At 57.7% G+C, this 56,951-nt stretch carries 56 protein-coding genes (1 of these 56 running past the window's edge); 38 read left to right on the forward strand and 18 right to left on the reverse strand.

Translation table 11 applies throughout. The features are described 5' to 3' along the window. The coding region (locus tag ACR0JW_RS15630; protein ID WP_480714164.1) for a PLP-dependent aminotransferase family protein at window positions 1-524 on the forward strand (524 nt) is incomplete at its 5' end. Between the two features lie 18 nt (window positions 525-542). Continuing rightward, a complete protein-coding gene (locus ACR0JW_RS15635) occupies window positions 543-1,520 on the forward strand; it encodes an HpcH/HpaI aldolase/citrate lyase family protein (RefSeq protein WP_170680316.1) in 978 nt (325 codons plus the stop codon). A 208-nt stretch (window positions 1,521-1,728) separates the two neighbouring features. Here ACR0JW_RS15635 and ACR0JW_RS15640 read toward each other — a convergent pair whose 3' ends face one another. Beyond that, window positions 1,729-3,537, reverse strand: coding sequence for a caspase family protein (locus ACR0JW_RS15640; protein ID WP_480714165.1), 1,809 nt, complete (start codon window positions 3,535-3,537; stop codon window positions 1,729-1,731). A 180-nt stretch (window positions 3,538-3,717) separates the two neighbouring features. Between ACR0JW_RS15640 and ACR0JW_RS15645 the strand changes: the two genes are divergently transcribed. Together ACR0JW_RS15645 and ACR0JW_RS15650 are read left to right on the forward strand one after the other, a co-directional pair. Continuing rightward, on the forward strand, window positions 3,718-4,371 hold the full coding sequence (locus ACR0JW_RS15645) for a DUF928 domain-containing protein (RefSeq protein ID WP_170680320.1): 654 nt from the start codon (window positions 3,718-3,720) through the stop codon (window positions 4,369-4,371). Window positions 4,372-4,409: 38 nt separating this feature from the next. After that, on the forward strand, window positions 4,410-6,275 hold the full coding sequence (locus tag ACR0JW_RS15650) for a CHASE2 domain-containing protein (RefSeq protein WP_480714166.1): 1,866 nt from the start codon (window positions 4,410-4,412) through the stop codon (window positions 6,273-6,275). A 310-nt stretch (window positions 6,276-6,585) separates the two neighbouring features. On the opposite strand, the gene ACR0JW_RS15655 is transcribed toward ACR0JW_RS15650, so the two are convergent. Together ACR0JW_RS15655 and ACR0JW_RS15660 are read right to left on the reverse strand one after the other, a co-directional pair. Then, window positions 6,586-7,683 (reverse strand): Gfo/Idh/MocA family protein, encoded by a 1,098-nt coding sequence (locus ACR0JW_RS15655; RefSeq protein WP_170680324.1) that lies wholly within the window; start codon window positions 7,681-7,683, stop codon window positions 6,586-6,588. 12 nt (window positions 7,684-7,695) lie between these two features. Beyond that, window positions 7,696-8,421: a GntR family transcriptional regulator gene (locus ACR0JW_RS15660; RefSeq protein WP_170680326.1), complete on the reverse strand. Its 726-nt coding sequence runs from the start codon at window positions 8,419-8,421 to the stop codon at window positions 7,696-7,698. A 91-nt stretch (window positions 8,422-8,512) separates the two neighbouring features. Between ACR0JW_RS15660 and ACR0JW_RS15665 the strand changes: the two genes are divergently transcribed. From ACR0JW_RS15665 to ACR0JW_RS15690, 6 genes are read left to right on the forward strand one after another with little or no spacing between them, the layout of a single operon-like run. Beyond that, a complete protein-coding gene (locus tag ACR0JW_RS15665) occupies window positions 8,513-9,667 on the forward strand; it encodes an LLM class flavin-dependent oxidoreductase (protein ID WP_170680327.1) in 1,155 nt (384 codons plus the stop codon). Beyond that, complete coding sequence (locus ACR0JW_RS15670) at window positions 9,667-10,557, forward strand: aldo/keto reductase (RefSeq protein WP_170824852.1); 891 nt, start codon at window positions 9,667-9,669, stop codon at window positions 10,555-10,557. Before ACR0JW_RS15665 ends, ACR0JW_RS15670 begins: the two co-directional genes overlap by 1 nt. Continuing rightward, a complete protein-coding gene (locus tag ACR0JW_RS15675; RefSeq protein WP_170680331.1) occupies window positions 10,557-11,072 on the forward strand; it encodes a flavin reductase family protein in 516 nt (171 codons plus the stop codon). The genes ACR0JW_RS15670 and ACR0JW_RS15675 overlap by 1 nt, the downstream gene beginning before the upstream one ends. 53 nt (window positions 11,073-11,125) lie before the next feature. Further along, window positions 11,126-11,713 (forward strand): TRAP transporter small permease, encoded by a 588-nt coding sequence (locus tag ACR0JW_RS15680; RefSeq protein ID WP_170614655.1) that lies wholly within the window; start codon window positions 11,126-11,128, stop codon window positions 11,711-11,713. Next, complete coding sequence (locus ACR0JW_RS15685) at window positions 11,714-13,003, forward strand: TRAP transporter large permease (protein ID WP_170680333.1); 1,290 nt, start codon at window positions 11,714-11,716, stop codon at window positions 13,001-13,003. It begins immediately after the preceding gene. Between the two features lie 24 nt (window positions 13,004-13,027). Further along, window positions 13,028-14,089 carry a TRAP transporter substrate-binding protein gene (locus ACR0JW_RS15690; protein WP_170680335.1) on the forward strand — a complete coding sequence of 354 codons (1,062 nt, stop codon included), beginning with the start codon at window positions 13,028-13,030 and terminating at the stop codon, window positions 14,087-14,089. 29 nt (window positions 14,090-14,118) lie between these two features. On the opposite strand, the gene ACR0JW_RS15695 is transcribed toward ACR0JW_RS15690, so the two are convergent. Then, a complete protein-coding gene (locus ACR0JW_RS15695) occupies window positions 14,119-14,589 on the reverse strand; it encodes a tetratricopeptide repeat protein (protein ID WP_170680337.1) in 471 nt (156 codons plus the stop codon). A 27-nt stretch (window positions 14,590-14,616) separates the two neighbouring features. On the opposite strand from ACR0JW_RS15695, the gene ACR0JW_RS15700 reads away from it, so the two are divergent. Next, window positions 14,617-15,876, forward strand: coding sequence for a cytochrome c peroxidase (locus ACR0JW_RS15700; protein ID WP_170680748.1), 1,260 nt, complete (start codon window positions 14,617-14,619; stop codon window positions 15,874-15,876). A 30-nt stretch (window positions 15,877-15,906) separates the two neighbouring features. Here the strand turns inward: ACR0JW_RS15700 and ACR0JW_RS15705 are convergent, their stop codons facing one another. Then, on the reverse strand, window positions 15,907-16,530 hold the full coding sequence (locus ACR0JW_RS15705; RefSeq protein WP_170680339.1) for a TetR/AcrR family transcriptional regulator: 624 nt from the start codon (window positions 16,528-16,530) through the stop codon (window positions 15,907-15,909). A gap of 137 nt (window positions 16,531-16,667) precedes the next feature. On the opposite strand from ACR0JW_RS15705, the gene ACR0JW_RS15710 reads away from it, so the two are divergent. The 7 genes from ACR0JW_RS15710 (at window position 16,668) to ACR0JW_RS15740 (ending at window position 25,541) form a co-directional block, all read left to right on the forward strand. Beyond that, complete coding sequence (locus tag ACR0JW_RS15710) at window positions 16,668-17,132, forward strand: (2Fe-2S)-binding protein (protein ID WP_170680341.1); 465 nt, start codon at window positions 16,668-16,670, stop codon at window positions 17,130-17,132. A 3-nt stretch (window positions 17,133-17,135) separates the two neighbouring features. Next, the gene (locus tag ACR0JW_RS15715; protein ID WP_170680343.1) at window positions 17,136-19,322 is read left to right on the forward strand and encodes a xanthine dehydrogenase family protein molybdopterin-binding subunit; all 2,187 of its coding nucleotides are present in this window, start codon (window positions 17,136-17,138) and stop codon (window positions 19,320-19,322) included. 138 nt (window positions 19,323-19,460) lie between these two features. Next, window positions 19,461-20,780: a glutamine synthetase family protein gene (locus ACR0JW_RS15720; RefSeq protein WP_480714167.1), complete on the forward strand. Its 1,320-nt coding sequence runs from the start codon at window positions 19,461-19,463 to the stop codon at window positions 20,778-20,780. Between the two features lie 59 nt (window positions 20,781-20,839). Then, window positions 20,840-21,520: a type 1 glutamine amidotransferase gene (locus tag ACR0JW_RS15725; protein WP_170680347.1), complete on the forward strand. Its 681-nt coding sequence runs from the start codon at window positions 20,840-20,842 to the stop codon at window positions 21,518-21,520. Continuing rightward, window positions 21,520-22,878 carry a glutamine synthetase family protein gene (locus tag ACR0JW_RS15730; protein WP_170680349.1) on the forward strand — a complete coding sequence of 453 codons (1,359 nt, stop codon included), beginning with the start codon at window positions 21,520-21,522 and terminating at the stop codon, window positions 22,876-22,878. Before ACR0JW_RS15725 ends, ACR0JW_RS15730 begins: the two co-directional genes overlap by 1 nt. A gap of 12 nt (window positions 22,879-22,890) precedes the next feature. Next, the gene (locus tag ACR0JW_RS15735; RefSeq protein WP_170680351.1) at window positions 22,891-24,195 is read left to right on the forward strand and encodes an NAD(P)/FAD-dependent oxidoreductase; all 1,305 of its coding nucleotides are present in this window, start codon (window positions 22,891-22,893) and stop codon (window positions 24,193-24,195) included. Window positions 24,196-24,326: 131 nt separating this feature from the next. Further along, window positions 24,327-25,541, forward strand: coding sequence for an aminotransferase class I/II-fold pyridoxal phosphate-dependent enzyme (locus ACR0JW_RS15740; protein ID WP_170680353.1), 1,215 nt, complete (start codon window positions 24,327-24,329; stop codon window positions 25,539-25,541). Between the two features lie 51 nt (window positions 25,542-25,592). On the opposite strand, the gene phaR is transcribed toward ACR0JW_RS15740, so the two are convergent. The 3 genes from phaR to ACR0JW_RS15755 all read right to left on the reverse strand — a co-directional run bounded on the left by phaR (window position 25,593) and on the right by ACR0JW_RS15755 (window position 28,661). Further along, window positions 25,593-26,147 carry a polyhydroxyalkanoate synthesis repressor PhaR gene (phaR, locus tag ACR0JW_RS15745; protein WP_170614643.1) on the reverse strand — a complete coding sequence of 185 codons (555 nt, stop codon included), beginning with the start codon at window positions 26,145-26,147 and terminating at the stop codon, window positions 25,593-25,595. Window positions 26,148-26,281: 134 nt separating this feature from the next. Continuing rightward, entirely contained in the window at window positions 26,282-26,728 is a 447-nt protein-coding gene (locus ACR0JW_RS15750; protein ID WP_170614642.1) for a phasin family protein, read from the reverse strand. 130 nt (window positions 26,729-26,858) lie between these two features. Beyond that, the gene (locus tag ACR0JW_RS15755) at window positions 26,859-28,661 is read right to left on the reverse strand and encodes a class I poly(R)-hydroxyalkanoic acid synthase (RefSeq protein ID WP_170680355.1); all 1,803 of its coding nucleotides are present in this window, start codon (window positions 28,659-28,661) and stop codon (window positions 26,859-26,861) included. A gap of 111 nt (window positions 28,662-28,772) precedes the next feature. Between ACR0JW_RS15755 and phaZ the strand changes: the two genes are divergently transcribed. After that, window positions 28,773-30,044, forward strand: coding sequence for a polyhydroxyalkanoate depolymerase (gene phaZ, locus ACR0JW_RS15760; RefSeq protein WP_170680357.1), 1,272 nt, complete (start codon window positions 28,773-28,775; stop codon window positions 30,042-30,044). Window positions 30,045-30,082: 38 nt separating this feature from the next. Here the strand turns inward: phaZ and ACR0JW_RS15765 are convergent, their stop codons facing one another. From ACR0JW_RS15765 to ACR0JW_RS15780, 4 genes are all read right to left on the reverse strand, one after another. Beyond that, complete coding sequence (locus tag ACR0JW_RS15765) at window positions 30,083-30,799, reverse strand: alpha/beta fold hydrolase (RefSeq protein WP_170824849.1); 717 nt, start codon at window positions 30,797-30,799, stop codon at window positions 30,083-30,085. Window positions 30,800-30,882: 83 nt separating this feature from the next. Then, the gene (locus ACR0JW_RS15770) at window positions 30,883-31,497 is read right to left on the reverse strand and encodes a hypothetical protein (RefSeq protein ID WP_480714206.1); all 615 of its coding nucleotides are present in this window, start codon (window positions 31,495-31,497) and stop codon (window positions 30,883-30,885) included. Window positions 31,498-31,570: 73 nt separating this feature from the next. Continuing rightward, entirely contained in the window at window positions 31,571-32,563 is a 993-nt protein-coding gene (locus ACR0JW_RS15775; RefSeq protein WP_480714168.1) for an alpha/beta hydrolase, read from the reverse strand. Then, a complete protein-coding gene (locus ACR0JW_RS15780) occupies window positions 32,563-33,312 on the reverse strand; it encodes an alpha/beta fold hydrolase (RefSeq protein WP_170680363.1) in 750 nt (249 codons plus the stop codon). The genes ACR0JW_RS15775 and ACR0JW_RS15780 overlap by 1 nt, the downstream gene beginning before the upstream one ends. A gap of 218 nt (window positions 33,313-33,530) precedes the next feature. Here ACR0JW_RS15780 and thrS point away from each other — a divergent pair, with 218 nt between their 5' ends. The 5 genes from thrS (at window position 33,531) to ACR0JW_RS15805 (ending at window position 38,215) form a co-directional block, all read left to right on the forward strand. After that, window positions 33,531-35,489: a threonine--tRNA ligase gene (gene thrS / locus ACR0JW_RS15785; RefSeq protein ID WP_170680365.1), complete on the forward strand. Its 1,959-nt coding sequence runs from the start codon at window positions 33,531-33,533 to the stop codon at window positions 35,487-35,489. Window positions 35,490-35,710: 221 nt separating this feature from the next. After that, the gene (locus ACR0JW_RS15790) at window positions 35,711-36,013 is read left to right on the forward strand and encodes a BufA1 family periplasmic bufferin-type metallophore (protein WP_170614635.1); all 303 of its coding nucleotides are present in this window, start codon (window positions 35,711-35,713) and stop codon (window positions 36,011-36,013) included. A 71-nt stretch (window positions 36,014-36,084) separates the two neighbouring features. Further along, complete coding sequence (gene bufB / locus ACR0JW_RS15795; protein ID WP_170680367.1) at window positions 36,085-36,942, forward strand: MNIO family bufferin maturase; 858 nt, start codon at window positions 36,085-36,087, stop codon at window positions 36,940-36,942. Then, the gene (locus tag ACR0JW_RS15800; protein ID WP_480714169.1) at window positions 36,939-37,700 is read left to right on the forward strand and encodes an HvfC/BufC N-terminal domain-containing protein; all 762 of its coding nucleotides are present in this window, start codon (window positions 36,939-36,941) and stop codon (window positions 37,698-37,700) included. The genes bufB and ACR0JW_RS15800 overlap by 4 nt, the downstream gene beginning before the upstream one ends. Then, the gene (locus tag ACR0JW_RS15805; protein ID WP_170680379.1) at window positions 37,697-38,215 is read left to right on the forward strand and encodes a DoxX family protein; all 519 of its coding nucleotides are present in this window, start codon (window positions 37,697-37,699) and stop codon (window positions 38,213-38,215) included. Before ACR0JW_RS15800 ends, ACR0JW_RS15805 begins: the two co-directional genes overlap by 4 nt. A 1-nt stretch (window position 38,216) precedes the next feature. Here the strand turns inward: ACR0JW_RS15805 and ACR0JW_RS15810 are convergent, their stop codons facing one another. Both ACR0JW_RS15810 and ACR0JW_RS15815 read right to left on the reverse strand, forming a co-directional pair. Beyond that, window positions 38,217-38,585 carry a hypothetical protein gene (locus tag ACR0JW_RS15810; RefSeq protein ID WP_170680381.1) on the reverse strand — a complete coding sequence of 123 codons (369 nt, stop codon included), beginning with the start codon at window positions 38,583-38,585 and terminating at the stop codon, window positions 38,217-38,219. A gap of 41 nt (window positions 38,586-38,626) precedes the next feature. Further along, window positions 38,627-38,944 carry an ArsC/Spx/MgsR family protein gene (locus ACR0JW_RS15815; RefSeq protein ID WP_170614630.1) on the reverse strand — a complete coding sequence of 106 codons (318 nt, stop codon included), beginning with the start codon at window positions 38,942-38,944 and terminating at the stop codon, window positions 38,627-38,629. Window positions 38,945-39,159: 215 nt separating this feature from the next. Here ACR0JW_RS15815 and ACR0JW_RS15820 point away from each other — a divergent pair, with 215 nt between their 5' ends. Then, complete coding sequence (locus ACR0JW_RS15820) at window positions 39,160-39,366, forward strand: cold-shock protein (RefSeq protein WP_008758035.1); 207 nt, start codon at window positions 39,160-39,162, stop codon at window positions 39,364-39,366. A 442-nt stretch (window positions 39,367-39,808) separates the two neighbouring features. On the opposite strand, the gene thyX is transcribed toward ACR0JW_RS15820, so the two are convergent. Continuing rightward, complete coding sequence (gene thyX / locus ACR0JW_RS15825; RefSeq protein WP_170680383.1) at window positions 39,809-40,720, reverse strand: FAD-dependent thymidylate synthase; 912 nt, start codon at window positions 40,718-40,720, stop codon at window positions 39,809-39,811. Window positions 40,721-40,897: 177 nt separating this feature from the next. Here thyX and ACR0JW_RS15830 point away from each other — a divergent pair, with 177 nt between their 5' ends. The 6 genes from ACR0JW_RS15830 (at window position 40,898) to ACR0JW_RS15855 (ending at window position 46,898) form a co-directional block, all read left to right on the forward strand. Next, the gene (locus tag ACR0JW_RS15830; protein WP_170614628.1) at window positions 40,898-41,326 is read left to right on the forward strand and encodes a VOC family protein; all 429 of its coding nucleotides are present in this window, start codon (window positions 40,898-40,900) and stop codon (window positions 41,324-41,326) included. Between the two features lie 161 nt (window positions 41,327-41,487). Continuing rightward, window positions 41,488-41,856 carry a hypothetical protein gene (locus tag ACR0JW_RS15835; protein ID WP_170680385.1) on the forward strand — a complete coding sequence of 123 codons (369 nt, stop codon included), beginning with the start codon at window positions 41,488-41,490 and terminating at the stop codon, window positions 41,854-41,856. Window positions 41,857-42,018: 162 nt separating this feature from the next. Beyond that, a complete protein-coding gene (locus ACR0JW_RS15840; protein ID WP_170680387.1) occupies window positions 42,019-43,044 on the forward strand; it encodes an ABC transporter substrate-binding protein in 1,026 nt (341 codons plus the stop codon). Next, window positions 43,045-45,258 (forward strand): ABC transporter permease, encoded by a 2,214-nt coding sequence (locus ACR0JW_RS15845; RefSeq protein WP_480714170.1) that lies wholly within the window; start codon window positions 43,045-43,047, stop codon window positions 45,256-45,258. A gap of 11 nt (window positions 45,259-45,269) precedes the next feature. Continuing rightward, complete coding sequence (locus ACR0JW_RS15850) at window positions 45,270-46,331, forward strand: ABC transporter ATP-binding protein (RefSeq protein WP_170680391.1); 1,062 nt, start codon at window positions 45,270-45,272, stop codon at window positions 46,329-46,331. Further along, a complete protein-coding gene (locus ACR0JW_RS15855; RefSeq protein ID WP_170680392.1) occupies window positions 46,332-46,898 on the forward strand; it encodes a histidine phosphatase family protein in 567 nt (188 codons plus the stop codon). It begins immediately after the preceding gene. Between the two features lie 3 nt (window positions 46,899-46,901). Here the strand turns inward: ACR0JW_RS15855 and ACR0JW_RS15860 are convergent, their stop codons facing one another. Next, window positions 46,902-47,693 carry an inositol monophosphatase family protein gene (locus ACR0JW_RS15860; protein WP_170680393.1) on the reverse strand — a complete coding sequence of 264 codons (792 nt, stop codon included), beginning with the start codon at window positions 47,691-47,693 and terminating at the stop codon, window positions 46,902-46,904. A 161-nt stretch (window positions 47,694-47,854) separates the two neighbouring features. On the opposite strand from ACR0JW_RS15860, the gene ACR0JW_RS15865 reads away from it, so the two are divergent. From ACR0JW_RS15865 to ACR0JW_RS15895, 7 genes are all read left to right on the forward strand, one after another. Next, window positions 47,855-48,880: a LacI family DNA-binding transcriptional regulator gene (locus tag ACR0JW_RS15865; RefSeq protein WP_170614622.1), complete on the forward strand. Its 1,026-nt coding sequence runs from the start codon at window positions 47,855-47,857 to the stop codon at window positions 48,878-48,880. Window positions 48,881-48,975: 95 nt separating this feature from the next. After that, a complete protein-coding gene (locus ACR0JW_RS15870) occupies window positions 48,976-50,280 on the forward strand; it encodes an ABC transporter substrate-binding protein (protein ID WP_170614621.1) in 1,305 nt (434 codons plus the stop codon). A gap of 108 nt (window positions 50,281-50,388) precedes the next feature. Further along, window positions 50,389-51,255, forward strand: a complete 867-nt coding sequence (locus ACR0JW_RS15875; protein ID WP_170375757.1) for a carbohydrate ABC transporter permease — start codon at window positions 50,389-50,391, stop codon at window positions 51,253-51,255. A 12-nt stretch (window positions 51,256-51,267) separates the two neighbouring features. Continuing rightward, complete coding sequence (locus ACR0JW_RS15880) at window positions 51,268-52,098, forward strand: carbohydrate ABC transporter permease (protein WP_170614620.1); 831 nt, start codon at window positions 51,268-51,270, stop codon at window positions 52,096-52,098. Between the two features lie 12 nt (window positions 52,099-52,110). After that, on the forward strand, window positions 52,111-53,115 hold the full coding sequence (locus ACR0JW_RS15885; protein WP_170680395.1) for an ABC transporter ATP-binding protein: 1,005 nt from the start codon (window positions 52,111-52,113) through the stop codon (window positions 53,113-53,115). Continuing rightward, window positions 53,112-53,885 (forward strand): L-iditol 2-dehydrogenase, encoded by a 774-nt coding sequence (locus ACR0JW_RS15890; RefSeq protein WP_170824844.1) that lies wholly within the window; start codon window positions 53,112-53,114, stop codon window positions 53,883-53,885. The genes ACR0JW_RS15885 and ACR0JW_RS15890 overlap by 4 nt, the downstream gene beginning before the upstream one ends. After that, window positions 53,885-55,384 (forward strand): mannitol dehydrogenase family protein, encoded by a 1,500-nt coding sequence (locus ACR0JW_RS15895; RefSeq protein WP_170680397.1) that lies wholly within the window; start codon window positions 53,885-53,887, stop codon window positions 55,382-55,384. Before ACR0JW_RS15890 ends, ACR0JW_RS15895 begins: the two co-directional genes overlap by 1 nt. A 112-nt stretch (window positions 55,385-55,496) precedes the next feature. Here the strand turns inward: ACR0JW_RS15895 and ACR0JW_RS15900 are convergent, their stop codons facing one another. Together ACR0JW_RS15900 and xylA are read right to left on the reverse strand one after the other, a co-directional pair. Beyond that, on the reverse strand, window positions 55,497-55,673 hold the full coding sequence (locus ACR0JW_RS15900) for a (2Fe-2S)-binding protein (protein WP_480714207.1): 177 nt from the start codon (window positions 55,671-55,673) through the stop codon (window positions 55,497-55,499). Window positions 55,674-55,764: 91 nt separating this feature from the next. Then, on the reverse strand, window positions 55,765-56,951 hold the 3' portion of the coding sequence (gene xylA, locus ACR0JW_RS15905; RefSeq protein WP_480714171.1) for a xylose isomerase. It continues 121 nt past the right edge of the window; the window shows 1,187 of its 1,308 coding nt (coding positions 122-1,308); its start codon lies off the right edge, out of view — the gene reads right to left on this strand; it ends in the stop codon at window positions 55,765-55,767.

Consider the following 56,951-nt stretch of genomic DNA (forward strand, 5'->3'; position numbering starts at 1 on the left):
TGAACTCGGCCATCTTCCCCGGCATTCAGGGCGGCCCGCTGATGCACGTGATCGCGGCCAAGGCCGTGGCCTTCGGCGAGGCGCTGCAGCCCGCCTTCAAGGACTACATCAAGCAGGTCGTCGTCAATTCGCAGGCCCTGTCGGATCAGCTGATCAAGGGCGGTCTGGACACGGTGACCCATGGCACCGACACCCATGTGGTGCTGGTCGACCTGCGCCCCAAGGGCGTCAAGGGCAACGCCACCGAAAAGGCCCTGGGCCGCGCGCATATCACCTGCAACAAGAACGGCGTGCCATTTGACCCGGAAAAGCCGACCATCACGTCGGGCATCCGTCTAGGCAGCCCCGCCGGCACCACACGAGGCTTTGGCGAGGTTGAATTCCGCCAGATCGCCGACTGGATCATCGAGGTTGTCGACGGCCTCGCCGCCAATGGCGAAGACGGCAACGGCGCGGTCGAAGCCAAGGTCAAAGCCGAGGTCGCAGACCTCTGTGCCAGATTCCCCATCTACCCGAACCTGTAAGACGAAGGACCCAAACCCATGAGCTTTCATTCCATTGAACAGGCCCCCGCCCGCCTGAACCGCAGCGAACTGGCCGTGCCCGGCAGCCAGCCCGGCATGTTCGAAAAGGCGGCCAAGTCCGATGTGGACGTCGTCTTTCTTGATCTGGAAGACGCAGTCGCACCAGACGAAAAGGAACAGGCGCGCAGAAACATCATCGAGGCGCTGAACGATATCGACTGGGGCAACAAGACCATGTCGGTGCGGATCAATGGTCTGGATACTCACTATATGTACCGCGATGTGGTGGATGTGGTCGAACAGGCTGGAGAGCGGCTGGACCTGATCATGATCCCCAAGGTTGGCACCGCCGCTGATGTCTATGCCGTCGACATGATGGTCACGCAGATCGAAGACGCGAAAGGCTACAAGAAACGGATCGGTTTCGAACATATCATCGAAACCGCGCTGGGAATGCAGAATGTCAGCGAGATTGCAGCAGCCTCGAAGCGCAACGAAAGCCTGCATTTCGGGGTCGCGGATTATGCGGCTTCGACCCGCGCACGGACCACGATCATTGGTGGCGTGAACCCGGACTATTCGGTTCTGACCGATCCTGACGCCGGGGCCAACCGGGCAACGCATTGGGGTGACATGTGGCACTATGCATTGGCGCGCATGGTCGTGGCGGCCCGTGCAAATGGTCTGCGCCCCATCGACGGGCCATTCGGCGACTTCCAGGACCCCGAGGGATACAAGGCAGCCGCCAAGCGCGCCGCTGTTCTGGGTTGCGAAGGGAAATGGGCCATCCACCCCAGCCAGATCGCACTTGCGAACGAGGTGATGTCGCCCGGTGATGCCGAAGTGACAAAGGCCCAGCGCATTCTGGAAGCCATGGCCGAAGCCGAAGCTGCCGGAAAAGGCGCGGTTTCGCTGGATGGCCGGCTGATCGACTATGCCTCGATCCGGCAGGCCGAAGTGATGGTGGCGAAAGCCCGTCAGATCGCCGCTGCCTGACGCCACTAAATGCAGGTCTCACTTCGGACCTCCACGCATCCGCCAATAAGATCGCATTGGCGGATGCAAGCCCGGTCCCAATCTCCACGCAGACAGGCGAACAGACGCGGCTGAACGTTTCGGAAATGTGCGGCCTGACGCCTGACAATTCCGGAAGCTTCAATACCTGACCAGGTCAAGGATTCGGGATTCCGCCCGCTGGCGGTCGTCAGTTCAATCTTGCCTCCAAAACGACCGAACGCACGTACCCACCCGAGCCATCGAACCATTTGGAAGGCACGACATTACTCAGATCCCGCCTGCCGCGCTGCTCATACTGAAACTGGGCGAAAGCCTTGTTACCTTTGCCGTGCGTCGTGTTGGGTTTTGACGGCAACCAGTTTGTGTATTTGACCGGCTCACCGCTATACCAGCGCCAGCCGATTATTGCATTGCCTTCACCGGGGTCCTTTCTGAAACCGAAATACGGCCCCGCCTTGTAACTGTAATTCGTCCTGCTGTCGTATCCGACATCAAAAAAGGACGGGTCATTGGCAATCATGCGAACAATAAACGCATTCTCTTCTGCTGACGTTATTGCGGCAAGATCAACACCGCATTTCTGGGCTTCGCCGCGAGCATTCCGAATGTTGCCCGAGAAAACCATCACAATGTAAAGGCTGTCGCGAAACGTACCGTAGATGCTCTTTCTCAGCCCAAGACAGCCCAGGATCGACGTGATTTCTTCAGATTCGCCGAGCAACTCCAGCTCTTCGACGTTCTGACGAACTGCGAACGGGTTGCTGATGAAACTGTCGTCCGCCCCTTTTTGCAAACCGATCCCCAGACTGGCCAGCACGGCAAGATCTACGTATCCGGTCTGCTCAAAACTACTCTCGGCCTGAAAAGACCTTATTCCAGCGCGTGTCCTTGGGCCAATAGCGCCATCAGGCGTCCCAACATCAAAACCTGCTTTATTGAGTTCTTGCTGCAAACGCATTTTCATTTCTCGATCCGGCAGCAACATGTCTTCCAACATACCGATACGCCCATCTTTTTTGACCCAATTTGGTGTTATTTCGGCCATACGGTTCAGCACTTCCGGTTCGGCAATCGACGCCGCGCGATATTTCTGGCTAATCAGAGTCCAGCCCCGCATCGTGTTGATCGTCATCGCTGCTTCCATTTCATCTTTGCGAGTTACAGTCGGTGCCAACGGAACGGGTGTAGCGGGCGCCTGTAATGCCGCCGTTTCCAGGCCAGGGACCAGAAAAATGTCCTGACCCGGAAGCGATCCATAGATGAAAGGTTCTTGAAAACCGTCCGTCAGTTCAAACACCCGGTCTCTTACCCGGCGGAACATCTTGCCCAGCTCCAACCCCGGCTGTTCGATATGCTCCAAAAGCGCCTGCGCGTAAGGGCTGTTCCGGCCTTCGCCATCCTGCGCCAGTGTGCCCCCGCGGGCGGCATATCCCACAACCACACCGCCCGGTTCCACCGCAGCCAGCCCGCGCCCGACCGATCGGGTCGCCGAAACGCGTGTCATCTGCGCCAGGAACGGATTGTTCCGACAGGCGTCGACCAGCACGATTTTCAGCCCAGGGGCATCTGCAATGGCGTTCACGATCGCATCCAGACGGATGGCCTCGAACTCGACGTCCCGATCGCTTTTCAGCGTTGCGTTTACCGGTATCAGGTAGTTCGTGTTTTCGATCTCGATCCCGTGGCCGGCAAAATAGACCAAGGCCACATCAGCGGCGGCGGCGGTTTCCGCAAAGTCGCGCAATGCGATGCGCATACCGTTGTAGTCGAGGTTCAGGCTTTCGGTGACTTCAAACCCAATGCGCCTGAGAGATGCCGAGATATCTTCGGCATCATTCGCCGGGTTACTCAAGTTCGATACATGCTGATACGCGGAATTACCGATTACAAGCGCGACCCGATTTTCCAGGGCTTCAAGCCGCAATGGTATCAGCAGGACAAGCAGGCCAAAGGACAGAAGCCAGATGCCAGTTCTCCAACAGCGACCAGAAGACATGCGCACTCACCCGAACTCATTCAAACAGCGCTGAGGACTTTAGCACAACTCTGCTCAACCTCAGAATCCGCCAGGGCAACGGGACACAGACGCGTCCCAAACTGGACTCTGACTTAGATCATGCTTACCGTTGCTTTTGAATGTTCTGTTTTATTAAGGGTTTACTGCGCGAGGCTTCGGGTGCCGTCGATCAGGGTTTCAGTATTCGCACTGTTGTTCACGCTGGCACTGCCGGTGTTCTTTGACACTGGCGCTTTGGCGGCAAGTGAAGAACAAGTCACCAACGGGTCCAACGACGTTGTGTTTATCCCCCCTGAGATTGGTGCGCCCGGAGACCGAATGGGGGCCGGCACACGCGGCACACTTTCGGGCGATGACACAGAAATGCTGACGTTGTTGGTGCCGGAAGGTGGCGGCCTGACAACTCTTTCATCCCCCCCATTGGTCTGGCGTTTGGCGCACGGCCACCGGGGAAACCTGATCATCGGCCTCAATCCACTTGGATCGTTGGGCGTGGAGTTGCAATTACAGGGCCCATTTCCGCCGGGCGACTACGGGCTGGATCTTGGCAGGTCCGACTACACGCTGGAAACCGGCCGCATCTACGAATGGCATGTGGTACTGATCGACCAGCAATCCGGCGCTGTTCTGGAGCGTGCGACAGCTTTGATCGAGCGGTTTCCGGATCAGATGAAGGCTCAGAACCCCGCGGCGGCAGGTCTTTGGTTCGACGCGCTTGCGCAACTGGTTGAAATTGGCCTCAGCGGTCGCGTAAGGGCCACTGACGCAACCGGGTTCGGGCAGCTTCTGGAAACAGCCGGTGTGGGCCATTGAAATTAGAAGGTCAAAGGCAGAATTGGCTGAGACCGTCGATGCTGATGCCAGTCTGGCAAAGCTGGGCACTGGTCGGCTTGATCACCCTTGTTGTCGGAGGTCTATTGGTCGAGTTGCGGTTGAAGGGTCTGCTTGAGCCTCTCCAACGTGCCCAATACGACTGGACCACGTCGGTGCTGGCAACCTCTGATCAAACGAAAGATGTCCTTCTTGTCGCCATTTCCGACGACGATCTCGGGCAATGGGGTTGGCCAGTCCCCGACGCGCAGATCGCACAACTGACGGAAACCTTGCTGGCTGCCGGCGCGACCGCAGTCGGGATCGATATATACCGGGATGTTCCTGCGGGCGATGGCCGGGACCAGTTGATCAACATACTGAACGATCCCAGGGTTGTCGTGATCTCGAAACTGGCCGACGCAGGCGGGACAAGTATCGACGCACCTACAGGGGCAAAAACCGGATTTTCGGACATTCCGATTGATCCCGATGGCGTTGTTCGGCGCGCCCTTCTGCTGGTCAACACGCCGGATGGGATCGCATTGTCGCTGTCAATGCAACTGGCGGCGATTTTTTCATCAAGCCCGACGTTGCAAAGCGCCCCGGATAATCCGCGTTTTCTGGCCTTTGGGACAACGACCGCAGAGCCATTGGCCGAAGGGCAGAACTTGTTTCGCAACGCCGATACCGCCGGTTATCAGATCATGATCGACTATCTGAATGATCTTCCGATTGCCCACCGAGTCCCCGCCGCCGATGTATTGGCCGAGAAAGAGCTGGCGCAATTCGACGGAAAGACTGTCATCATCGGTGTTTCCAGCCACTCGGTTAAGGACTATTTTTCGACTCCCCTCAATCGGGCAACCGGGGCCAGTTTCACTTTCGGCGCGGAAGTTCACGCAGCCATAGCGCAACAGCTGATCGAATATTCGAATGGTTCGCGTTCTCCGTTGAGCTCTTTGAGCGACCTTACCTCCTCTATCATCATCCTGCTTTCAACATTTGCCGGCGCATGTGTGGCTGTATTCGTTCGAATGACTTCGCGGGCCATCGGTTTGGCGACGGTGGGCGGGGCGGTCTTGTTTGTCGGTCTGTCCGCCCTTCAAGCGGCAGCCCTGCTGGCGCCTGCAGCGACCACGTTGTTGGGCTGGTCTATTGGGTTTCTCATCGGGTTCGCCGTTATCGCCGGAATTTCACGCAACCAAAGACGCGCCATCGTTCAGGTGTTTTCATCACACCTGTCCGAGGAGCTTTCCGCCGAAATATGGCAGCAGCGAAAAAGACTGCTGTCCGGTGGCAAGCCAAGATCCCGCCGTCTGTTCGTCACCGCACTGCTGGCCGATATCGAAGGTTCAACGCGGGTCGGCAATTCGATGGATGCGGAAGATTTCATGGTGTGGGTATCGCGCATATTGGACAGGTTGGGTGAAATCGCACGCGAACATGGCGGGTTTGTCGAAAAGTTCACCGGAGATGGAATCCTCGTCGTTTTCGGCGCTCCGATACCAAGCGAGACAGAAAGCCAACGGCAGGTCGACGCCCAGTCAGCCCTGCAATGTGCGCGCGCCATGCGCCGGGCCGCGATCGCACTGAATGCAGAATTGAACGATCAGCCGAAATACAATCTGCGAATTGCACTGAACAGCGGCGAGACATTGGGCGGAACGCTGGGCGTGAGCGGCTCGCTGCACTACAATGTGATCGGTGACACAATCAACGTGGCCGCAAGACTGGAAAGCTGGACAAAATCCCTTGATCGCGACAGCGGCGGGTTCCGCCCTGTGTGCATGACCATGGCCACTGCGCGCACCATTGACCCCAATCGTGAATGGCCCGTGCTGTCCTCATTCCTTCACGACGATGGGGTTACCGATATTCAGGTCGTCGCCGTCGAAATGGAATAATGAGTACGGCCTTCTGAAAAATGTGCCGTGCTGGCAGAGCGTCGTGGGCACTCAACCTCCGCAATTGCATTGGTGCCTGCGCACCCCTCCACGGAAACAAGGGCATTACTGAACGCAGGGGGCCAGGCTGTCTTTTGCACACAGGACTTTCCGCTATGTCAAACGCCAGCGGATTGCCCTTGGAGGGGGCATAGCGACGATACGTTTAGTGTGAAGAACCAAAATCGGTATTACGGTTTTCAGCAAACCCAAACTTCGTTAAGATGGTCAAGCAAAGCATTGAATTTTCAACACTCTGTGTCGCAACACCTCACTCCAACAAGCGAACAGTCTCGCCCGTTTCCAGCGCCTTCTGGGCAGCAAGCCCCATCTTCACGGCCCAGATACCATCATGCAAACTCACATCCGGGCCCGCCTTTTTGCCGTGCAACAGATCCAGGAACCCCTTGTGCTGGTAGAATGTCGACCCGTTGTGATCCCCCGCTGCCAGAAGACGGGGATCGACGGGGATTTCCTGCGCGACAGGTCCCTTCGGATCCCGCGGGCTTAGAATAACCTGCGGCACCGGCGGCTCACCCAGATGCTTTGGCCAGAACCGGCCCGGTCCCGGCACCAGCGCTTCGATTTTGGCCTCGCGACCCACGGCCGAGATTTCTTCCTGATAGCGAGAGCCTTCCGCAAACATGCACAATTCCAGCATGGCTCGTGCGCCATTGGCAAAGTCGACAAGCACATAGCCGTGATCAAGAATATCAGGCACCTCACCGTCATAGCTCTCGTTCAGATGGTTCACGGCCTGTCCACCGCTGGCCGAGATTCGCACTGGGTCAGAGTGCAGGATCAGGCGCATCAGGTCGAAGAAATGGCAACATTTCTCGACAAAGGTTCCACCGGTGTTGCGATTGAACCGGTTCCAGTTGCCGACCTTCTCCAGAAACGGAAAGCGATGTTCGCGGATCGTCAACATACGGACCCCACCCGTTTCCCCGATCTTCTCGATCAGCGCAGCTATGGGTGGCATATAGCGATACTCCATCGCTACCCAGATCGGATGCGGATAATCGCGCTGCAAACGCTCCATCCGCGCCGCATCCTGCGGGTCGGTGAACAGGGGTTTTTCTACCAGCAGCGGCAGCGGGCGCATCTGAGCGATCTCGCAGATCTGCTCGACATGCAGGTGGTTCGGGCTGGCAATAACCAGGCAGTCCAGCTCACTGACCGCCAGCAACTCCTGCACGGACCCCGCCATCACCGCATCCGGCGCGATGGCTTTCGCGGCATTTGCCATTGCCGGGTCAGGTTCGAAAATCGCCGCAACGCGCGCGCCTTCCAACAAGCCGATATTGTGCAGGTGTTCCTGCCCCATCATGCCGCATCCGATCAGCCCGTAATTGATGACCCGGGTCATGCGCGTTTCCTTTTACTTCAAACGTTGGACATAGGTGGCCCGATCTGGATCGAACCATGTTTTTGAGAACTCAACGGGCGCCGCCCCTTCGGACCAACTGAACCGCTCGATATACCCTACGATCTGACCGGCGGGCTTGGTGAAGTCAGGTGGCGTCCAGTCGGGCAGCGCACCGACCGAAACCCGGTCCTCGGCCCGGGTGATCCAGAACCCCAAATGGTGCTGGTAATACCGGTAAAGAGAATCCGACAGCAGGTTGCGATCAATCCGACCGGCTGATTCGTCCAGCCAGATTTCCTCGACCGCGATAATTGTGTCATTCAGATAACGCATCCGGCGCACGCGGGACCCGGTTTCGGCGGCACCGAAATTTGGCAGATCAGACGGCTTGCGCAGATAGTCGACCGAGAGGATATCTGCCCGTGGAAGGCCGCCGCCTTCGGGCAGTTCCAGCCGGAACATCGCGTAAACGCTGTTCTGGGTTCCCGTCTCGCGAACATAGTTTCCCGAACCTTGAATGCGTTCCAGCATCCCCTTTTTCTCAAGCTCTGATAGCGATTTTCGCAGCGTCCCGACCGAGACCTGCAGTTTGGCCGCCATATCCCGTTCGGGCGGCAGGCGTTCCCCGTCGATAAGACGGCCCGCCGCGATGTCACGGATCAGAAGTTCCGCGATCTGAACATAGATCGGCAGTGCGTTTGGGTTTCGGCTGGTTGGGGACACGTCTGGGCGCTTCATTCGGTCGCAGGAAAAATTGATACACTATTGATCTACATCAATGCGGTTGCTACGCAAGAGGAAAGTGGAAACCGCGCGGAGAACGACTCAGATGACCATCGTCCCCATCACTTCGCCCGATCTGGACGCGGCAGAAGTATCGTGGTTCGCGGCGCTGTGCTCAGACGATTATCAGTTTCTGGGCGTGCCGGATGGCAATCTGCGGTCCAGCTGGGAACATTGCTCCGGCATCGTGAAAGAAGCTGAATCGCAAGGGTTTCGAAACATTCTGTGCCCCTCGTCCTATCAGGTCGGGCAGGACACGCTGAGCTTTGTGGCGGGCTGCGCACCAATCACCGAAAGGATCAACTTGCTGGCCGCGGTTCGCTGTGGCGAAATGCAGCCAATCATGCTGGCTCGTACCATCGCAACGCTGGATCACATGCTGAAGGGGCGGCTGACGGTCAATATCATCTCGTCCGATTTTCCCGGCGAAAAGGCTGAAAGCGCCTATCGTTATCAGCGCTCTCGCGAGGTCGTGGAAATTCTGAAACAGGCCTGGACCCAGGATGAGATCAATCATGCGGGCGAAGTCTATAACTTCTTGGGCCTGACGACCGATCCGGCCAGGCCCTATCAGACCGGTGGTCCGTTGCTGTACTTCGGCGGCTATTCTCCGTCGGCCCTGGAACTTTGCGGCGAGCACTGTGACGTCTATCTGATGTGGCCGGAAACCAAGGATCAACTGGCCGAACGGATGAAGGCCGTCCATGCGGTTGCCGAGAACTACAACCGAACACTGGATTACGGCCTGCGCGTGCACATGATCGTCCGCGATACCGAAGCCGAAGCGCAAGAATACGCGGATTACATCGTCTCGAAACTCGACGACGAATATGGGCGCTCCATTCGTGAACGCGCGCTGGATGCAACCTCTCTGGGTGTGGCGCATCAGGCCAAGAACCGTGATCTGGCGGATGAATACGGCTATGTCGAGCCCGGTCTGTGGACTGGCGTTGGCCGCGCAAGGTCCGGTTGCGGAGCCGCGCTGGTCGGGTCGACCGATCAGGTTATGTCCAAGATCGAAGAGTATCAGAAAATGGGCATCCGCGCGTTCATCTTCTCGGGTTATCCGCACATGGATGAAGCCAGGCACTTTGGCGCCCGCGTATTGCCCAAGCTGAAAACCTGCTCGCTTCCCGAAGAATACGGGCGCGTGCCCAAGACGACCCCGGCCACACCGCTGGGCAACGGAGATCGCCGCTGATGCAACGTGTAAAACTATCGGACACGCTGGAATTGAGCCGCCTTGTCTACGGAATGTGGCGGCTGGGCGATGACAGTGATACCTCGGCGGACCATGTCGAAGCCAAGATCCAGTCCTGCCTGGATCAGGGCATCACCACCTTCGATCAGGCTGACATTTATGGCGGCTACGCAGCCGAAGCTGTGCTGGGTGCTGCGATGCGCGCCAATCCCGGTCTGCGCCAGCGGATGGAAATCGTTACCAAATGCGACATCATCGCACCTGTCGGGCGGTATTCGGATGCGAAGGTCAAATACTATGACACCTCGCGCGCGCATGTCCTGCAGTCGGTCGACACCTCGCTTTCGGAAATGGCCATCGACCATATCGATTTGCTGCTGATCCACCGCCCCGACCCGTTGATGGACCATCATGAAACGGGCGCAGCACTGGATCAAGTTGTCACCAGCGGCAAAGTGCGCGCGGTCGGCGTGTCCAACTTCCGCCCTTGGGACTGGACACTGCTGCAATCGGCGATGAAGACCCAACTGGTCACCAACCAGATCGAGATTTCTTTAGGCGAGATCAGCCCCTTCACCAATGGCGATCTGGCGTTCCATCAGCAGCATGGGCAACCGGTCATGGCGTGGTCGCCGTTGGGCGGCGGAATGTTGATGGCCGGGAACCCTCCGGTTGGAGTGGTGGCAGACGAAATCGCGCATGAGTTCGGGGTGGACCGGGCCGCCGTGGCGGTGGCCTTCCTGCTGGCGCATCCGGCGGGCATTCTGCCGGTGCTGGGCACCAACAACCTGGAGCGGATCATGCGCATCTCGGACGCACTGAAGGTCAATCTGGATCGTGAAAGCTGGTTCCGCCTGTACGAGGCGGCACTGGGACATGAGGTACCATGATGAACGCAATTTCAAAGGACCTGACCCGCACCTTCGTTCCGCACAAGGAAGACACCCGCACCCTGCGCGACGCCTTTGGCCGCTTTGCCACCGGTGTTACCATCGTCACCTGTGACAGCGAAGACGGACCGATATGCATCACGGCGAACAGCTTCTCGTCCTTGTCACTGGATCCGCCTCTGATCATGTGGGCTGCAGACCGCAATTCGCGCCGGTTCCCCTATTTCCACAAGGCGCGGCATTTCACCGTTCACGTGTTATCGTCTGAACAGGACGCGCTTTGCTTTGGCTGTTCCAAGGACGCCCATGCACTGCGTGACATCCGGCATGAGCGGTGCACAAACGGAACGCCGCTTTTGCCGGATTGTCTGGCACGTTTTGAATGCGAGCAGCACGCCTATCACGATGCAGGCGATCACGTGATCGTGGTGGGAAAAGTCCTGAAAGCCAGCATGAGCGATGGAGACGCACTGACCTTCTATGCCGGAAAACTCGGCCAATTCGCGAAGAAATAAGCGCGTTCTGACGACTGCGGGACGAACCCGCAGCTGAACTTGGGAGGATCCGCATGGGCGGACTGGCATCGGTGCTTGCACCGATTGCATTCGTGAACGAAACCGTGCTGCGTCTGGGCCGCGCGGTTGGCGTTGTTGCGATTGCATTGATGGTGATCGCAATCCTGATTCAGGTGTTCTTCCGATATGTCCTGGGCAACGCTCTGCCCTGGCCGGATGAAGCCGCCCGGTTCTGCATGCTCTGGATGACCGGCCTGATGGCTCCGACGGCTTTTCGGCGTGGCGGCTTCGTGGCGATTGACATGTTGCAACGGTTCTTGCCACGCCTGCTGGGCCAGTCCCTCAATCTGTTCTTGTTGCTGATCTCGCTGATCGTCCTGCTGGTCGCCGTCAATATCGGCTGGTCTGAAGTCACAGGCTTTGGCGGCAGATTTGCCACTGCTGCTTTGTACCTGCCAACATCGTTCGGTTTCGATGAATGGTACCGTATTCCCCGCAGTTGGATGATGGCCTCGCTGCTGGTAGGGATCATCCTGCTGATCTCGGTGAATATCGAGCTGATCCTGCGATCCCTGATCACCATGCTGGGCGGCGCACATCTTCTGCCGGAAATTCCCGAAGCAGCCGTGGGGGCCGAATAGATGCTGATCTGGTTCCTGCCCACTTTCCTGGTTTTCCTGTTGATTGGCCTGCCGGTCTTTTTCGCGCTGCTGGCCGCGCCGGGTATCCTGCTGTGGCTCAACGGCCAAACGAATGACATTACGCTGCTCTATCGCAATGTCTATAATGGCATGGACAGCTTTCCGCTGATGGCCATCCCCTTCTTCATGCTCGCCGGAGAACTGATGAACCGGGGCGGCATCACCATTCGCCTTGTCGAGTTCTCGCAGGCCCTGATGGGGCACCTTCGCGGTGGACTGGCACATGTGAACGTGCTGAGCTCGATCCTGTTCGCCGGCCTCTCGGGCTCTGCCGTGGCCGACACATCCGCCTTGGGGTCAATGCTGATCCCAGCGATGGAGAAACAGGGCTATACCCGCAAATTCGCCGCGGCGATTACGGCGGCCAGTTCGGTTATCGGGCCGATCATCCCGCCCTCGGGCATCATGATCATCTATGCCTATGTCATGGGTGAAAGCGTCGCCGCCCTGTTTCTGGCCGGAATTGTACCCGGGATCATGGTCGGCGTCGGTCTGATGGTGATGATCAAGTTCATGGCTGATCGCTATGATTTCCCGGTCGCCAGCCGGAAATACACCTGGGATGAACGCCGCCAGGCCAGCCTCAAGGCGTTCTTTCCGCTGATGACACCCGTGATCATTCTCGGCGGCATTCTGGGCGGCATCTTCACGCCGACCGAAGCCGCTGCTGTCGCGGTCGGCTATGCGTTCATCATCGGTTTTTTCGTCCTGCGCACGCTGACACTGAAGGAAGTGCCTGAGGTTCTCAGTAATGCGGGCATGACCTCGGCCGTTGTGTTGCTGCTGGTCGGCGCCGCGATGGCATTCAAGACGGTGGTCAGTCTCAGCCACGCGCCCGAACAGCTGGCCTCGCTGATCCTCAGCCTGTCCGAAAATCCGTTGATCCTGCTGTTTCTGATCAACCTGCTTCTGTTCATCGTCGGCATGTTTCTGGACGCAGGTCCCGCGATCATCATACTGGGCCCGATCCTTGGCCCCATCTTCACCAGCCTAGGCGTCGATCCGATCCATTTCGCCATTATCATGAGCGTCAACCTGACTGTTGGTCTCGCCACGCCACCCATGGGGCTGGTACTGTTCGTGGCCGCCGCCGTGTCGCGCGAACGGGTCGAAACCATCGCCAAGGCGATCCTGCCGTTTCTGGCAGTCGAAATCATCGTGATCTTTCTGATCACCTATGTCCCCGCACTATCCATGACGATCCCGAGGATAACGGGATTTGCAAACTGACTGAGTACCACAGGGAGGAAACGCATGCTCAGACAATTTATCAAAACCGCTGCGGTGGCCACATCGCTTGTGGCCGCGTCCGCCATGGCCGCTGCGGCCGCAGATTACACGCTGCGGGCAACTGCGAACTCGAATGAAAACGACGAAGACTACGACGGCCTGATCGTTTTCAAGAACTATGTCGAGGCCGCGTCGAACGGAGCTATCGAGGTCGAGTTGTTCATCGGAACACAGCTGTGTTCGAACGGCGCGGAATGCCTGCAGGGCGTGGCTGACGGCACCATCGACATCTACATTTCCACTTCCGGCGGGGCCTCGGGCATCTTCCCATATGTGCAGGTTCTGGACCTGCCCTATCTGATGGCCGATGACCGGATTGCCGAGCATGTGCTGTCCGGTGACTTCACCCGCACCATGCGTAACATGGCGCTGGAAGATTCTGGCGGCGCGATCCGCCTTATGACCATCGGCAACACCGGTGGCTGGCGCAACTTCGCCAACACACAGCGCCGCATCGCCGAGCCTGCCGATATGGAAGGTCTGAAAATCCGTACCGTGGTCGCAGACCTGCCGCAGGAACTGGTGAAAGCACTGGGTGCATCCCCTACGCCGATCCCGTGGCCTGAGCTGTTTACCAGCTTCCAGACCGGCGTCGTTGAGGGCTCGAAGAATGGCATCACGGACATCATGGGCATGAAATTCCCTGATGCGGGTCTGCAATTCGTCACGCTGGATGGCCACGCCTACATGGGGGCGCTGTGGTGGATGAACAACGCCAAGTTCCAGGAAATGCCCGAGGACCTGCGCCGCGTGGTTGTCGACGGCTTCTATGCGTTGCAGCAGGCCACCTTTGCCTCGCCCAAGCGCAAGTCGATTCAAGCTTATGAGGATTTCGTCGCCGGTGGAGGTGATCTTTATGTCCTGACGCCCGACCAAAAGGCTGCGTTCAAGGAAGCCGCAACCCCCGTCTATGAGTGGTTCCAGTCCAACGTGGCCCGTGGTGATGAGATTTTTGGTGCGCTGACCGACGCGGTTGCTGCGGCTGAGGCCGACGTGAACGCGTCACGTGACGCGGATCTGAACTGATCTGGCGGGTCGGGCCTGTGGTCCGACCCTCACCGAAACGGGTACATCCACCCTTTGTAATCGTTCACCAGAACATGCGCCCTTTCGATCTGCTCCGGCGACATTTTCTTGACCACTTCCTCAAGGCTGATCGCCGCGTCGGGATCGCCGCCAATGGCGCTGAGCGTGTACCACATGTAGGCCCGCACCAGATCGGGCGCGGGCATGCCAAGACCCAGCTCATAGTACCAGCCCACACCAGACTGCGCCCCGGGATGCCCTTTCATCGAGGCCCGCAGGTACCATTCGAACGCCCGTTCGTAATCCTGCGCGACTCCAAGACCCAACCCGTACATCACACCGATCAACTCTTCGGCTTCGGCATTGCCCGATCGGGCGGCCGGCAACAATTCCTCGCGCGCAGCTTCGAACTCTCCGGCCTCCATCATGTCGCGGGCCTGTTCCAACTCGGCCAGCGCAGGCGTCGCAAGACAGAAAAGGGCAAATACAAACTGGCGCATGGGGTGGCTGCTCTCCTTTGGGGCGGGATGGCGGCAGCGCAGGACTTGCCGCGCCCTTTGACCGACGATGACTTCATTTCTTTTGATATGAAACAGGCCGCCATTGGTCATCAACTGTTTTACGATCCAATCCTGTCGGGCAACCGGAACATCGCCTGCGCCCATTGCCACCATCCGGATTTCGGAACATCTGACGGGTTATCGTTGGGTATTGGTGAGGGCGGACAGGGGCTGGGACCGAAGCGTACCCCCGGAACCGGAGCCGACAGAATCCGCAAACGTATCCCGCGCAATTCTCCGGGTCTGTGGAACCTTGGCGCGAAAGACATTCACACGGTTTTTCACGATGGACGGCTCAGTGTTTCCGACATCTACGGCAACGGCTTCAACTCCCCTGCGCAGGAATGGCTGCCGGAGGGGTTGAACTCCCTTCTGGCCGCGCAGGCGCTTTTTCCGCTGACATCACAATTCGAAATGGCCGGGAACGTAGCTGAAAATCAGGTCACCGGAGCGGTACATGACCGGATCGACAAGGGCTGGCCGATCCTTGCCAAACGGGTTCGTACCGAGCCTCGGTATGGCCCTGCCATGGTCGCGGCCTTCGAAGAAATCGAAACCACCGAAGAAATCACGATCACCCAGATCGCCAATGCGCTGGCGGCTTTCATGGCCATCGAATGGCGCAGCACGGACAGCCTGTTCGACCAATTTCTGGCGGGCGATGCCGATGCCCTTTCACTTAAGCAGAAAAACGGCATGAACCTGTTTTATGGAAAGGCAAAATGCGCCACCTGCCATTCCGGGCCTTTAATGTCAGATCAGAAGTTTCACGCGTTGGGCCTGCCACCCTTCGGACCCGGCCGCACCCGACAGTGGGATCCTTTTGTGCGCGACGTGGGCCGAATGGGTGAAAGTGACCGGCTGGAGGACGCCTACCGTTTCCGCACCCCGATGCTGCGCAACGTTGCCCTGACTGCACCCTACGGCCATAACGGCGCATTCCCGGACGTTGAAAGCATGATCCGCCATCATCTGGACCCACAAACCAGCCTGGCGAACTGGACACGCGACATGGCGGCCCTGCCCCCGGTTCCCTGGCTTCAGGACGCGGACTTTGTCGTTTGGGACGACCGGTTTGAAATGGAACGTCAGCGCGAACAGATCGACATTGCCCAAGTCACATTGACCGACGCGGAAATCGACAACCTCGTGGCCTTTCTGCATTCCTTGACGGGTGTCAGCGTAGACACCCCGCCCTTTGGCGTACCAGCAGGGTTCGTTCCCTAGCGCATCTTACTCAAAACAAAGAAAGGGTTCTTAGGGTCTAGACGCCGCGGCTCCCTGACCATAGCGGCACAGCATCATATCGACGCTGCTTTCGATGGTTTCGGTCATTTCCGCGTGGCTGAGCACGCCGCCACTGAACATCATGGGCCAGAACGCCTTTGCCTTGATCAGTCCGATAAACTCCTTACCCGCCTGATCAGCGTCTTCGATCTGCAACTGGCCGTCCTCGGCGGCGTCTTTCAGCATGGCGATGAATGTCGAGGTCTTGTCCAGCTTGCCCTGTGCCGCCGCCGCCAGATCCGGGTTGCGCAAAGTTTCGCTGATAATCATCCGCGACATCGCAATCACGTCCGGGCGCATCAGAATCCGGCCCTCAGCCCAGGCCAGATCCGTCAACTGCTCGCGAATATCGCGCCCCGGCTGATACCGAATCTCCAGGACTTCGGCAAAACGGCCGGACAGTTCGGCTACAATTGAACGAAAGAGATTTTCCTTACTTTCGAAGTACTTGTAAAGCGTGCGCTTTGACACTTCGGCCCGCGCCGAAATGCGATCCATACTGGCAGAAGCAAAGCCCTTGTCCTGAAACTCGGCCACGGCGGCCTCAATGATCTGGGCGTATTTGGACTCATTCGGTGAATTGCATTCGTTCATGTTCCACCTATAGACCCATCACGTCCGGCCGGTCAAACAACAGTGTAAACTTGAGAGTTTACACCAGCTGATTTGACACCTAAGGTAAACGCGCCAGTTTACCGATTCAGGTATCCAGCCCAACAGGAGAACCCCTCATGGCTCTGACATTGAAGTTAAACGGTGAAACCCACACGGTCGACGCCGAACCCGGCACGCCCCTGCTCTGGGTGATCCGGGACGAACTCAAGCTGACCGGCACCAAGTTCGGGTGCGGTGTCGCATCGTGCGGTGCCTGCACCGTACACGTGAACGGCGAACCGGTTCGTTCGTGCCAGACCTTTGTAGAAGACATTGAAGACGCAGAAATCACAACAATTGAAGCCGTTGGCGACGGAAAGATCGGCGCAGCCGTGCAGCAAGCATGGGTCGAACTGGACGTGGTCCAGTGCGGTTATTGCCAGTCGGGTCAGGTGATGTCGGCGGTCGGACTTCTGTCCGAAAACCCCAAGCCCAGCGTCGAAGAGATTGACGACTACATGTCCGGCAACGCCTGCCGCTGCGCCACTTACCAACGCATCCGCGCCGGAATCCAGCGCGCTTCTGAAATTCTGGAGGCCTGATCCATGACCATCAACACTTCTCGCCGCGGATTTCTGAAAGGCGCTGCTGCTGCCGGTGCCGTCCTACTGGTTGGCACCCGCCCCGATGGCGCTCTGGCTGTCGCCTCATCCGAGACCGCGCAGTTCAACCCGTTCGTGAAAATTGACGCCGATGGCACCGTGACCGCCATCGTCAAGCACTTTGAAAAGGGTCAGGGCCCTGCAACCGGTCTGCCGACGCTGATTGCCGAGGAAATCGGCCTGACCATGGACCAGATCAAGTACGAATTCGCCCCGTCCAATCCGCAGGTCTACAACAACCTGCTGTTTGGCCCCTTCCAGGGAACCGGTGGGTCGACCGCGATGGCAAACTCGTGGCTGCAGTACCGCCAGGCCGGTGCTGCTGCGCGTGAAATGCTGATCACTGCGGCTGCCCAAAGCTGGGGCCTGGATGCGTCAGGCATCACTATCGAGGAAGGCATCGTCAAGGCGGGCGACAAATCCGCACCGATTGCGGAATTCGTCGCGGCGGCCTCTCAATTAGAGGCTCCGGCCGAGCCGCGCCTGAAAGACCCGTCAGAGTTCCATCTGATCGGCAACGAAGCGGTGCGCCGCAAGGACTCGGCCATCAAGGGCAATGGTCAGGCCATGTATGCCATGGACGTTCACCTGCCCAACCAGATGGTTGCCATGATCAAGCGCCCGGAATCAAAGGGCGGCATCGCGCTTGGTTTTGACGACAGCGCGTCGAAAGAGGTTAAGGGCTTCATCAACGCCGCCGTTCTGCCCAACCAGGCGGGCGTCGCGGTTTATGCCGAAAACACCTGGGCCGCAATTCAGGCACGTGACGCGCTTGAGGTCGAATGGGACATGTCGGGTGCCGAAACCCGCGACTCGGATCAGATCAGGACCGAGATCATGGCCGCCCTGGACGCTGAACCCACGTACAACGTGAACAAGGCAGACGTTGCGGCTGTGGCGGCGGCGATCGAAGGCGCGGACAAGATTGTTGAAAAGACCTTCTACTTCCCACTGCTGGCGCATGCACCGATGGAGCCGCTGAACTGCACAATCGAACAGACGGCCGAAGGCGACATCGTCCTGCATGACGGCGCGCAGATGCCAACCGGCCCGCATATGGCCTATCAGCAGATCTTCCAGCTGCCGCCTGAGAAGATCCACATCAAGACGATGCTGGCCGGTGGCTCGTTCGGTCGTCGCGCAACGCCTGATGCGGATTATCAGGTCGAGGCTGCGCTGGCTTTTGTGATGACCGACCGCTCACGCCCTGTGAAACTGGTCTGGACACGAGAGGATGACATCCGCAGCGGTTATTACCGCCCTGCATTTGGCCACAAGGTGCGTGTGGGTCTGGATGGAGAAGGCAACATCGTTGGCTGGCAGCATCAGGTGGCCGGACAATCGGTGATCAAAGGCACGCCGTTCGAAGCCGTTCTGGTAAAAGACGGGATCGACCACAGTTCGATCGAGGGGATTGCTGACAGCCCGTACACAATCCCCGGCATGGCTCTGGGTCTGACCGACACGCCCAAAGCTACAACCGTTCTATGGTGGCGCTCGGTCGGTCACACCCACACCGGCTACGTGATGGAGGCCATGATGGACCTTGTCGCCGAGACGGCGGGCCGTGATCCGGTGGAGTTCCGTCTGGCACATCTGGCAGATACCAGCGACGCCGATCAACAGCGCAAAGCAGGCGTCCTGAAACTTGCCGTTGAAAAAGCTGACTGGGGCAACGCACCGGCAGGTCGCGCGCAAGGGATTGCCGTGCACAAATCCTTCGGATCCTACGCGGCTCAGGTCGTCGAGATTTCGGGCGATCCAGAGAACGGCATCAAGATCGAAAAGGTCACTTGCGCCGTGGATTGCGGAATTGCGGTGAACCCCGATGTGGTGCGCGCCCAGATGGAGGGTGGTATCGGCTACGGTATCGGTCATGTCATGCGGGATCAGATCACGCTGACCGGAGGTGTCGTGGACCAGTACAACTTCCCGGACTACGAGCCTTTGCGCATCGGCGACATCGCGGAGATCGAAGTTCATATCGTACCTTCCGCCGAGGCACCGACCGGTGTCGGTGAGCCTGGCACCCCCCCCTCGGCCCCGGCCCTTGCCAACGCGATCCGCGCGCTTTCGGGCATCAAGGTGACCTCGTTGCCGATGGCGGAAAACGGCGTCAACTTCGTCTGACGTCCTGTGGTCCCGCGCCAGCGTTGGTTGGCGCGGGACTCAAAGCCTTCTCCGCCTACAGGAAAAATTTGATCAAATTCCGTGACAAGACGCGCGGTCTCGACTACATCTCGGGAAACGAGAGTATTGGAGACCAAAATGGACCTGAGCGCCCTGCCCGGTTTTCGTGTTGCTGCCTGTGACCTTAACGGTCAGATGCGCGGCAAGCGCGTGCCGTCCTCTTACGCAGAAAAGCTGAACAAAGGCGCGGTCCGCATGCCGTTTTCGGCGCTGAATGTCGATCTTTGGGGCGCGGATATCGAAGGCAGTCCGCTGGTATTTGAATCCGGCGATGCCGATGGGATGCTTCTGCCGACCGATCGCGGACCGATTCCCATGCCCTGGCTTGATGCCGAAACCGCGCTGGTCCCGATGTCATTATATAATGACAAGTCCGAGCCATACGCAGGGGATCCCAGACATGCGCTTGCCGCAGTTCTGGCCGACTATGCAAAGCGCGGCTGGTCCGTGATCGCGGCAACTGAACTAGAGTTCACGCTGCTTGATGCATCGGGATCACAACCCGGAGCGCCTGCCAATCCGGTCACGGGTCGCAGATTGTGCGACGAGGCTGTCCTGTCCCTTGCGGAGCTGGACGCCTTTGATGCGTTCTTTACCGAGCTCTATGACGGTTGCGTGGCCATGGACATCCCCGCCCAAACCGCCATTTCCGAAAGCGGAATCGGCCAGTTCGAGATCAACCTGAACCATCAGGAGGCCATGCGCTGCGCCGATGACACGTGGCTGTTCAAGGCCTTGACCCGTGGACTGGCCCGCAAACACGGCTTTACGGCGACCTTCATGGCCAAACTTTATCCGCAAGACGCAGGCAACGGGATGCACGTCCATTTTTCCGTGGTCGATTCATCGGGCCGCAATGTGTTTGACAATGGTGGCCCCGATGGCAGCCACGAGTTGCACGCGGCTGTTGCAGGCTGTCTTGCCGCGATGCCGGGCAGTACGCTGGTTTTTGCCCCTCACGGAAACTCCTACACGCGCCTCGTGCCCGGGGCGCACGCTCCAACCAGGGCAAGCTGGGCTTATGAGAACCGAACCGCTGCCATCCGTATTCCCGGCGGCGCGCCGGTGGCACGTCGAATTGAACATCGCGTGGCTGGTGGCGACATCAACCCCTACCTGATGCTGACAGCTGTGTTGGGGGCAGCATTGGCCGGTATCGATGACGGGTTGAAGCCGCCCCCGCCGATTTCCGGAAATGCCTATGAAATTGCCGGGCTACCGCAATTGGCTGGCGACTGGTCCTCGGCCATATCCGCGTTCGAGGCCGACCCGATGATCCGGCGGATCTTTCCCGCGGAACTGATCCGCAATCTTGTCATGACAAAACGGCAGGAGATCGCGCGGTTTTCCGAGCGCGCGACAGAGACGCACTGGCTCAGTTACCTCGAGGCCGTATGACCCCCTTGCCCGCGATCAAGGACTCGCGTAGAATAAAATTTGATCAAATTTGGTGAATCATGAAAATCGGAATCCTAGTTACCGGCCACGCCCCTGAACAGCTGGCTGACGACTTCGGCGAATATGATGCGATGTTTCGCGCCCTGCTGGATGGTCATGACTTCGAATTCGTGACCTTCCCGGTGGTCGACAATCAGTTCCCGAAGGACGTCTCTCAGGCTGACGGTTGGATCATCACGGGATCGCGTCACGGCGCTTACGAAGATCATCCGTGGATACCCCCGCTTGAGGACCTGATCAGGGAAATCCAGAATTCCGGAAAGCCGCTGATCGGCGTGTGCTTTGGCCACCAGATCATCGCCCAGGCGCTGGGTGGAACGGTAGAAAAGTTCCAGGGCGGCTGGGCTGTCGGACGCACGGATTATGAACTGGACGGCCAGACGGTTTCTCTGAACGCCTGGCATCAGGATCAGGTAACCCGGTTGCCCGAAGGCGCACGCGTGGTTGGTCAGAACGGGTTCTGCCGCAACGCAATGATCGCTTACGGAGACACGATCTGGACGGTGCAGGCGCATCCCGAATACTCCGATGACTTTATCGAGGGCCTGATGAGGACGCGCGGAAAAGGCGTGGTCCCGGACCCCATTTTGCAGGATGCGGCCAACCGCACGCGCGGACCGATCGATAATCCCGCAATTGGCCGTCAGATGGCAGAATTCCTGAAGAAAGAGAGGGCCTGATGGCCGACTGGAAAAATCAGCTGCCAGAGGCAGCGCGCGAGTATATTGAAGGCCAACGTCTGGATGAGGTCGAGTGCATTATCTCGGATCTGCCGGGGATTGCCCGCGGCAAGGCCGTGCCTGCATCAAAATTTGCCAAGCAATCCTATTTTCATCTGCCCGACAGTATCTTCTATCAGACGATCACGGGTGACTGGGGCGAGGCAGCGGGCGAAGATGGCTTCATCGAACGCGACATGATCCTCAAGCCGGATTTCTCGACCGCTTCGGCGGCGCCCTGGACGGGTGACTGGACGCTACAGGTTATCCATGACGCCTATGACCGGGACGACAATCCGATCCCGTACAGCCCGCGCAATGTACTGAAACGCGTCGTGCAGCTTTATCATGACCGGGGCTGGAAGCCGGTCGTCGCACCCGAGATGGAGTTCTTTCTGGTCGCCCCCAACGTCGATCCGGCGCAGGAAATCAAGCCGATGATGGGCCGTTCGGGCCGTCCGGCTGCAGCGCGGCAGGCATATTCGATGACTGCGGTGGACGAGTTCGGCCCCGTGATCGACGACATCTATGACTTTGCCGAACATCAGGGATTCGAAATCGACGGCATCACGCAAGAAGGCGGCGCGGGCCAGCTAGAGATCAACCTGCGCCACGGCAGCCCCGTGAAACTGGCCGATGAGGTTTTCTACTTCAAACGCCTGATCCGAGAGGCAGCCCTGCGTCACAACTGCTTTGCGACCTTCATGGCCAAACCCATCGAGGACGAACCGGGCTCGGCGATGCATATCCACCACTCGATCATTGATATCGAAACCGGTCAGAACATCTTTTCCGGGCCGCAGGGGGGCGAGACGGACGCGTTCTATCATTACATCGCCGGATTGCAGAACCACCTGCCGGCCGGTCTGGCCGTCATGGCACCTTATGTGAATTCCTATCGCCGTTATGTGAAGGACCACGCCGCCCCGATCAACCTGGAATGGGCGCGTGACAATCGGACGACGGGCATCCGTGTTCCGCTGTCCAGCCCCGAAGCGCGTCGCGTTGAGAACCGCATCGCAGGTATGGATTGCAACCCATATCTGGGCATCGCCCTGTCTCTGGCTTGTGGGTATCTGGGACTGACACAACAGGAAAGGCCCCGGCGCCAGTTCTACGGCGACGCCTATGAAGGCGACGGTGACATCCCGCAAGTCATGGGCAGTGCGCTGGATCTGTTTGACGAGGCCACAGCCCTGCACGAGGTTCTGGGACCGGAATTCGCCCGCGTCTACAGCATCGTCAAACGGGCGGAATACGAAGAATTTCTGCAGGTGATTTCCCCGTGGGAGCGCGAGCATCTTCTGCTGAACGTCTAAGGTACTTACGCGATGAACCTGCTCTATTCCAATGACCGCAAGGCGGAATACCCGCCCAGTTGGTATGCCGCGACCGCACATGCGGCTGATCCTAGCCCTGCCCTGACCGGCGATTGCACCGCGGATGTCTGTGTTGTCGGCGGCGGATACACCGGCCTGTCGGCAGCGCTGCATCTGGCTGAAGTCGGATTTGACGTCGTTCTGCTGGAAGCGCATCGCGTTGGCTTTGGTGCCTCGGGGCGCAACGGCGGCCAGTTGGGCAGCGCGCAGCGAATGGATCAGGAAGATCTGGAGCGCCTGGTTGGCGATGATGACGCCGCCAAGCTTTGGGATCTTGCCGAAGACGCCAAGGATCTGGTCAAGTCCCTGATCTCCAAACACAAGATTCAATGCGACCTGAAGCCCGGCATCGCCAATTTGGGTCTAAGCAAATCAGATCGAGCCGGACTGCATTCTCATGCGGAACACCTGTCCAAGCGGTATGGGTATGACGAGATACAGTTGCTGGACCGCGATGCGGGCCATACGCTCTGCCCTTCTCCGACCTATCAGGGCGGGTATCTTGATATGGGGGCAGCGCATCTGCACCCCCTGAACTATGCCTTGGGACTTGCGCAGGCGGCCCGAAAAGCGGGTGTTCGTATCCACGAGGGGACCGAAGTCCTGAATATCTCGGATGGTAATGGCGTAAGTCTTCGGACGGCACAGGGAACAGTCAAGGCTGACCACGTCATACTGGCCTGTAATGGCTATCTCGGTGATCTGAATCGCAAGGTTGCCGAACGTGTCATGCCCATCAACAATTTCATAGCGGCCACCGAACCGCTGGGAGACGACGCCGCGCGCGTCCTGACGCGGGATGTGGCTGTTGCCGACACAAAATTCGTTGTGAACTATTTCCGGCTCAGCGCGGATGGCCGCCTTTTGTTTGGCGGCGGCGAAAGCTATGGCTATCGCTTTCCCACTGATATTGCAGCAAAAGTCCGCAAACCTATGGTCGAGATCTTCCCGCATCTGAAAGATGTCAGGATCGATTACGCCTGGGGCGGAACACTGGCCATTACAATGCGTCGAATGCCTTATCTGGCGCGCCTTGCCCCGAATATCCTGTCTGCCTCCGGCTACTCAGGTCACGGCGTCGGCACGGCCACCCACGCTGGTCAGCTGATGGCTCTGGCCATTCAGGGACAGGCCGAAGGCTTCGATACGATGGCGCGCGTTCCCGCCCAACCGTTTCCCGGCGGCCCTGCCCTTCGTAGCCCGCTGCTGGTTCTTGCCATGACGTGGTTCGCCTTGCGCGACCGTCTGGGCCTTTAGTCTGATCTGGGGGTCACGACCGACTAAACTTGCGACAATTTGGTGAAATTTCGCCGACGGGCGATTACGCTCTTGGCTTGCTGGCGTTGTGAATTTATATTTACGAAAGTTAGAATTCAGGAAAACCAAATATGTCGCTGCCACCCAATGTTCACGAAGCCGAACCCATCCCCGCAGCCGCGCGCGAAGCGATTGATGCGCTGATGCAATCCGGTGACCTGTTTCGCTACACAGCACCCCAGGATTCACCCGTCGCACTGCTAGAGGCGGAATTTGCCGCGCTTTTGGGATCCAAATACGCCTTGGCGGTTTCATCCTGCTCGGCCGCACTGTTCCTGTCCCTTAAGGCGCTGGGTTTGCCACGGGACGCGCGGGTGCTGATACCCGGCTTCACCTTTGCCGCAGTGCCATCTTCCATCGTTCATGCCGACTGCGTCCCTGTCCTGTGCGAGGTTGGAGAAAACTACCGCATCGATCTAAAGGATTTTGAGGCCAAGCTGGACGGCGTTCAGGCGGTCATCATCAGCCACATGCGCGGCCATACCTCGGATATGGATGCCATTATGGAGCTGTGCGATGCCCGCGACATCCCTGTAATCGAGGATGCGGCCCACTCGCTTGGCACCACCTGGCACGGTCGCAACATCGGAACGATCGGCAAGATGGGCTGTTTCTCGTTCCAGTCCTACAAGATGATCAACGCGGGCGAAGGCGGTATTCTGATCACCGATGATGCCGATCTGGTGGCGCAGGCCGTTATCATGTCGGGTGCCTATGAGCATAACTGGAAAAAGCATAAAACCCCGCATGGCGATAACTCGCCCGAGTTGGAACTGGCCTTTGCACGCTGGCAGAACCGGTTGCCGCTATACAACCTGCGCATGAGCAACCTCAGCGCCGCCGTTATCCGCCCGCAAATTCCGGAACTGGCCCGTCGTGTCCGGGACGGTCTGGCAAATCACGACTACGTGGCGGACCGCCTCAACACGTCACCCAACATTTCCGTGCCCGCCCCGCTTGATCCTGAAAAGCGCGCACCGGATTCAATTCAGTTCAACCTTGTCGGCATGAACGAGGACGAGATCCGCGCCTTTGCAACCGCAGCAGAGTCTCGCGGTGTGAAAGTGCAGGTTTTTGGCCTGAGCGAGGACAACGCACGCGCGTTCTGGAACTGGCAGTTCTTGCCGGAAACGTTCGATCTGCCGGAAACCCGCGCAATGCTGATGAAAGCTTGCGATGTTCGTCTGCCCGTGCGCCTGACCCGTGAAGAACTGGATGTGATTGCGGATATCTTGCTGGCTTCGGTCGGTGACGTGACCGCGCCAGCCATGGCTTTTGGAACCTGAAAATCAAAAGGCCCGCCTCTGGCGGGCCTTGTTAGCTTCGGGTCTTCACCCTCAGTTCAGCTTGGATAGTTTTTTCTGCAGCTCAGCCAGCTGCTTTTTGATCTCATCCAGGTCTTCTTTAGGCTCTTCCTTCGCCTCGTCGTCCTGGGTCGGCGCCGACCACCCGCCCGACAATCCGCTGGTCATCGCCTTCAGGAAAGCCTGCTGCTGCGCCTGCATCGCCTCAAACCCTGGCATGTTGCTCATGGGGTTCATGGCGTTCATGTTTTCCATCATCTTGCTTTGGCTTTCGCGCAGCATTTCGAACGAGCTTTGCAGAAATTGCGGCATCATGCCCCCACCGGGCACCATGTAGCTGCGCACAAGATCGTTCAGCACGTTTACCGGCAGAACGTTTTCACCCCGGCTTTCATGTTCAGCGATGATTTGCAGCAGGTATTGCCGCGTCAGGTCGTCCCCGGATTTCAGGTCGATTATCTGAACTTCGCGGCCATCCCGGATAAATCCGGCAATATCTTCAAGTGTTACGTAGTCGCTGGTCTCGGTGTTATACAGCCGGCGACTGGCATAGCGCTTGATCAATAACGGTTTTTCTTGGTCCGACACCCTTTACCCTCCCCAAGGATGATGCGTTGCAGCACAGGTTATGCGAGTGCAGCACAAAAAGAAAGGGCAGGTCAATCGACCTGCCCAGCGCGATGGCACCAAATGGGAGGAGAGGGTGCGCCTCGCGGACGTTCTTACTTGGCAGCGGTTGCCTTTTTGGCCGCAGCAGTCACGTCGTTGGTGGCTTTCTTGACAGCCGAGCTTGCTTCTTCAGCAGCTTCTTTGCCGGCAGCCATCAGCAGTTCGACGGTTTCGCTCTGCAGTTTCTTGGCGATTTCAGCGAAAGCAGCCATGTTTTCAGCAGCAACTTCAGCCGAAGCGCTGGCGAAATCGGTTGCGGCTTTTGCGTAGTCGGCAGGCTCTGCCTTTGCTTTCGACATTTCGGTCAGTTTGGCCAGAGTGTCTTTGGTCCATTTGCTGGAGATTTCTGCCGATTTTTCAGCAGCTTCCAGAGCAACGCCCGACAGCTTTTCGTTCAGCGAAGCGGTCGATTTGAACGCGTCTTCCAGTGCGGTTGTGTCAACCGGGAATGCACCCATCATGTCTTTCATGACGGCGGTAAAATCCTGAGTCTTTGCCATTGTCTTAATCCTCTTTGCTGGACCGGGCCCACCCCGGCGTTCGTCAGCTTGAGGACAATATGCTTTCTGCATCGCAGCATTTCAAGTTCTTTTTGCTGCGATGCAGAAAAAATTTAGTTTCAGAATGAAATCAGCGATTTGCCTTGACCAGAACATAGGTCCCTGGGGCCGGACACAGGCTCGGATGTTTCGAATCGCCCGTTTCGCGGGCCGGTATCTGTTTGCCAGACCGCTTTTTTAGCCAGGCTTCCCACATCGGCCACCAGGATCCTTCGTGAAAATCCGCTTCTTTCAACCAGGTGTCCGCGTCCGTCTTCAGGTCCGGGTTCGTATAGTGCCCGTATTTCTTCTTGCTGGGCGGGTTCACAATTCCGGCAATATGACCGGATTCCGAAACAACAAAGGCTTTCGAGCGCGATCCCATCTGCTGAACACCGCGATAACAATCCTTCCAGGCTGCTATGTGGTCCGTCTCGCACGTGATGGCCATCAACGGGACATCCACGTCGCTGATATGCAGATTTTCGCCCAGCAGTTTGAACCCATCAGTAACAAATTCATTGTTCTGACAAAGCCCGCGCAGGTATTGGATTGCCATTCGGCCCGGCAGGTTTGCGCCGTCTCCGTTCCAATACAGCAAATCGAATGCCGGCGGTGTTTCACCCATCATGTAGCTGCGGATTGCAGGTGTGTAGATCAGATCCCGCGACCGCAGGAAGGACATTGTGCGTCCGATAATCCAGGCCTTTAGGATGCCATCCTTTGACACCTGATCCTCGATCCCGTCCACAAAATCGTTCTGCAGGAAAGGCGTGAACTCGCCCTGCTCTCCGAAATCGGTCAGCGTTGTAAAGAACGTGGCCGATTTGACCGATTTATCACCACGTTTCTTCAACAGCGAAAGCGTCAGGCTAAGCGTAGTGCCGGCAATGCAATAGCCCACGGCGTTTACCTGTTTGACCTTGCAGATATTCTTGGCCTCTTCGATCGCGGCCAGAAACCCTTCTTCGATATAGTCCTCAAGTCCGATATCGGCATGTGAACTGTCTGCGTTGACCCAACTGACGACAAACAGGGTATAGCCCTGCTCTGTCACCCACTTGATCAGGCTGTTCTGCGCTTTCAGGTCCAGGATATAAAACTTGTTGATCCAGGGCGGGAACAGGACAATGGGCGTTTCATGGACTGTTTCGGTCGATGGCTTGTACTGGATAAGCTCCATCATGCGGTTGCGAAACACCACATCGCCGGGCGTGGTCGCGATGTTTCCACCGATCTCAAACGCGCTCTCATCCGCCAGCCGAACCACAAGTTCGCCGTCGTTGGCCTCAAGATCTGCAACCAGGTTCTCCAACCCCTGGATCAGCGACTGTCCGTCGGTTTCGATGGCTTTCTCGAGTGCGTCCGGGTTGGTAGCCAGAAAGTTGGTCGGAGCCATCATGTCGATGATCTGACGAGAGAAGTAGGCCAGTCTGCGCTTGTCCTTGTCTTCAAGGTCTTCAACCGAGGCTACGGCTTGCGCGATCGCTTCGGCATTGGTCTGATACTGTTGACGGATAAAGCGGAAATAGGGGTTGTTCTCCCACATCGGGTTAGAAAACCGCCGGTCTTCGGGCAGTTTGTCTTCTGTATCAGGCTCACCTTTTGACAATACCTGCTGAGCTTCGGCAAAGTTCAGAACAGACTTGCCCCAGAACTCGATCTGATGCTCAAGCAGCTTGGCCGGGTTCTGCATCGCTTCGGCCCAATAGGCCGTTGCTGCTTTTGCAAAAAGCTCTTGATTCGGACCATCCAGGGCGGGGGTGTGCGACTTTTTTCCAGCCATCACTTCGACAAGCCGTTTCGAGAGGTCTTCGACTTTGGACAAATTTTCCTTAAGACGTTCAATATGTTCGTCCGACAGGTCCGGCGTATTGTCTTCGGTAGTTGTCATTATAAGGATTCCCCCCTAACGTCGCTGCTATGCAGAATAACGTCGTGAACGCGTAGCGCAAAGCGGCGAATGGTCCGAAATCTCAGGATAATACTCAGGAGGCCCGAATACATGCGCTATATGATGACGTATGACCTGATGGAAACCATGCGCAATACCAACCAATGGTTGGGCGCAACCGCCAGCGCCATGGCCTCTTATCCGCTTTTCGCAATGGCCCCGAGCCCTGCGTTCAGCATGATGGCTGCCTGGGGAGAGGTTACCGAACGGACGTTTCAGCGCATGGTCGTCAAGCCGGATTGGGGTATTCGGACCTTCACCTGCGAAGATGGCAAGGACCACCTTGTCGACATCACAACCGTTGTCGAACGCCCTTTTGGCGATCTGATCCATTTTCGGGTCAACGGTCGCGAAGAACAGCCGCGCAAGGTTCTGCTGGTGGCGCCGATGTCCGGGCACTACGCCACTCTGTTGCGCTCGACCGTCAAGAGCCTGCTTGTAAATTGCGAAGTCTACATAACCGATTGGCATAACGCGCGTGATATCCCGGTGTCCGAAGGCAAATTCGATGTCGAGGATTACACGCTTTACCTTGTCGATTTCATGAAGGAACTGGGTCCGGACACACATGTTGTTGCCGTGTGTCAGCCCGCGCCGCTGACACTGGCCGCAACAGCCTATCTGGCGGAACATGATCCGAAGGCGCAGCCCAGCACACTGACGCTGATCGGCGGCCCGGTCGATCCGGATGCCACCCCGACCGAAGTTACCGATTTCGGGCGCAGGGTGACAATGGGCCAGCTGGAAGAGACAATGATCCAGCGCGTCGGTTTCAAATACAAGGGCGTCGGCCGCATGGTCTATCCCGGCCTGTTGCAACTGGCGTCGTTCATGTCGATGAACGCGGATCGTCACTCCAAGGCGTTTTCGGATCAGATTCAGCGAGTTATGCGCAACGAAGCCTCAGACCACGACGCCCATAACCGGTTCTATGATGAATACCTCGCAGTCATGGACATGACGGCCGAATTCTACCTGTCCACTGTAGAACGTGTTTTCAAGAACCGCGAAATTGCCCGAAATGAGTTCATTGTGGCCGGCCACAAGGTGGATATCGGGAAAATCACAGATGTCGCGGTCAAATCCGTTGAAGGGGCCAATGACGACATCTCGGCCCCCGGCCAGTGCATTGCGGCACTGGACCTGTGCACCGGTTTGCCGGACGGCAAGAAGGCCAGCCATGTCGAACCCGGGGCCGGTCACTACGGCATCTTTGCCGGGCGCAGCTGGCGCGACAATATCCGGCCCCTGGTGATCGACTTCATGAACGCCAACAGCCGCAAACCGCAACGCACGGCCGCAAACAAGAACAAAGTGGCCTGATCCTTAATTTCAGGCGGGCCGCCTTTTTCCAATCAGCGTCATATGTGACTGATCCGCGCCGGACGTGAAAGCCAGCACTGCAGTGCATCCGTTACGGCCTGCGGCGATTCCAGCATTGGCACATGCCCGGCGTCGTCAATCACCTGCAACTCGGCATTCGGAATGAGCTCGGTCATAAAGGCATGTTTTCGCACCGGTGTCAGCGTATCATGCACCCCACACAGGATCAGCGTCGGGACATTGATCCGCCGCAATGCACCCTGCTGATCCGGGCGGCGCTGAAGGGCGCGCATCTGGCGCACAAACAGGTCAGGACCCAATTCTACAGCCATCGTCAGAAGTTCCTTCAGAATCGGGATACGGTTGGGTCCCGGGGCCAGCGCATCCGAACCGATGACATCGCGCATGATGTCTTCAAGTCGCCCGGCCTGCGCACCCACTATCAGATCCTCGCGAGCTGCGGCCAATTGCGGGGTGTCCGCCTGCGCATCGGTCGACATCAGACACAGGCGCGAGACTCGCTCGGGCGCGCGGCGTATAACCTCAAGCGCAACGACGCCGCCCATGCTGAACCCTGCCAGCGCAAAACACCGAGGCAACACATCCAGAAGCGAAGAGGCTATCTCCTCAATCCGCTCACCGGTCGAGATCGGGGCCACGGTCACCGCACGCTCTTGCGACAGGACAGTTATTTGCGACTGAAACAGCCGAGCGTCGCACATCAATCCAGGCAAGAATACCAGCGGCTCGATCACGCGGGGCCTCCACCCTTCCGCCAATCCCGGCGTCTCCGTTTCTTTCAGGATGGAAGTTTTGCAAGTGGCCGACAAGCTGTTATTCAGGGGTATCGGATGGCCCGGAACCCGGGGAAATCACTGTAACGCCCGCGTCGTGTTTCGGCATCTTCTTCTGGCTCTGCACCGGGCCGCAACAGACATCCGCGTGGCGCGATGTAACTGTCGATCCGCCTTTGCGGCTTTGGTCGCCAAACCAGGTTAAAGGCGCACAGTTTCGGAAAAAACCAGATCTCCGAATAATCCAGATGATCATGCATCCACCAGGCCAGATCGCGCCAGTCCCGCCCTGTGTCATATTGATCCGCAAACCATGGAATGACGATGGACGCCCCGGCTATTCTGGCATCCCCGGTTCCACGATCCCAGATGTGGCACTCCAACGGATGGTCGTTCCGCGCGCAATTCAGCCGGTTTTCGTTCCCGAATCTGTTCAGAGACGGCGACCGGTATCCCGACCGAACGGCCAAACGGCCAAATGTTTCTTCCAGCGGGTCCAACAGGGTCTGGCAAAATGCCCGGCCAGTCTCGATGGCCAGGTCCGGGATTTCTGGCAGGTTCTGCTCTTCGTGGAAATTACCGATTTCGGAATACAGGAAGTCACGCATGAAAAAATGCCGGGACAGGCGCACTCGGCCCAGGGTCTCAAGGCTCCACATGCTGCCCGGCTTGCGCATTCTCAACCTCCGTCCAAGGCATCGCGCCTGTGCCGACTTGGTGCTTCTCCCGGCATCATTCCACACCCAGCTCCTTTAGCCAGCCCAGTATGCCTGCGACGGTTGGATCGGTCTGCCCGGGTGACATCAGACGTCCGGCAATCACGTGCGAAGACGGATCGTCCCCCGGCCCCATCGTCACAAGATGTACTGTCGCGGGCGCGCCCCAGGCTTCTGCACCCCTGTGTGTTCGGTCAGGCCGCACCACCTTATCGTCATCTGAAAACCAAAACAGAGCAGGAGTTTTTGCTTCTGCGAAGTCCAATTCATTGACGGCCTCGACCAGCACGGTCAGTGGCACCACCGCCTCCCATGGGTAGACTGTCGACCAGTATTTGTTCTTTTCCGGGATCGGCCCTGACACATCCCTGTCCTGCCCCATGATCAGCGGCAACCAATGCCGGGCCCAAGGCAGGCCAGGAAGCCAAGCCGCCGTCGTGTTCACACCGAAATTAGGTGAGACAAAGACCAGACCCACTACATCGCGGCTCAGATCCTCATCCAATGCGGCCGCCGCGGCCAACGTGCCACCGGTCGAGGTCGAGATCACCACCACCCGGTCGCCCACCGCCCGCGCCGCCGCCAAACCTTCGGCGTAGTCCTGCATCCATCCCGAAGCCGTACCTTCGGCCATGGCGTCGCCGCTCCGCCCGTGACCTTGCAGACGCGTGTAGACCAGATTGGCCCCCAGCGCATCAGCCACCATATCGGGCACCGGGCGAATTTCTTCGGAAGATGCCGAAAACCCGTGAACGTAAAGCACGGAAACAGGCGTTCGCTGCTCCTTATATCCGTCCTGCCAGATTACCCGCTTTTCAACACCCGGCACGATGTCGTCAAACGCAGACTCAGTGCTTTCGAAATAGACCTGCACGCCTTCGCCGAATTTCCTCGCATCAAAGTCTGGGTGCAGATTGACCTCTTCGCGGGGACCGAACCAATAGATCACCCCGCCGGCCAAAAGCACCACAATCAGAAAACGTCCGAGAAACCAGCCAAAACGCCGCATCAGCGATCCCCCATCACATCCAGCACGGCGTCTTCAATCAACCCCAGACAACGATCATCCGAGAACCTGTGATCGGCGTCCTTGACCAGCAACAGACGCATGTCTGGCCCTTCCGCACGCTCCAGCAAACGCATGGCGGTTTCGGTCGATACGGCAGTGTCTGCCGTTCCCTGCAAAAAACGTACCGGAAAAGGCAAACGCAACGGATCGCGCAAAACCAGGTGTTCCCTTCCGTCCACGATCATCCGCTTGGTGATGACATATGGCTCCATGTAGTCCGACGGCAGTTCCACGTGCCCAACCGTCTCAAGCGCCGCTTTCTGTTCGGCAGAGAATGAGGCCCAGTACCCGTCCTCGGTGAAATCCGGCGCGGCCGCGATTGTAACCATCCCGGCAATCCGGTCAGGAAATTCACGCGCCAGCAGCAGGGCCAGCCAGCCCCCCATCGAAGATCCGACAACAATCAACGGTCCATCGGTCAATGCGGAAACCGCGGCCACGGTATCCTGATGCCAGTCGCCAATGCATCCCTCCTCGAACGAGCCGGAGCTTTCCCCATGCCCGGAATAGTCGAACCGCAGAAAGGACCGCCCCCGCGCACGCGCCCATGCCTCCAGATGAACGGCCTTGGTGCCCTCCATATCCGACTTTAGCCCGCCCATAAAAACTACGGTCGGCCCCGCGCCTTCAATCTTGTGATAGGCCAGTCGGCGACCTTGCGCCGTTTCAAGAAATTCCGTCGCTGCCATGAAATCCTCGCTTCCTTGTCAGCATCATGCACGCCGCTCGCCCAAGTGCAATTCCCTGACCATTTCATCTTTTTGAAAATACTCCGGGGAGCGCGAGGGGCTGGCCCCTCGCCTGCGCGGTGCTTGACACTCTGCCTTGCACCTGCCAAAGCATCCGCACACACATAACCCGCAACCGGGCGTTCAGTGGGCGCCAAACCGACGAGGAGAGCCAGATCATGGCCCTGGATTCCCAATCCGTCTCACTCACCTTCCCCGATGGCAATGCACGTTCTTATGACGCAGGCGTAACGCCCGCGCAGGTGGCTGCCGATATCTCGACCTCACTGGCAAAAAAGGCCATTTCGGCCACTGTGAACGGCCAGCACTGGGACCTGCAATGGCCCATCGAAGCGGATGCCGACATCGCCATCCACACCATGAAGGACGAGGTTCAGGCCAATGAACTGATCCGTCACGATCTGGCGCATATCATGGCCCGCGCCGTGCAGGAAATCTGGCCCGACACCAAGGTCACCATCGGCCCGGTCATTGAAAATGGCTGGTATTACGACTTTGACCGGGCGGAACCTTTCACGCCCGAAGACCTTGGCCTGATCGAGAAAAAGATGAAGGAAATCATCAACAAGCGCGACCCCGTGACCACCGAGGTCTGGGATCGCCAACGTGCGATCGATTTCTACACCGCCAATGACGAGCCCTATAAAGTCGAACTGATCGACGCCATTCCGGGCGACGAACCGCTGCGCATGTACTGGCACGGCGACTGGCAGGACCTGTGCCGTGGCCCGCATCTGCAACACACCGGGCAGGTGCCGGGTGACGCGTTCAAGCTGATGTCCATCGCGGGCGCCTATTGGCGCGGCGACAGCAGTCGCGCGATGTTGCAGCGCATTTATGGCGTGGCCTTCACCGGCAAGGAAAAGCTCAAGGCCCACCTGCATATGCTGGAAGAAGCCGCCAAGCGGGACCACCGCAAGCTGGGCAAGGAGATGGACCTGTTCCATCTGCAACCCGAAGCACCGGGCCAGATCTTCTGGCATCCGAATGGCTGGACCATCTATACCCAGTTGCAGGACTACATGCGCCGTCAGCAAAAACGCGGCGGCTATGTCGAGGTGAACACGCCGCAGGTTGTGGACCGCAAGCTTTGGGAAGCCTCCGGCCACTGGGACAAATATCAGGAAAACATGTTCATCGTCGAAGTGGACGAGGAGCACGCGCGCGACAAGGCGATCAACGCGCTCAAACCGATGAACTGCCCCTGCCACGTGGAGATCTTCAAACAGGGCCTCAAATCCTATCGCGACCTGCCGCTGCGCATGGCCGAATTCGGATCGTGCAACCGGTACGAACCGTCGGGCGCGCTGCACGGCATCATGCGGGTACGCGGGTTCACCCAGGATGACGCGCATATCTTCTGCACCGAAGAGATGATCGCGGACGAGACCAAGCGGTTCCTCGACTTCCTGTCGAATGTCTACAGGGATCTCGGGTTCGAGAATTTCAAGGTCAAGTTCTCGGACCGCCCCGAGGTGCGTGCGGGCACGGATGAACAATGGGACAAGGCCGACGAGTTGCTGAAAGCCGCCTGCGATGCTGCGGGCTGTGCCTATGACCTGAACCCGGGCGAAGGCGCATTCTATGGACCGAAGCTGGAGTTCGTTCTGACAGATGCCATCGGACGCGACTGGCAGTGCGGCACCCTGCAGGTGGACTTCATCATCCCGGAACGTCTGGGCGCGACCTATATTGCGGCGGATGGTGAACGGCACACGCCGGTCATGCTGCACCGTGCCTGCCTCGGATCGTTCGAACGTTTCATCGGCATCCTGATTGAGGAACATGCGGGCAAGCTGCCGTTCTGGCTAGCGCCGCGTCAGGTCGTCGTGGCCTCGATCACTTCCGATGCGGACGATTATGTCCTGGAAGTTGTCGAAACGCTGAAAGCCGCCGGTGTCCGTGCCGAGGCCGACATCCGCAATGAAAAGATCAACTACAAGGTCCGCGAGCATTCGGTCGGCAAGGTGCCGGTCATTTTGGCCGTCGGACACCGGGAAGTTGATGAGCGTACTGTCAGCGTCCGGCGCCTGGGTGAAAAACAAACGCAGGTACAGTCACTTGATGCTGTAACAAAAGAGCTGGCTCAGGCCGCAACCGCGCCCGACCTGCTGTAACATTCGGCGGCAATTCGCCCTGAATCCGGCCCCACATCCGGGGCCGGATTGAAACAAAATCTAATTTTCATTTCAAAAACAATTTGTTAACCTGCAAGAGGGCATGACGCTCTTTGACGGGGTTGTGAGACACGGGCTCGTGAATTCAACTATGAGCTTCAAGCCACTACCTTTGTCATTGTCGAACACAGACATACGCAGTCACTAAAAGGATTAACGAGATGTCGAACACCGCAAAAACCCTTGTCATCGCAAGCGCAGTCGCAGCCGCTGTTTCTGGTGCCGCAACCACCGCAACAGCGCAAGCGAAAGAGAAATGCTATGGCGTTTCGCTGGCCGGTCAGAACGACTGCGCCGCAGGACCCGGCACCACCTGCGCGGGCACCTCGACCGTAGATTATCAGGGTAACGCATGGACCTTGGTTGACGCAGGCACCTGCGCCGATATCGAATTGCCCAAAGCCGCTGATGGCGCGGCCCGCAAAGGTTCGCTGGAACCGCTCGAGCGTGATCTGCCGGCATAAGGCCAGCCACACGAGATTACCGGGGCGGGCAATGTCGCCCGCCCTTTTCGTCGTGATCAGGAAAAATGCTCATGCTGGATGATGCACTCAGATCAAACCGGTTGCCTGCGGCACCCGGTGTTGGCTACAAACCGCAACATTTTGCGCAAATCCTTGAACACGCGAAACCGGTGGCGTGGCTGGAAATCCATGCCGAGAATTATATGGGCGACGGCGGTCGCCCGCTGGCGCAGTTGCGTCACCTGTCCGAACAATTTCCCATTTCCGTTCATGGCGTTGGCCTATCCATCGGTGGCGAAACGCCGCTGGACCCGGATCATCTGGCCCGCCTTAAACATCTGATCGGCTGGCTGAACCCCGCCAGCTTTTCCGAACATCTGGCCTGGTCCACGCATGACAGTCACTTTCTGAACGACCTGCTGCCCCTGCCCTATACTGATGCGACGCTGGATCGCGTTTGCGACCACATCGATCAGTTGCAGGAAACCGTTGGCCGCCAGATGCTGCTCGAGAACCCGTCCAGCTACCTCGCGTTCGAAGAAAGCACATGGTCCGAACCCGATTTCCTGCGCGAAATTTCGCGTCGCACAGGCTGTGGCCTGCTGCTGGATGTGAACAACGTATTTGTATCTGCCACAAACCTGGATTTCTCGCCTCAGGGCTATATCGATGCCTATCCGCTGAACAAGGTCGGCGAGATCCATCTAGGCGGACATGATGAGGATGAAGACGATCACGGGCACCCGCTGTTGATCGACAGCCATGGGCGCGAAGTGGTCGATCCGGTCTGGGCACTGCTGGATTATGTTCTGGAGCGTTCGGGCCCGAAACCCGTTCTGATAGAATGGGATACCGACGTCCCCGAATGGCCCGTTTTGCGCGCCGAAGCCGAACGCGCGCAGTCAGCGCTGGACCGGGTTCCAGCATGAGCGTTTCTCAGTCGGTCTTCCATTCCGCGTTGCTGGATGCGTCTGTTTCGGTTCCCGACGGGTTGCTTGACGCGGCGGGCCAGCCCGCCGGGCGCAGGTTCAGCGTCTATCGCAATAATGTCGCCGTCTCGTTGACCGAAGCGTTACATCAGGCTTTTCCCGTCATCGCCAAGTTGCTGGGCGCGCAGAACATGGACGGTCTTGCCGGGATGTTCTTGAGACAGCACCCCCCGTCTTCCCCGTTGATGATGTTCTATGGCGAAGCGTTCCCCGGTTTTCTGGCTGATCTGCCGCAACTTGCGCATCTGGGATATCTGCCGGACATGGCGCGCCTGGAACTGGCTCTGCGCCGATCATACCACGCCGCCGACTGCACACCTGCGCCAGCTGACGCCCTGAATTTGTCACCCGAAGACATTATGCGATCGCGGCTGAGCTTTGCTCCTGCGATGCAGGTCATGCAATCGGATTGGCCGGTACACGCGATCTGGCGTTTCAATACTGAAGACAATGCCCCAAAACCCGAACCCGGCCCGCAAGACGTTCTGATTACGCGTCCCGAATATGACCCGATTCCGCATCTTTTGCCCGTGGGCGGCGCCAAGTGGATCAGCCATCTGCAAACAGGCGGCACAATCGGTGAAGCGTATGAAAAAACGGCTGAAACCTGCCCCGAATTCGATCTTGGAACCACACTAGCCATCCTATTGCAGGGCGGCGCAATAACCTCTGTGACTATTGAAAGGCTGGAGACATGACTGCTCTGATCTCAACCTACAACAACACGATGGAAAAGGTGGACCTGGCATCCAATTGGCTGACACCGACGCTGGCACGACTGGTGTTTGTCGCCGTCCTTCTGGTTTATTACTGGAACTCGGCGATGCTGAAGATCGATGGCTCGATCTTTTCGCCATCCGCAGGTGCCTTTGGCCAGATTTTCCCCAAGGCGGCCGAAGCCGTTCTGTATGATGTCAGCCAGATGACCTTTTTCCAGCGTATCGTGATCTTCTTTGGAACCGTCGCCGAGTTCGTTCTGCCGGCATTGTTGCTGGTCGGGCTGTTCACACGCCTGGCCGCACTTGGCATGATCGGGTTTGTGTGGGTGCAAACCCTGACCGACGTAACAGGCCATAACGTTCCGTTGGGCAGCCTGTTCGACAACGCCATCTCGCTGATGGATCAGCGTGTGATGTGGACCTTCATGTTCCTAGTCATTGTCATCAACGGCGCAGGTCCAATATCGTTGGATCGGCTGTTGCGACTGAAGTGAACTAGAAATGAGCCTTGGGCTGGTCCGGTTTTCCCGCAGCCAGCCCAAGCAGGCCGGCAACTGTTGCAAAAGCGACCGGGAACATCGTAAACGCATTGAAACCAAAGGCATAGTACATGCCGACGGCCGACAGCAGCAGCAAGACGCCGGCGATCAAGGCACGGGCATGGGCCATGGCTCCGCCCGCTATGGCGAGCAACGGCGCAAGGATCGAAGTGGTCTGCACCAAAGTGGCGTTTTCGACCTGCTCAGCAACACCTTCGATTTCGCCAAACCGGTTGACCAGTTCGACGTAGCCATAGCCGAAAAAGCCCACGACCATTCCGATAAGCCCGGCGATAACACCCAAGATCATTGCAGCGTTACGCATAATCTTCCCTTCTGTCTGCGCTTGAGCAGATAGTCATCCGATCACGCAACTCCAAGTGCCGTACGTGTTTCCGGCGTCCAGCCCAGCAACAAAGCCCCCCCGGATTCGATCAACGGGCGTTTCATCAACGTCGGGTAATCGGCGAGAAGCTCCTGCGCAGGGCGTGACCGCTGTTCTTGGTCCAATCCCCGCCACGTTGTCGAACGGGTGTTCAGCAAGGCATCGCCGAATTGCTCTAGTGCCTGAGACAGCACCGAGGCCGGGACACCTTGGGTCCGGACATCCACAAACTCTGCATCTGGCATTGATTTCAACGCCTTACGGCACGTATCGCAAGTCTTCAAACCATAAAGGCGCATCTTACTTCTGTTCCTGTTTCTGCTTGGGATTTAGGCAAAATCACCGGTTTTCTTCGGTAATTCTTGATTTTTTACTTCACCGTGCAATGTTGAAAAAGACGAAACACGCAATTCGGGCCGTATCGTTTGGGCGAAACAGTGATGTGTTGCGGTTACGTCAACCACTGCCCCCACCAATTTGTGGGACAACGTGAAAGTAGAAGGAGACACGGGAAATGCCAACTGGCACCGTGAAATGGTTCAATACGACCAAAGGCTATGGATTTATTGCTCCCGATGAGGGCGGCAAGGACGTTTTTGTTCACATCTCGGCCGTAGAACGATCCGGTCTGACCGGGCTTGCTGACAATCAGAAGGTCTCGTACGAGTTGCAAGACGGACGTGACGGCCGCCAGATGGCAGCTGATTTGAAGCCTCTTTAAATCCCCGCCAGGCGTGGGAAGATCAATAAGGTCGGCGGCCAATTTCAGGCCGCCGACCGTTTCAAAAGGTCCCAATCCTTCCCCTCGCGCCGGATTCGCCCCGGCATGAGTGTGCCCGTTTTGTCCCATCGCAACAATACAGGACGTGCCGCTGGAATGGGTAACAACCATGGTTCAGCCACCTGATTTGCTGATCCAGACTTCCATGCTCAACTCGGGCGCCTGCACCCCAGAGGTTGCACGGCTTGCACCGCACTGACGCTCGGGTTTCGAGTGCATTTTTGTTGTGGGCTAGCAAATCACCTCGGCGATCGGAGTTTTTGCAGGTGCGGGTCTGGCCCATAACAGGCAAATCCCAACAAAGCATACTGCACATAACATGCGGCCAACGTGACAGCCGCATGGCACGATTTAAGGACCACCGACAGTTCGGAGACTTGCATCAACCCTGCCGGATCACGTCCTCGAATTCGCGCCATTCACGCGCTGTCATGCCAGAGTTTTCCTGCGTAACGGCCTCGCCCGCCAGCATTCTGCGCAAGCTGTCGACCATCTGCGCGGATAGATTCACGGCACCCAGGCGGTAGTCTTCGAAGGCCCTGTAGGCAAAGGGAACCCAGTCCGCCACGATTTTGCACATTGTGTCGGCGTAAACCCGGATCTCGTACTGGGCATGCGGGTCAGCGCGCAGCCGCAGGAAGTGGAAGAGGTTGTGCAGATCCACCTTCCAGTACCATTGCGTGTAAACATTGGCGGGCAGGTTCATCCGCGCAAGTTCACGCGCCAGACCCTGCTGCCCTTCCTGGCTGATCATGGCTTCGTAATTGTCATAGCACCGCGTGCTGTCGGCTTTGAGAATTTCCAATACACGCGCCGCTTCTTCGCCCTCCAAGGCTGAGCCCCGCCCCTGGTTGTTCACCTCGGACTGGGCCGCCACATGGTCGGGGGCCGGGATATAGAACTCGCGATCCAGAATGGAGTACCGCGCCGAGTATTCGTTCACATTCGCCGTACGATGACGAATCCACTGGCGGGCCACAAAGACCGGAAGTTTGACGTGCAACTTGATCTCGCACATCTCGAACGGGGTCGAATGCCAGTGCCGCATCAGGTAGCGGATCAGCCCCTCGTCATTCTGCACCGACTTGGTGCCTTTGCCATAAGACACACGCGCGGCCTGACAAATCGCGGCATCATCGCCCATATAGTCGATGACGCGGACAAATCCATGATCCAGCACCTGATGGGCCGTATACAGATGCTCCTCCATTCCCGCTGCGACGACGCGGCGTGTGGGATGCGATTGCGCGCGTTGCGCTTCGATCTCGGCCAGTTGGTCAGAAGACAGCGGCATGAAATGGTCCTTTCCAGCAATGAGTCGCCGCCCACTATATATCGGTAGATCAGGCACAGGAACCGCGATATGTGCGCCCAATTGCCCAAACGCACAATTGTTTGCCCTCTGCCCCTCGACACCTTGCCTTGGCGCGCTAAGCTGCAGCGCATCACCTGCACAAAAAAGGATGGCACGATGGGGCTGACTTATCTTCACACCATGGTCCGCGTGAAAGATCTGGAAAAATCACTGGCTTTCTACGAACTGCTGGGACTGAAGGAAACGCGACGTTATGAAAGCGAGGCAGGGCGTTTTACCCTGATATTCCTGGCACCTCCGGGTCAGGAAGATGCACCGATCGAGCTGACGTATAATTGGGATGGCGATGATGCACTGCCCAGCGACAGCCGCCATTTCGGGCATCTGGCCTACGGTGTCGACAACATCTATGAGACGTGCCAGCACCTGCAGGACAACGGAGTAATCATCAACCGCCCGCCCCGCGACGGACGCATGGCCTTTGTCCGCTCGCCTGACAACATCTCGGTTGAACTGCTGCAGAACGGCAATGCCCTTGAGCCGGCCGAACCCTGGGCAAGCATGGAAAGCACCGGCCACTGGTGATCGACAGATGCTCAATCGGGGGCCGGCCTTAGCGGCCCGCCCCACTCAGTGTGACGCTGGTTAATCTGCCGACTGCAGGAGAGGGGCATCAGGCTCATTCGCGCGGTCCGCGTCATGCGCTCCCACAAGTCGCAATCGGTGATTGAAATCTCGCCTTCGACGTGGCTGATACGCTGGCTCAGTTTCCAGCTACTTTAAGACCTCCGCCTTATCCGTTCCATGTCGCAACGTGCGCGCTGGTCGAGGCAAATAGCCATCGTGCGACCCTTTCGGATGAAGCGACGGGGTTTGGAACAACCGATCCAAATGTCTTTCGCAATCGTTCCCCTGTCACCCAACTGACCAATCTGCTTGACCGGATGCAGCCCAAAGCCATCCAAATGATTGAACCTATATCGGAAGCAGACCTTGCCCGATCCGGGCCAAGTTCTTCTGGGCAGACCTTTTTTGTTGCACAACGCACATTTCATTGTGAGAATTCAGAAGGCTGCACGGAGATCTGGAAGCAAGACACATTATTCAACGATTGACCCCGCTCACGAAACCGCCTGGCAACTGGCGCCACCAGAAATCCAGCGCAGGTTGTCATTGAGTACGAATTGGCGCTTCAGGGTCTTCGAAACACCGCATGAGGAAGAGCTTAAAAGAACCGGGAAACCCGGACAAATTATTCTCAAAGGGAGGAACGTATAATGAAGAAATTGACATCCACGGCCGTCGGGTCGCTGATTGCCCTAGCTGCCTCCATGTCGGCGGCGCAGGCAGACAAGCTGACCTTCTATTGCTCGGCCCAGGAAGATTGGTGTCAACTCATGGCACGCAGCTTCGAAGATGCGACAGGCATCGATGTGAACATGACCCGGAAATCGTCGGGTGAAACCTTTGCGCAAATTCGCGCCGAAAGCTCGAACCCTAAAGGCGACGTGTGGTGGGGTGGCACGGGCGACCCGCACCTTCAGGCCGCCGAAGAAGGCCTGACGATGGAATACGTTTCACCAATGCGCGACCAACTGCACGACTGGGCGATTTCCCAGGCTGAAAGCGCCGGCAACCGGACGATCGGAATCTATTCAGGTGCGCTTGGTTATGGTTACAACACAGATCTTGTCGCCGCGAACAACCTGTCCGAACCTGCCTGTTGGAAAGACCTTCTGAAGCCCGAGTACAAGGGCCACGTTCAGATGGCGAACCCGAACTCATCGGGCACGGCCTATACGACGCTGGCCTCGATGGTACAGATCTTCGGCGAGGATGAAGGCTTTGAATTCATGAAGGGCCTGCACTCGAACATCAACCAGTACACCAAGTCAGGCTCGGCCCCGATCAAGGCCGCGGGGCGCGGTGAAAACACCATCGGTATTGTATTCATGCATGACGCCGTGAAACAGGCTGTTTCAGGTTTCCCGATCAAGGTCGTGGCGCCTTGCGAGGGTACCGGTTACGAAATTGGCTCGATGTCGATCATCGAAGGTGCCCGCAACGTGGAAGAGGCGAAGAAGTTCTATGATTGGGCGCTGTCGCCCGAAGCTCAGAACCTTGCCCTTCAGGTCAACGCGTTCCAGGTTCCATCGAACAAAAGCGCCGAAACCTCGGAAAGCGCGCCTGACATGAGCCAGATCAAGCTGATCGACTATGATTTCAAAAAGTATGGCTCGTCAGACGAACGGAAGCGGTTGTTGCAGAAATGGGATGAAGAGGTTTCAGTTCTGCCACAATAAATGACTGACAAGTCGACAAAAACGACCCATCCGGTCCTGATCTTTTGGATCATTGCCGGTTGGGTCGGATTCTGCCTGTTACCCTGGTACATGGTTGACGGCGGCCTGTGGTCGTTCGAATGGCTTTTTGACGGCTACCCGATCGACGAAGATTATGCGCCCGCAGCATTTCTGATTGGACAAGGCGAGAAGCTTTGGCTTGCACCGCTTGTGATTGCCCTTTTGCTGCCTTTGCTTGCACTGGGGCGCGTCAAATCCGACCCGCTTTATGCTCGCATTCTGATCCTGTCCGGCGCACTCGGCTTCGGCTGGCTGATTGCTCAGGGGTTCAGTATCGGCATCAGAGGTTTCAACTTCGATTGGATGGAAGCGTTTTTTGGTGAACTCGGCGACCGCCAGTTCGGCATGGGCTATGGCGCGATGATATGCGCATCGAGCTTTTTGTTCCTGCTGACCCAGGGCATCGCGGCACGAGGCGCCATCAACGGTGATGTCTTCGTCGTCAGCGCAATCGGAGGCGTGATCACCATCGTCACCGCCTTTGTCTTTTTCCCTATCGCAAAGATGTTGTTTGCCGCCTTCGTCACCGAAGATGGCGCCTATTCAATTTCGGTGTTCTTTTCAAAATTCTTCGATGACCGGCTTTGGGGATTGGGTTGTTTTTATGGGGCCAAGTGCGGCGCGGCCTGGAATTCCCTGTTCCTTGCCATCGTGGTCGGCTTCGTCACTACGATCCTGGGCCTGTGTTTCGCTTTGGTCGTGACGCGCTCGGGCTTCCGCTACAAGCGCGCTTTGCGGGCCCTGACCGTTCTGCCGATCATCACGCCGCCCTTTGTGATCGGCCTTGCCCTCATCCTGCTGTTTGGCCTTTCCGGGTCTGTTACCCGGTTCATTGCCGATCTGTTGGACACGCAACCAACACGGTGGCTGTACGGAATGCCCGGCATTTTGATCGCGCAGACGCTGGCGTTCACGCCCATTGCCTTTCTCGTTCTGATCGGTGTGGTGGAAGGCGTCTCTCCTTCGATGGAGGAAGCAGCCCAAACACTCCGCGCCAGCAGATGGCAGACGTTCAAGACGGTCTCCCTCCCCCTGATGCGCCCGGGTCTTGCCAATGCCTTTCTTCTAGGTTTCATCGAAAGCATGGCCGATTTCGGAAACCCGCTGGTGCTGGGCGGAAACTTCGACGTTCTGTCGACCGAGATCTTCTTCGCAATCGTAGGCGCTCAATACGATCAGGGTCGCGCTGCCGTTCTGGCCATAGTGCTTCTGTTTTTCACCTTGTCAGCCTTCTACGCGCAGCGGGTCTGGCTGGGCAAGAAAAGCTATACCACTGTAACCGGAAAAGGTGACGCAGGAGTGCACCCATTGATGCCGACCGGCCTGTCTGTCCCGGTGTTGGTTGTCGCGCTTGGCTGGGCGCTGTTCACCGTCATCGTTTATGCAATGATCGTATACGGCAGCGTGGTGGAGTTGTGGGGCGTCAACAATTCATTGACCCTTAAGCACTATGTGACCGCCTTTTCTGTGCGTTTCGAAGAAGAAGGCATTCGCTGGACCGGTGCCGCTTGGGACAGCTTCTGGACCACCATTACAATCGCCGCCATTGCCGCGCCGCTGACTGCAGCCGTAGGATTGGTAACGGCATATCTGCTGACCCGGCAAAGCTTTGCGGGCAAGAACGCTTTTGAGTTCGGAACCATGCTGTCATTCGCGATCCCCGGAACGGTAATCGGTGTCAGCTACATCCTTGCGTTTAACGTCCCTCCTATCGAAATCACAGGCACGGGCGTCATCCTCATTGTCAGCTTCATCTTCCGCAACATGCCGGTCGGCGTTCGCGCGGGCATTGCCAGCATGTCGCAGCTTGACCGTAGCCTGGACGAATCCTCGCTGACACTTGGGGCAAACTCGTGGCAAACGTTCCGGCGTATCATTCTGCCGTTGCTGCGCCCCGCGATACTGGCCGCGCTGGTCTACAGTTTCGTGCGCGCCATGACGGCGATCTCTGCCGTTATCTTTCTGGTCAGCGCGGAATATGACATGGCAACCAGCTATATTATCGGGCGGGTCGAAAACAACGACTATGGTCTTGCCATCGCCTATTCGACCACACTGATTATCGTGATGCTGTCGGCAGTTGCGCTTATGCAGTTGATTGTCGGGCGGACTCAGATCGGACGGCGAATGACCCAGTCGCGCACTAATGTTTAGGAGAGAATGACATGAGCCTGCAGTCCAAAGCCGCGCCGGTTCGGTTCGAATCCGTTACAAAAATGTTCGGCAAGGATGTGGTCGCCGTTGACAACATCAATCTGCATGTCGAGGCTGGCAAGCTGGTTACGCTGCTGGGTCCTTCCGGGTGCGGGAAAACCACGACCTTGCGCATGATCGCAGGGTTGGAAATGGCAAGCTCGGGCACGATTCTGATCGGTGACCGGGACGTGACCAAACTGCCTGCGACCGACCGCGACGTGTCGATGGTATTCCAATCCTACGCGCTTTTTCCACACATGAGTGTGTTGGAGAACGTTATGTACGGCCTGACATTTTCGGGCTTTGCGAAGGACGAAGCCCGAAGTCGCGCCCTGAACGGTCTGGAACTGGTTGGCCTCAAAGGGTTCGACAGTCGTCTTCCGTCCGAACTGTCCGGCGGTCAGCAACAGCGTGTCGCCGTCGCCCGGGCGCTGGTTCTTGAGCCTCAGGTGCTGCTGTTTGATGAGCCGCTGTCCAATCTCGACGCCAAGCTTCGTCGTCAGGTGCGCGAGGACATCCGGGCCATCCAGCAAGACCTTGGCCTGACTGTCGTCTACGTCACGCACGATCAGGAAGAGGCTCTGGCGGTTTCGGATGAGATCGTCGTGATGCGTAACGCGGCCATCGCTCAGATGGGCACCCCGCGCGAGCTATATGATGCGCCGAACGACCGTTTTGTCGCAGACTTCATAGGCGAGGCAAACCTGCTTGATTGCCAGATCGTTGGTACAGATGGTGACACCGCCACAATCGAAATCGAAGGCTACCGCCATACGCTGCCGCGCCGTGGTTTGACACCGGGTGGCGCCACCATCGCCGTCCGACCCTCGCGTCTGGTGATCGGCTCTGATCAGGGTATCCCCGCTACCGTGGCCAAGGCGACATATGTCGGCGTCCGGATGGAATACACGCTGACTGGCACTTTCGGTCAGGCCTTTGCTGTTCACGATGACGTCGACGCACCACTTGAGCCGGGCGCTGAGGTCAGGATGAGTTTTGCCGATAAGGGGCCAGTGCTACTGCCCGATTAGATGCCGAAACTTCTGATCATCACACATCCCGAGGTTTCAATTGATCCGGGCATCCCGATCACGGATTGGGGGCTGAGTGCCGTCGGCCGTGATCGTGCAAGAGTATTCGCCTTGAATGGTGTTCTTGCGAATGTCACCCAGATTTGGACCAGCAACGAGCAGAAGGCCCGCGAAACGGGCGAGATCCTTGCCGCCGCTCGAAACCTGCGCCCGAAACAACACGCGGGCCTTGGCGAAAACGACCGCAGTGCAACCGGATTCCTACCCAGGGAGGAGTTCGAAGCCGCCGCTGACGCATTTTTTGACCGACCGGAAACCAGCTATCGCGGTTGGGAAACAGCGATCGAAGCACAGGCCCGCATTCATCGGACAGTGACCGAGATCGTTAGTATGCACCGGGGCAAAGACCTGGCCATAGTCACTCATGGGGCGGTCGGAACACTATTATGGTGCGCACTTTCTGGTCGTTCAATTGACCGCCGTTACGATCAGCCTTCACAGGGTCATTTCTGGGTGGCAGATCTTTTGACACTCAAACCTCAGTCCGGGTGGGTCGCCTTTACCTAGAGGTCAAGAGCTCCACGCGTCCTCAGCGATCTCAAGCAAGGTCCCGAAGACATCTGGTGTGCCCACAATGACGCGCCCTCCGTCCCGGATCATTGCATCTGCGTCCTGATCTTCGATTGTGCCACCAGCCTCCGCGACCAGCAATTGCCCGGCCAGACAATCCCAGGCGTTCATATGCTCTTCCACATAACCCAGAAGTCTACCTGCGGCGACATAAGCAAGTGACAGCGCCCCGCTGGCGTTCCGGTGGAACATGGCCCCACGTTCGATCAGTTCTTCAACGACAGGCAGGACATGGCGTGTTTCGACCCGGTTCGAATATCCTACGGCTACGGTTCCATCCCGCAACGCCACTCCGGACGCGACGTGAATCCGCGTACCGTTCAAGGTTGCCCCCTCTCCGCGCGTTGCCACAAATGTCTCATCGACATTTGGTTCATGGATCACCCCGACCATCGTGCGCCCTTCAGCGACGCCGGCCAGAACAATGGTATAAGCCGGAATGCCGTTGACAAAATTCGTTGTCCCGTCGATGGGATCTATCACCCAATCGAAGCCACTTCTCCCTTCGGTCGCGCCATACTCTTCACCGAACACTCCATCCTCGGGCCAGAATTCCGCGATCCTCTGACGGATGAATGTCTCGACGTTCCTGTCCGCTTCGCTGACCCAGTCCTGAGCGCCCTTTTGGTCAACGACAAGATCGCCCCTGTCCGCAAAGTACTTTTTGGCGATTGCCCCGGCTTCTTTACAAACCGCAACAGCGAAATCCCGGCGTTCCGATAGTCGAAACATGGCCATTCCTTTTCCAGTTGAGAGACTGTTGCGCAAGGTCGGCAATGGCTGGCACGCTGTCAACACCCGTTGCCAGCCGGGCTATTGATTTTTTAGCGCGCGCAAAGAATATGTAAAGCTACGATAAGATCAAGGCGGACAGTATCCGCAGGCAGACTGGCATGACCAAAATAAAGAATATGGAAGAGTTCGCGGCCCTCAGCGGGATTTCGCGACCGACGGTATCCAAGTACTTTCACGACCCCGATAGTGTTCGCCCGACGACACGGGCCCGCATCGAAGAAGCGCTGGAACGGTTTGACTATCGCCCCAATATCTTTGCGGTGAACCAGAACCGGAAGCTGACCAAGAATATCGGCATTGTCGTTCCCTATCTGGCCGATCCGTTCTTTGCCGAAATCGCGCGTTATCTGGAACAAAGCTGTATCGCGGCCGGGTATCGCCCTTCCCTGTTCAGCTCTCATGGCGAACAGAAGCTGGAAAATGAAATCATGGACGGGCTGCAATCCCTGAAACCCGCCGGGGTTTTGCTGGCGCCATTGGGGCGGATTTCAGACCGTTCGGCAATCGAAAAGTTCTGCGCCAATGTGCCGACAGTTCTGTTTGACAGTAACCTTGATGGACTTGGCGCGGCATTCGTCGGGTCGGACAATTTCAGTTTTGTCTCGCAAACTGTGGAATACATGACGCGCACAGGCGAACCGCCCTCGTTCTTTGAAATGCGGACGCCTGCCAACCCGAACGCCAACAAAAGACGCAAGGCCTATGTTGAGGTCATGGAGCGTCTCGGGTTTGAGCCACATATCATCAAGGTCGACGGCACGGGCTGGGCGTTTGAAGAAATTGGCCACAGGGGTGCACTGAAGGTTCTGGAGGAGCGCATGTTGCCGAGCGACTCGGTGTTATGCAGCAATGACCGGCTGGCCATCGGCTTTCTTGCGGCCTGCTACGAACAGGGGATTCGGGTTGGTCGCAAGGATGATTGCGCGCTTCGCGTGGCCTCGAATGACGACCATCCTTTCGCAAAGTTTACGTGCCCATCCCTGACAACAGCCGCGCATGACTATGACAATGTTGCCGGGCGCAGCGTCGAGACGCTGTTCGAACTCATTGAAAGTGGCGGGAAATTTGAAACGAGGACAGAGACGCTGTTCCCTGCAAGGCTTGTTTTAAGGGATTCTGCTTAGTCGCAACTTTTTAACGCGCGTAAAGTTTTTATTGACGCCGCGACAATTTACGCTCTAACCTCTCTGCACGACATCCAAGCTCAGGGAGGACAGGGATGTATCTGAAGAACGCACTTCGTGCGGCGACTGCACTGACTTTCGTCGCCACGGCAGCAGCCCACGCGCAATCCATCACGATCGCTACAGTGAACAACGGCGACATGATCCGGATGCAGGGCTATACCGACAAATTCACCGAAGCGACCGGGATCGATGTGGAGTGGGTGACGCTCGAGGAAAACGTCCTGCGTCAGCGCGTGACCACCGACATCACCACCAAAGGCGGTCAGTTCGACATCATGACCATCGGCATGTACGAGACGCCGATCTGGGGTGCGAATGGTTGGCTGGTGCCGTTGGACGGAATGTCCGCGGAATATGACGTCGACGACATTCTGCCCGCGATGGCCGGTGGCCTGAGCCATGAAGGGACGCTTTATGCGGCGCCGTTCTATGGCGAAAGCTCGATGATCATGTATCGTACGGACCTGATGGAAAAGGCAGGTCTGGAAATGCCCGAGGCACCGACCTGGCAATTCATTCGCGAAGCGGCGGCGGCAATGACCGACCGCGACAACGACATCAACGGCATCTGCCTGCGCGGCAAGGCGGGTTGGGGTGAAGGCGGCGCCTTCATCACCGTGACCGGAAACTCATTCGGTGCGCGGTGGTTTGACGAAAACTGGAAACCTCAGTTCGATCAGCCTGAATGGAAAGAGGCCCTGACCTTCTTTGTCGATATGATGGGTGAGTCCGGCCCCGCTGGCTATGCCACCAACGGCTTCAACGAAAACCTGTCGCTGTTCCAGCAGGGCAAATGCGGCATGTGGATTGACGCAACGGTCGCCGCTTCTTTCGTGACCAACCCCGACGATTCCACAGTCGCCGACAAGGTGGGCTTCGCACTGGCGCCCAATTCGGAAGGCGTGGACAAACGCGCCAATTGGCTTTGGGCTTGGGCCCTTGCGATTCCGGCAGGCACTCAGCAGGAAGACGCTGCCAAACAGTTTATCGAATGGGCGACCTCGAAAGACTACATCGAGCTGGTGGCCGAAAATGAAGGCTGGGCCAATGTGCCTCCGGGCGCGCGGACGTCGCTTTATGAGAACGACAACTACAAGGCGGTCCCGTTCGCAAAAATGACGCTGGAATCGATCCTGATGGCCGACCCGCAGAATTGCTGCGCACAGCCGACGCCCTATACCGGCATCCAGTTTGTCGCGATCCCGGAATTTGCGGGTATCGCCACTCAGGTAAGCCAGGAGTTCTCGGCAGTCTATGCCGGGCAGCAGACAGTGGACGAGGCCCTTGCCAAAGCGCAGGCCTTCACGGCTGAAGAAATGGAAGCCGCAGGATACTGAGGCATCCCTCCCCGGTGGGTGGGCAATGTCCCACCCGCCACTCTGACTTCCACAATTCCCGTTTTTCTCGCAGGCTATACTTACGCCTGAACAGAGAGGTCTTGCATCATGGCTACTCAACACTCCCGATCCGTTGCGCGCCTGATGATGGCACCTGCCGTGGTCCTTCTGCTTGGCTGGATGCTCGTGCCTCTGACGATGACACTGTATTTTTCCTTCAAGAAGTATCTGCCGCTGCGCGGCGGTGATCTGGGCTGGGTTGGTTTCGACAACTATGTCCGGTTCGTCTCATCCAGTTCGTTCTGGCCCGCGGTGCAAGCAACGCTGGTTATTGTCGGCGGCGTTCTGGTGATCACGGTTATTCTGGGCATTCTATTGGCGATGTTGCTGGACCAGCCAATGTGGGGACAAGGCGTCGTTCGGATCCTCGTGATCGCACCGTTTTTTGTCATGCCCACTGTGTCCGCGCTGGTCTGGAAGAACATGTTCATGGACCCGGTCAATGGCTTGCTTGCCCACTTGTGGCGCTTTTTCGGGGCCGAACCAATTTCGTGGCTGTCCGAGGCGTCGATGACCTCGATCATCATGATCGTGTCGTGGCAGTGGCTGCCTTTTGCGACGCTGATCCTGCTGACCGCAATCCAGTCGCTGGACAGTGAACAACTGGAAGCGGCCGAGATGGACGGCGCGCCGGTGCTGAAGCGGTTCTATCACATCATCCTGCCGCACCTCAGCCGCGCGATTACCATCGTGATCCTGATCCAGACGATCTTCCTTCTGTCGATCTTCGCCGAAATCTTCGTGACCACCGGCGGCGCGTTCGGCACCCGCACACTCACCTACCTGATCTTCCAGCGCGTTTTGGAAAGCCAGAATGTCGGCCTCGGATCAGCCGGAGGTGTTTACGCCATCATCCTAGCCAACATCGTTGCGATCTTCCTGATGCGCATCGTTGGCAAGAACCTGGACGCGTGAGGAGGTAAGACCATGGCCCGCGCCGTCACAACCCGCCGCAAATCGCTGAACACTGCCCTTGCATGGGCCGTCGGTTTGCTGATCTTCTTCCCGATCCTCTGGACCATCCTGACAAGCTTCAAGACCGAGGCGCAGGCGATCGCCAGCCCGCCGCTGTTCCTGAATTTCGACTGGACGCTGGAGAACTACGCGATCGTACAGGAGCGCTCAGACTACATGCGGTTCCTGTGGAATTCGGTTATCATCGCGGGCGGATCAACCATTCTGGGCGTGATAATCGCAGTGCCCGCCGCCTGGGCCATGGCATTTGTCCCCTCGAAACGCACCAAGGACATTCTGCTGTGGATGCTGTCCACCAAGATGTTGCCTGCCGTTGGCGTGCTTTACCCGATCTACCTGCTGTTCATCCGGTTGGGTCTGCTGGACACGCGCGGGGGGCTGGTCGTGGTTCTGATGTTGATCAACCTGCCGATCATCGTCTGGATGCTCTACACCTATTTCCGCGAGATCCCGGGTGAAATTCTGGAAGCCGCGCGGATGGATGGCGCGACGCTGAAAGAGGAAATCCTCTATGTCCTCACGCCCATGGCCATCCCGGGCATCGCCTCGACGGTTCTGCTGAACTTCATCCTGGCTTGGAACGAGGCGTTCTGGACCCTCAACCTGACCGCCGTCGACGCGGCTCCGCTCACCGCGTTTATCGCCAGCTATTCCAGCCCCGAAGGCCTGTTCTTTGCCAAGCTCAGCGCGGCCTCGACCATGGCGATTGCACCAATCCTGATCCTTGGCTGGTTCAGCCAGAAACAACTTGTCCGCGGCCTGACCTTCGGCGCTGTGAAATAAGGAACACGACACATGGGACGTATTCAACTCAAGTCCGTGACCAAAAGCTTCGGCGACGTACAGGTCATCCCCCCGCTGGACCTGACCATCGAGGATGGTGAGTTCACCGTCTTCGTCGGTCCGTCGGGGTGTGGCAAGTCTACCCTATTACGCCTGATCGCGGGGTTGGAGGATATCACGTCGGGTTCCATCGATATTGACGGATCGGATGCCACCGATGTCCCACCTGCCAAGCGGGGGCTGGCGATGGTGTTCCAGTCCTACGCCTTGTACCCGCACATGACTGTACGAAAGAACATCGCCTTTCCCCTGCGCATGGCCAAGCTGGATCAGGCCGAGATCGACAAACGCGTCGAAGGCGCGGCAAGTGTTCTGAACCTGAGCGACTATCTGGACCGCCGCCCCGGGCAGTTATCCGGCGGGCAGCGCCAGCGCGTTGCCATTGGTCGCGCCATCGTACGCGAGCCGGCAGCGTTTCTGTTTGATGAACCCCTGTCGAATCTTGACGCCGCGTTGCGCGTCGGCATGCGGCTTGAGATCAGCGAACTGCACGAACGCCTAGCGACAACAATGATATACGTGACCCACGATCAGGTTGAAGCCATGACAATGGCCGACAAGATCGTCGTTCTTCAGGCCGGTGTGATCGAACAGGTCGGCACCCCGCTGGAACTGTATCGCACGCCCCGAAATCTGTTTGTGGCAGGGTTCATCGGTTCACCCAGGATGAACTTTATCGAAGGCCCAGAGGCCGCAAAACATGGCGCGCAAACCATCGGAATTCGCCCCGAACACATCGCCGTTTCCGAGACCGAAGGAGAATGGTCCGGTGTCGTCAGCGTCTCCGAACATTTGGGCTCGGACACCTTCTTTCACGTCCACGAAACCGGTCTGGCAGAAACAATCACGGTCCGAGCAGATGGCGAGGTCGGTTTCCGCCACGGCGACCGCATCCACCTGACGCCGCGTGCAGATGTGATCCACCGGTTTGACGCGCAAGGCCTGCGGATCGAATGACACGCCTGACAGGCAAAACCGCCCTGATCACCGGGGCCGCGCGTGGCATCGGGTTGGCCTTTGCCAAAGCCTATGTGGCAGAAGGCGCGCGGGTCGCAATCGCCGACATTGACAGCAAACGAGCGCAGGAGGCGGCCGGTGAAATCGGGGAAGCTGCCCTGGCCGTCGAGATGGACGTGACCCGCCAGAACAGCATAGATGACGCCGTCGCGCGAACAGCCGCACATTTCGGTCCGATCGACATTCTGATCAACAACGCGGCCATCTTCACTGCCGCACCAATCGTTGAGATTGAGCGTGCCGACTACAATCGTGTCTTTGACATCAATGTCGCTGGCACATTGTTCACGATGCAGGCCGTTGCGCGCCACATGATCGAACACGGGATCAAGGGCCGGATCATCAACATGGCATCGCAGGCTGGGCGAAGGGGCGAACCTTTGGTCGCTGTGTACTGTGCCAGCAAGGCCGCGATCATATCGCTGACTCAATCAGCCGGCCTGAACCTGATTTCCCATGGGATCAACGTGAATGCCATCGCCCCGGGCGTTGTCGACGGGGAACATTGGGACGGTGTGGATGCGTTTTTTGCAAAACACGAAGGCAAGGTCCCCGGTCAGAAAAAACGCGATGTGGCGGCCGCCGTTCCGTATGGCCGAATGGGCCGCGCCGAAGATCTGACCGGGATGGCGGTGTTTCTGGCCTCTGACGAGGCCAAGTACATCGTCGCTCAAACCTACAATGTAGATGGCGGAAACTGGATGAGCTGATGGACCCCATGGCGAACGCAAAACCTCCGGTTCGGGTGCGGCGCGACAGCCTTGAAGGCCTGCCGGCATCCGTCAGAACACCGGTTTATAATAGCGCGGACCTGAGACCGGGCATCGTTCATATAGGTTTGGGTAATTTTCATCGTGCGCATCAGGCCTGGTATATCCACAAGTTGATGCAGCAGGGTCAGGCATTGGACTGGGCGATTATCGGGGCGGGTGTGCGAAGCTACGACGCCGATATGCGAAAGAAACTGCTGGCGCAGGACTGCCTGACAACATTGATCGAACTGGACCCCGAGGGAATATCTGCCGAGGTGATCGGCCCTATGATCGACTACCTTCCGATTCAGGATGGCAACGCATCTCTGATCCGGAAGATGGCTAATCCGGCCATCCGGATCGTATCGCTGACCGTGACCGAAGGCGGGTATTTTCTGGACGCCAAGACCGGTGCGTTCAACCTGAACCACGATGATATTCGCCATGACGCGGCAAATCCCAACCAGCCCCGCACCGCTTTTGGCGCCATTGTTGCCGCGCTCGGGCAGCGCCGGGCGAACGGTCTGAAACCCTTTACCGCGCTCAGCTGCGATAACCTTCAGGGCAACGGTGCGATTTTGCGAAACTGTATCGTTGGATTGGCCCGTATGTCCGACCCCGATCTGGCCGATTGGATAGACCGGTATTGCGCGTTTCCGAACTCGATGGTGGACTGCATTGTGCCCGCGACGACGGAACAATTAATATCGCAATGCCGCAACCTCGGCATCGACGACCGTGCGCCGGTCTCGCATGAAAACTTTCGCCAGTGGGTGATCGAGGACGATTTTTGTGACGGGCGGCCGCCGCTGGATGAGGTTGGCGTGACGCTGACCCAAGATGTCCATAGTTACGAGACAATGAAACTGCGCATACTGAATGGCGGCCACCAATTGCTGGCAAATGCTGGGGAAATTCTGAATGTCCCCACGATTGCAGATTGCATGCAGGACCCCGACATCGTGTCGTTTTTCCGCAAAGTTCAGGCCGAAGAAATTCTTCCCCATGTCAAACCTGTCCCCGGAGCAACCGCGACTGAATATCTTGGATTGGTCGAGGGGCGTTTTTCGAATACCGCAATCCACGATTCGACGCGTCGGGTCGCGTTCGACGGATCATCACGCCATCCGGGGTTTTTGCTGCCCTCGATGCGCGATGCGCTTGCCACCGGTTCTTCCCTGAACGGGCTTGCGCTGTCCCAAGCTTTCTGGTGCCGGATGTGCACGGGGGTTCGCGAAGATGGATCCGAAATCGCCCCAAACGACCCTCACTGGGAGGACTTGAAAAAAACGGCGCTGGCCTCCAGGGCCAATCCGCAACTGTGGATCGAACAAAGCCAGTACTGTGGTGCGTTTGGCCGAGACACTCCCTTTGCCAACGATTTTGCCCGCTGGCTGACCGCGATCTGGCAGCGAGGTTGTCGGGCAGTGATAGCTGAGTATCTCGCTTCGAATTAATCTCCACACTTATCCGGCACCACAAAAAGGGTGCTCTCTCAAGCCAAATGGACTTAGAAAATAGAACCTGGCTTCGCTGTTTCCGGACGCTGAACAGGCCCCCCACTCCACCTCAGGCCAAGTTCGTCTGGCAAAGCCGTTCCGAATGTTCAACGACCAAATCGGCAAGCTCCGGCCGACACGAACCACAATTCGTTCCAGCTTGAAGGGCGTCTCCGATTTCATCCACATCAACCAGTTTTTCGTCGTGAATTGCGCGGATTATGCCTTTTGCCCGACGCCGAAACACGAACAGATCATCGGGCAAATGTTGGGACAAGCGCTGTGAACTGCTAATTGTGTCAATCTCTCAATACCCGCATATTGAATGCAGCCCCTGTTCAGACAAACCTGTTTACATAGTTCTCCAGGATTTCCTGATGTCCCGATTGCGGCCTCGGATTTATGTTCTCACGCAAAACGCGCGCAGCAATCTCTTCCAGACCGCTATCCAGAATCGTCGCCGCTGAAGGCGTGTTCCAGCCCGAGTAACGCTTCGACAGCTCAGCTTCCAAACCGCCATCTTCAATCATGGCGGCAGCGGCCTTCAAACCCCGGGCGCAGATATCCATACCGCCTACATGGGCAGCCACCAAATCTTTTGCATCAAAGGACTGGCGGCGGATTTTTGCGTCGAAATTTGTGCCTCCGGTGGTAAAGCCACCGGCCTTCAATATGTAATAATAAGCCAAGGCAACTTCCGGCGTGTTATTTGGGAACTGGTCTGTATCCCAACCCGACTGGTAGTCGTTGCGGTTCATATCGATCGAGCCCAGCATTCCCTCGGCTGCGGCCACTGCAATTTCATGCTCAAAGCTGTGCCCTGCAAGGATCGCATGCCCCTGCTCGAGGTTCAGCTTCACTTCAGACTCCAACCCGTACTTTCTGAGGAATCCGATGCAGGTTGCCGCGTCATAATCGTATTGGTGCTTGGACGGCTCCTGTGGTTTGGGTTCTACCAGAATGGCGCCTTTGAACCCGATCTTGTGTTTATACTCCACGACCATATTCAGAAACCGACCCATGTGGTCCAGTTCGGTTTTCATATCCGTGTTCAGCAGGGTCTCGTACCCTTCGCGCCCGCCCCATAGAACATAGTTTTCGCCACCGAGCTTGTGGGTCGCGTCCAGGCAGGATTTCACCGTTGCCGCCGCAAAGGCAAAAACGTCGGGATCGGGATTGGTGCTGGCGCCGGCCATCCAGCGGCGATGGCTGAACATATTGGCCGTGCCCCAAAGCAGTTTCGTCCCGGACACCTGCATCTTTTCGCCAATGTAATCCGTGATTTCTTCCAGAGTTCTCAGATTGTCGGCAAAATTTCCCTGTTCGGGCCGGATGTCAGCGTCGTGCCAGCAGAAGTAGGGCTGACCGAGCACTTCAAACATTTCGAAAGCAATATCTGCCTTCAAACGAGCCCGCCCCATATCATCCTGAGGATACCACGGGCGTTCAAAGGTAGGACCACCAAAGGGGTCTCCGCCCTCCCACGCGAATGAGTGCCACCAGGCGACTGCAAACCGCAGATGAT

The sequence above is a fragment of the Ruegeria sp. BG6 genome, from assembly GCF_056538465.1.

Coding starts and splice junctions, on each gene's coding strand:
- phaZ (WP_170680357.1), top strand. CDS start 28,773: ATGCGCTATATGATGACGTATGACCTGATGGAAACCATGCGCAATACC.
- ACR0JW_RS15675 (WP_170680331.1), top strand. CDS start 10,557: ATGAACGCAATTTCAAAGGACCTGACCCGCACCTTCGTTCCGCACAAG.
- ACR0JW_RS15880 (WP_170614620.1), top strand. CDS start 51,268: ATGGCCCGCGCCGTCACAACCCGCCGCAAATCGCTGAACACTGCCCTT.
- ACR0JW_RS15850 (WP_170680391.1), top strand. CDS start 45,270: ATGAGCCTGCAGTCCAAAGCCGCGCCGGTTCGGTTCGAATCCGTTACA.
- ACR0JW_RS15715 (WP_170680343.1), top strand. CDS start 17,136: ATGACCATCAACACTTCTCGCCGCGGATTTCTGAAAGGCGCTGCTGCT.
- ACR0JW_RS15865 (WP_170614622.1), top strand. CDS start 47,855: ATGACCAAAATAAAGAATATGGAAGAGTTCGCGGCCCTCAGCGGGATT.
- ACR0JW_RS15890 (WP_170824844.1), top strand. CDS start 53,112: ATGACACGCCTGACAGGCAAAACCGCCCTGATCACCGGGGCCGCGCGT.
- ACR0JW_RS15640 (WP_480714165.1), bottom strand. CDS start 3,537: ATGTCTTCTGGTCGCTGTTGGAGAACTGGCATCTGGCTTCTGTCCTTT.
- ACR0JW_RS15810 (WP_170680381.1), bottom strand. CDS start 38,585: ATGCGTAACGCTGCAATGATCTTGGGTGTTATCGCCGGGCTTATCGGA.
- ACR0JW_RS15855 (WP_170680392.1), top strand. CDS start 46,332: ATGCCGAAACTTCTGATCATCACACATCCCGAGGTTTCAATTGATCCG.
- ACR0JW_RS15655 (WP_170680324.1), bottom strand. CDS start 7,683: ATGACCCGGGTCATCAATTACGGGCTGATCGGATGCGGCATGATGGGG.
- ACR0JW_RS15680 (WP_170614655.1), top strand. CDS start 11,126: ATGGGCGGACTGGCATCGGTGCTTGCACCGATTGCATTCGTGAACGAA.
- ACR0JW_RS15725 (WP_170680347.1), top strand. CDS start 20,840: ATGAAAATCGGAATCCTAGTTACCGGCCACGCCCCTGAACAGCTGGCT.
- ACR0JW_RS15800 (WP_480714169.1), top strand. CDS start 36,939: ATGAGCGTTTCTCAGTCGGTCTTCCATTCCGCGTTGCTGGATGCGTCT.
- ACR0JW_RS15775 (WP_480714168.1), bottom strand. CDS start 32,563: ATGCGGCGTTTTGGCTGGTTTCTCGGACGTTTTCTGATTGTGGTGCTT.
- ACR0JW_RS15845 (WP_480714170.1), top strand. CDS start 43,045: ATGACTGACAAGTCGACAAAAACGACCCATCCGGTCCTGATCTTTTGG.
- ACR0JW_RS15885 (WP_170680395.1), top strand. CDS start 52,111: ATGGGACGTATTCAACTCAAGTCCGTGACCAAAAGCTTCGGCGACGTA.
- ACR0JW_RS15665 (WP_170680327.1), top strand. CDS start 8,513: ATGACCATCGTCCCCATCACTTCGCCCGATCTGGACGCGGCAGAAGTA.
- ACR0JW_RS15635 (WP_170680316.1), top strand. CDS start 543: ATGAGCTTTCATTCCATTGAACAGGCCCCCGCCCGCCTGAACCGCAGC.
- ACR0JW_RS15740 (WP_170680353.1), top strand. CDS start 24,327: ATGTCGCTGCCACCCAATGTTCACGAAGCCGAACCCATCCCCGCAGCC.
- ACR0JW_RS15830 (WP_170614628.1), top strand. CDS start 40,898: ATGGGGCTGACTTATCTTCACACCATGGTCCGCGTGAAAGATCTGGAA.
- ACR0JW_RS15750 (WP_170614642.1), bottom strand. CDS start 26,728: ATGGCAAAGACTCAGGATTTTACCGCCGTCATGAAAGACATGATGGGT.
- ACR0JW_RS15730 (WP_170680349.1), top strand. CDS start 21,520: ATGGCCGACTGGAAAAATCAGCTGCCAGAGGCAGCGCGCGAGTATATT.
- ACR0JW_RS15700 (WP_170680748.1), top strand. CDS start 14,617: ATGGCGGCAGCGCAGGACTTGCCGCGCCCTTTGACCGACGATGACTTC.
- ACR0JW_RS15755 (WP_170680355.1), bottom strand. CDS start 28,661: ATGACAACTACCGAAGACAATACGCCGGACCTGTCGGACGAACATATT.
- ACR0JW_RS15660 (WP_170680326.1), bottom strand. CDS start 8,421: ATGAAGCGCCCAGACGTGTCCCCAACCAGCCGAAACCCAAACGCACTG.
- ACR0JW_RS15735 (WP_170680351.1), top strand. CDS start 22,891: ATGAACCTGCTCTATTCCAATGACCGCAAGGCGGAATACCCGCCCAGT.
- ACR0JW_RS15815 (WP_170614630.1), bottom strand. CDS start 38,944: ATGCGCCTTTATGGTTTGAAGACTTGCGATACGTGCCGTAAGGCGTTG.
- ACR0JW_RS15710 (WP_170680341.1), top strand. CDS start 16,668: ATGGCTCTGACATTGAAGTTAAACGGTGAAACCCACACGGTCGACGCC.
- ACR0JW_RS15670 (WP_170824852.1), top strand. CDS start 9,667: ATGCAACGTGTAAAACTATCGGACACGCTGGAATTGAGCCGCCTTGTC.
- ACR0JW_RS15695 (WP_170680337.1), bottom strand. CDS start 14,589: ATGCGCCAGTTTGTATTTGCCCTTTTCTGTCTTGCGACGCCTGCGCTG.
- ACR0JW_RS15875 (WP_170375757.1), top strand. CDS start 50,389: ATGGCTACTCAACACTCCCGATCCGTTGCGCGCCTGATGATGGCACCT.
- ACR0JW_RS15790 (WP_170614635.1), top strand. CDS start 35,711: ATGTCGAACACCGCAAAAACCCTTGTCATCGCAAGCGCAGTCGCAGCC.
- ACR0JW_RS15860 (WP_170680393.1), bottom strand. CDS start 47,693: ATGTTTCGACTATCGGAACGCCGGGATTTCGCTGTTGCGGTTTGTAAA.
- ACR0JW_RS15820 (WP_008758035.1), top strand. CDS start 39,160: ATGCCAACTGGCACCGTGAAATGGTTCAATACGACCAAAGGCTATGGA.
- ACR0JW_RS15650 (WP_480714166.1), top strand. CDS start 4,410: ATGCTGATGCCAGTCTGGCAAAGCTGGGCACTGGTCGGCTTGATCACC.
- ACR0JW_RS15895 (WP_170680397.1), top strand. CDS start 53,885: ATGGACCCCATGGCGAACGCAAAACCTCCGGTTCGGGTGCGGCGCGAC.
- bufB (WP_170680367.1), top strand. CDS start 36,085: ATGCTGGATGATGCACTCAGATCAAACCGGTTGCCTGCGGCACCCGGT.
- ACR0JW_RS15770 (WP_480714206.1), bottom strand. CDS start 31,497: ATGTGGAGCCTTGAGACCCTGGGCCGAGTGCGCCTGTCCCGGCATTTT.
- thyX (WP_170680383.1), bottom strand. CDS start 40,720: ATGCCGCTGTCTTCTGACCAACTGGCCGAGATCGAAGCGCAACGCGCG.
- ACR0JW_RS15840 (WP_170680387.1), top strand. CDS start 42,019: ATGAAGAAATTGACATCCACGGCCGTCGGGTCGCTGATTGCCCTAGCT.
- ACR0JW_RS15705 (WP_170680339.1), bottom strand. CDS start 16,530: ATGAACGAATGCAATTCACCGAATGAGTCCAAATACGCCCAGATCATT.
- ACR0JW_RS15805 (WP_170680379.1), top strand. CDS start 37,697: ATGACTGCTCTGATCTCAACCTACAACAACACGATGGAAAAGGTGGAC.
- ACR0JW_RS15720 (WP_480714167.1), top strand. CDS start 19,461: ATGGACCTGAGCGCCCTGCCCGGTTTTCGTGTTGCTGCCTGTGACCTT.
- ACR0JW_RS15780 (WP_170680363.1), bottom strand. CDS start 33,312: ATGGCAGCGACGGAATTTCTTGAAACGGCGCAAGGTCGCCGACTGGCC.
- ACR0JW_RS15870 (WP_170614621.1), top strand. CDS start 48,976: ATGTATCTGAAGAACGCACTTCGTGCGGCGACTGCACTGACTTTCGTC.
- ACR0JW_RS15685 (WP_170680333.1), top strand. CDS start 11,714: ATGCTGATCTGGTTCCTGCCCACTTTCCTGGTTTTCCTGTTGATTGGC.
- ACR0JW_RS15690 (WP_170680335.1), top strand. CDS start 13,028: ATGCTCAGACAATTTATCAAAACCGCTGCGGTGGCCACATCGCTTGTG.
- thrS (WP_170680365.1), top strand. CDS start 33,531: ATGGCCCTGGATTCCCAATCCGTCTCACTCACCTTCCCCGATGGCAAT.